44 protein-coding genes (1 of these 44 running past the window's edge) are annotated in these 57,671 nt (G+C 62.1%); 25 read left to right on the top strand and 19 right to left on the bottom strand.

Features of this window, described 5'->3' with window-relative positions; all coding sequences use genetic code 11:
• Positions 1 to 10,846 carry the 5' portion of an autotransporter-associated beta strand repeat-containing protein gene (locus FW800_RS15990; RefSeq protein ID WP_446437953.1) on the bottom strand. The gene continues 554 nt to the left of window position 1, outside the view, so only the first 10,846 of its 11,400 coding nucleotides appear in the window; its start codon is at positions 10,844 to 10,846; its stop codon lies off the left edge, out of view.
• Between the two features lie 329 nt (positions 10,847 to 11,175).
• Here FW800_RS15990 and FW800_RS15985 point away from each other — a divergent pair, with 329 nt between their 5' ends.
• A complete protein-coding gene (locus FW800_RS15985; RefSeq protein ID WP_078821080.1) occupies positions 11,176 to 12,984 on the top strand; it encodes a monovalent cation:proton antiporter-2 (CPA2) family protein in 1,809 nt (602 codons plus the stop codon).
• Between the two features lie 72 nt (positions 12,985 to 13,056).
• On the top strand, positions 13,057 to 13,611 hold the full coding sequence (locus tag FW800_RS15980) for a hypothetical protein (protein ID WP_032876365.1): 555 nt from the start codon (positions 13,057 to 13,059) through the stop codon (positions 13,609 to 13,611).
• A gap of 28 nt (positions 13,612 to 13,639) precedes the next feature.
• On the opposite strand, the gene FW800_RS15975 is transcribed toward FW800_RS15980, so the two are convergent.
• From FW800_RS15975 to FW800_RS15945, 7 genes are all read right to left on the bottom strand, one after another.
• A complete protein-coding gene (locus tag FW800_RS15975) occupies positions 13,640 to 14,356 on the bottom strand; it encodes an alpha/beta hydrolase (RefSeq protein ID WP_032876368.1) in 717 nt (238 codons plus the stop codon).
• Positions 14,357 to 14,366: 10 nt separating this feature from the next.
• Positions 14,367 to 15,122 carry a precorrin-6A synthase (deacetylating) gene (cobF, locus tag FW800_RS15970; RefSeq protein ID WP_446437952.1) on the bottom strand — a complete coding sequence of 252 codons (756 nt, stop codon included), beginning with the start codon at positions 15,120 to 15,122 and terminating at the stop codon, positions 14,367 to 14,369.
• Between the two features lie 45 nt (positions 15,123 to 15,167).
• Positions 15,168 to 15,722, bottom strand: coding sequence for a histidine phosphatase family protein (locus FW800_RS15965; protein WP_446437951.1), 555 nt, complete (start codon positions 15,720 to 15,722; stop codon positions 15,168 to 15,170).
• A gap of 87 nt (positions 15,723 to 15,809) precedes the next feature.
• Positions 15,810 to 16,286, bottom strand: a complete 477-nt coding sequence (locus FW800_RS15960) for a YbjN domain-containing protein (RefSeq protein WP_032876374.1) — start codon at positions 16,284 to 16,286, stop codon at positions 15,810 to 15,812.
• Between the two features lie 173 nt (positions 16,287 to 16,459).
• Positions 16,460 to 17,800, bottom strand: a complete 1,341-nt coding sequence (locus FW800_RS15955; RefSeq protein ID WP_032876377.1) for an MFS transporter — start codon at positions 17,798 to 17,800, stop codon at positions 16,460 to 16,462.
• 33 nt (positions 17,801 to 17,833) lie between these two features.
• Complete coding sequence (locus tag FW800_RS15950; RefSeq protein ID WP_005787563.1) at positions 17,834 to 19,363, bottom strand: class I adenylate-forming enzyme family protein; 1,530 nt, start codon at positions 19,361 to 19,363, stop codon at positions 17,834 to 17,836.
• Positions 19,364 to 19,366: 3 nt separating this feature from the next.
• Positions 19,367 to 20,545, bottom strand: a complete 1,179-nt coding sequence (locus FW800_RS15945; protein ID WP_446437950.1) for an acetyl-CoA acetyltransferase — start codon at positions 20,543 to 20,545, stop codon at positions 19,367 to 19,369.
• A 130-nt stretch (positions 20,546 to 20,675) separates the two neighbouring features.
• Between FW800_RS15945 and FW800_RS15940 the strand changes: the two genes are divergently transcribed.
• The 8 genes from FW800_RS15940 to FW800_RS15905 all read left to right on the top strand — a co-directional run bounded on the left by FW800_RS15940 (position 20,676) and on the right by FW800_RS15905 (position 27,858).
• Positions 20,676 to 21,248 carry a LuxR C-terminal-related transcriptional regulator gene (locus FW800_RS15940; protein WP_216091204.1) on the top strand — a complete coding sequence of 191 codons (573 nt, stop codon included), beginning with the start codon at positions 20,676 to 20,678 and terminating at the stop codon, positions 21,246 to 21,248.
• Positions 21,249 to 21,945: 697 nt separating this feature from the next.
• Positions 21,946 to 22,872 (top strand): citrulline utilization hydrolase CtlX, encoded by a 927-nt coding sequence (ctlX, locus tag FW800_RS15935; protein ID WP_446437949.1) that lies wholly within the window; start codon positions 21,946 to 21,948, stop codon positions 22,870 to 22,872.
• Between the two features lie 11 nt (positions 22,873 to 22,883).
• Positions 22,884 to 23,930, top strand: coding sequence for an ornithine cyclodeaminase (locus FW800_RS15930; protein WP_446437948.1), 1,047 nt, complete (start codon positions 22,884 to 22,886; stop codon positions 23,928 to 23,930).
• 226 nt (positions 23,931 to 24,156) lie between these two features.
• Complete coding sequence (locus tag FW800_RS15925; protein WP_005787553.1) at positions 24,157 to 24,936, top strand: ABC transporter substrate-binding protein; 780 nt, start codon at positions 24,157 to 24,159, stop codon at positions 24,934 to 24,936.
• A 174-nt stretch (positions 24,937 to 25,110) separates the two neighbouring features.
• Positions 25,111 to 25,812 carry an ABC transporter permease gene (locus tag FW800_RS15920; protein ID WP_032876394.1) on the top strand — a complete coding sequence of 234 codons (702 nt, stop codon included), beginning with the start codon at positions 25,111 to 25,113 and terminating at the stop codon, positions 25,810 to 25,812.
• Entirely contained in the window at positions 25,809 to 26,522 is a 714-nt protein-coding gene (locus FW800_RS15915; protein WP_078821072.1) for an ABC transporter permease, read from the top strand. The genes FW800_RS15920 and FW800_RS15915 overlap by 4 nt, the downstream gene beginning before the upstream one ends.
• A gap of 3 nt (positions 26,523 to 26,525) precedes the next feature.
• The gene (locus FW800_RS15910; RefSeq protein WP_032876400.1) at positions 26,526 to 27,356 is read left to right on the top strand and encodes an ABC transporter ATP-binding protein; all 831 of its coding nucleotides are present in this window, start codon (positions 26,526 to 26,528) and stop codon (positions 27,354 to 27,356) included.
• A gap of 4 nt (positions 27,357 to 27,360) precedes the next feature.
• The gene (locus FW800_RS15905; RefSeq protein WP_005787545.1) at positions 27,361 to 27,858 is read left to right on the top strand and encodes an Lrp/AsnC family transcriptional regulator; all 498 of its coding nucleotides are present in this window, start codon (positions 27,361 to 27,363) and stop codon (positions 27,856 to 27,858) included.
• A 136-nt stretch (positions 27,859 to 27,994) separates the two neighbouring features.
• Here the strand turns inward: FW800_RS15905 and FW800_RS15900 are convergent, their stop codons facing one another.
• The 4 genes from FW800_RS15900 to FW800_RS15885 form a co-directional block, all read right to left on the bottom strand.
• Entirely contained in the window at positions 27,995 to 28,828 is an 834-nt protein-coding gene (locus FW800_RS15900; protein WP_446437947.1) for a TIGR03915 family putative DNA repair protein, read from the bottom strand.
• Positions 28,825 to 30,045 (bottom strand): putative DNA modification/repair radical SAM protein, encoded by a 1,221-nt coding sequence (locus FW800_RS15895; RefSeq protein ID WP_446437946.1) that lies wholly within the window; start codon positions 30,043 to 30,045, stop codon positions 28,825 to 28,827. Before FW800_RS15895 ends, FW800_RS15900 begins: the two co-directional genes overlap by 4 nt.
• Before the next feature lie 79 nt (positions 30,046 to 30,124).
• A complete protein-coding gene (locus tag FW800_RS15890; protein WP_032876406.1) occupies positions 30,125 to 31,462 on the bottom strand; it encodes a lysine N(6)-hydroxylase/L-ornithine N(5)-oxygenase family protein in 1,338 nt (445 codons plus the stop codon).
• A gap of 119 nt (positions 31,463 to 31,581) precedes the next feature.
• Entirely contained in the window at positions 31,582 to 32,064 is a 483-nt protein-coding gene (locus FW800_RS15885; RefSeq protein ID WP_005787538.1) for a sigma-70 family RNA polymerase sigma factor, read from the bottom strand.
• 256 nt (positions 32,065 to 32,320) lie between these two features.
• Between FW800_RS15885 and FW800_RS15880 the strand changes: the two genes are divergently transcribed.
• The 15 genes from FW800_RS15880 (at position 32,321) to FW800_RS15810 (ending at position 49,424) form a co-directional block, all read left to right on the top strand.
• Positions 32,321 to 33,493, top strand: a complete 1,173-nt coding sequence (locus FW800_RS15880) for an efflux RND transporter periplasmic adaptor subunit (RefSeq protein WP_032876409.1) — start codon at positions 32,321 to 32,323, stop codon at positions 33,491 to 33,493.
• Between the two features lies 1 nt (position 33,494).
• Positions 33,495 to 35,468, top strand: a complete 1,974-nt coding sequence (locus FW800_RS15875; protein WP_078821068.1) for a MacB family efflux pump subunit — start codon at positions 33,495 to 33,497, stop codon at positions 35,466 to 35,468.
• Complete coding sequence (locus FW800_RS15870) at positions 35,461 to 36,873, top strand: efflux transporter outer membrane subunit (protein ID WP_446437945.1); 1,413 nt, start codon at positions 35,461 to 35,463, stop codon at positions 36,871 to 36,873. Before FW800_RS15875 ends, FW800_RS15870 begins: the two co-directional genes overlap by 8 nt.
• Before the next feature lie 106 nt (positions 36,874 to 36,979).
• A complete protein-coding gene (locus FW800_RS15865) occupies positions 36,980 to 37,735 on the top strand; it encodes an alpha/beta hydrolase (protein WP_446437944.1) in 756 nt (251 codons plus the stop codon).
• A 108-nt stretch (positions 37,736 to 37,843) separates the two neighbouring features.
• Positions 37,844 to 38,611, top strand: coding sequence for a FadR/GntR family transcriptional regulator (locus FW800_RS15860; RefSeq protein ID WP_005787529.1), 768 nt, complete (start codon positions 37,844 to 37,846; stop codon positions 38,609 to 38,611).
• A 220-nt stretch (positions 38,612 to 38,831) separates the two neighbouring features.
• On the top strand, positions 38,832 to 40,034 hold the full coding sequence (locus FW800_RS15855; RefSeq protein WP_446437943.1) for an ABC transporter substrate-binding protein: 1,203 nt from the start codon (positions 38,832 to 38,834) through the stop codon (positions 40,032 to 40,034).
• Between the two features lie 57 nt (positions 40,035 to 40,091).
• Positions 40,092 to 40,952: a branched-chain amino acid ABC transporter permease gene (locus FW800_RS15850; protein WP_032876425.1), complete on the top strand. Its 861-nt coding sequence runs from the start codon at positions 40,092 to 40,094 to the stop codon at positions 40,950 to 40,952.
• Between the two features lies 1 nt (position 40,953).
• Positions 40,954 to 41,964, top strand: coding sequence for a branched-chain amino acid ABC transporter permease (locus tag FW800_RS15845; protein ID WP_148854174.1), 1,011 nt, complete (start codon positions 40,954 to 40,956; stop codon positions 41,962 to 41,964).
• The gene (locus FW800_RS15840; RefSeq protein ID WP_078821062.1) at positions 41,961 to 42,710 is read left to right on the top strand and encodes an ABC transporter ATP-binding protein; all 750 of its coding nucleotides are present in this window, start codon (positions 41,961 to 41,963) and stop codon (positions 42,708 to 42,710) included. The genes FW800_RS15845 and FW800_RS15840 overlap by 4 nt, the downstream gene beginning before the upstream one ends.
• The gene (locus tag FW800_RS15835; protein WP_005787517.1) at positions 42,710 to 43,405 is read left to right on the top strand and encodes an ABC transporter ATP-binding protein; all 696 of its coding nucleotides are present in this window, start codon (positions 42,710 to 42,712) and stop codon (positions 43,403 to 43,405) included. Before FW800_RS15840 ends, FW800_RS15835 begins: the two co-directional genes overlap by 1 nt.
• A gap of 13 nt (positions 43,406 to 43,418) precedes the next feature.
• Positions 43,419 to 44,687 (top strand): Zn-dependent hydrolase, encoded by a 1,269-nt coding sequence (locus tag FW800_RS15830; protein ID WP_446437942.1) that lies wholly within the window; start codon positions 43,419 to 43,421, stop codon positions 44,685 to 44,687.
• The gene (locus FW800_RS15825) at positions 44,684 to 46,078 is read left to right on the top strand and encodes an amidase (RefSeq protein ID WP_446437941.1); all 1,395 of its coding nucleotides are present in this window, start codon (positions 44,684 to 44,686) and stop codon (positions 46,076 to 46,078) included. The genes FW800_RS15830 and FW800_RS15825 overlap by 4 nt, the downstream gene beginning before the upstream one ends.
• Before the next feature lie 100 nt (positions 46,079 to 46,178).
• Positions 46,179 to 47,438 carry a Vps62-related protein gene (locus tag FW800_RS15820; RefSeq protein ID WP_446437940.1) on the top strand — a complete coding sequence of 420 codons (1,260 nt, stop codon included), beginning with the start codon at positions 46,179 to 46,181 and terminating at the stop codon, positions 47,436 to 47,438.
• 59 nt (positions 47,439 to 47,497) lie between these two features.
• Complete coding sequence (locus FW800_RS15815; protein ID WP_446438000.1) at positions 47,498 to 48,361, top strand: LysR family transcriptional regulator; 864 nt, start codon at positions 47,498 to 47,500, stop codon at positions 48,359 to 48,361.
• Between the two features lie 58 nt (positions 48,362 to 48,419).
• Positions 48,420 to 49,424, top strand: coding sequence for a LacI family DNA-binding transcriptional regulator (locus FW800_RS15810; protein ID WP_446437939.1), 1,005 nt, complete (start codon positions 48,420 to 48,422; stop codon positions 49,422 to 49,424).
• Here the strand turns inward: FW800_RS15810 and FW800_RS15805 are convergent.
• From FW800_RS15805 to araH, 7 genes are all read right to left on the bottom strand, one after another.
• Positions 49,421 to 50,146: an SDR family oxidoreductase gene (locus FW800_RS15805; RefSeq protein WP_446437938.1), complete on the bottom strand. Its 726-nt coding sequence runs from the start codon at positions 50,144 to 50,146 to the stop codon at positions 49,421 to 49,423. The genes FW800_RS15810 and FW800_RS15805 overlap by 4 nt on opposite strands.
• A 76-nt stretch (positions 50,147 to 50,222) precedes the next feature.
• Positions 50,223 to 51,755 carry an FGGY-family carbohydrate kinase gene (locus tag FW800_RS15800; protein WP_446437937.1) on the bottom strand — a complete coding sequence of 511 codons (1,533 nt, stop codon included), beginning with the start codon at positions 51,753 to 51,755 and terminating at the stop codon, positions 50,223 to 50,225.
• A gap of 4 nt (positions 51,756 to 51,759) precedes the next feature.
• Positions 51,760 to 52,851, bottom strand: coding sequence for an alcohol dehydrogenase catalytic domain-containing protein (locus FW800_RS15795; RefSeq protein ID WP_446437936.1), 1,092 nt, complete (start codon positions 52,849 to 52,851; stop codon positions 51,760 to 51,762).
• 27 nt (positions 52,852 to 52,878) lie between these two features.
• Positions 52,879 to 53,871: an ABC transporter permease gene (locus FW800_RS15790; protein ID WP_446437935.1), complete on the bottom strand. Its 993-nt coding sequence runs from the start codon at positions 53,869 to 53,871 to the stop codon at positions 52,879 to 52,881.
• Positions 53,837 to 55,345 carry a sugar ABC transporter ATP-binding protein gene (locus FW800_RS15785; RefSeq protein ID WP_320403506.1) on the bottom strand — a complete coding sequence of 503 codons (1,509 nt, stop codon included), beginning with the start codon at positions 55,343 to 55,345 and terminating at the stop codon, positions 53,837 to 53,839. Before FW800_RS15785 ends, FW800_RS15790 begins: the two co-directional genes overlap by 35 nt.
• Before the next feature lie 62 nt (positions 55,346 to 55,407).
• Positions 55,408 to 56,328, bottom strand: coding sequence for a substrate-binding domain-containing protein (locus FW800_RS15780; protein ID WP_194440501.1), 921 nt, complete (start codon positions 56,326 to 56,328; stop codon positions 55,408 to 55,410).
• A gap of 269 nt (positions 56,329 to 56,597) precedes the next feature.
• Positions 56,598 to 57,566: an L-arabinose ABC transporter permease AraH gene (gene araH / locus FW800_RS15775; protein WP_005787495.1), complete on the bottom strand. Its 969-nt coding sequence runs from the start codon at positions 57,564 to 57,566 to the stop codon at positions 56,598 to 56,600.
• Positions 57,567 to 57,671: the final 105 nt, after the last annotated feature.

Here is a 57,671-nt window from a genome sequence, read left to right as displayed (position 1 = left end):
ACGCCACGCCCATGCGTGCGGCGAAGGCTTCCTGCTGGTAGGCGGTGTAGGCCATCAAGTGGTAGCTGTCCACATCGGCGCTGGAATTACGGCGCTTGGCATCCAGATCACTGCGGGTGTAGCCGGCGGCCACACCGACGCGCCAGGCGTCGTCCACTTGCTTGTCGGTGCCGAGCAGGAAGCCGCTGAGATTGCGGTCCAGCCTGGCGGTGTTGCTGTCACCGCCCATATGGCCCCAGGTGCCAAGTACGCGCATCCAACCGACCATCTCGCCGTGGCAACCGGCACTGGTCAGACGGTTTTCGCTCGGCGCCAGGGCATTGCGTGGGTCGTCCTCGCGGTAGCAACCGGGTTGGCGCATACGCTCGTTGACCGCGTCACGTACGTAACGCGAATCTTCGAGCATCGCGCTGGCGGTGCTGGCATGAATCTCGCCAGACAAGCTGTCGAAGGCTGCACGCGCTCCTGCCACGTCAGAATTGAGCAACGCGTTCTGCACCGCCACGCCACCGACGGCTGCGCCGCTGCCCAAGGCTGCCGCCACGCCGCGCTGGTTAGCGGTAGCCGCCACACTGGCATAGCTGACGTTGTTGCGGCTGACCGCCAGTGCCACCTGGGTTGGGCTGTAGTTCAACGCGGTAGTCAGGAACGCCAGGTTCTCCAGGTTGGTGGTGGCAAAGGTGCCGTTGACCGCGCCCGCAGTCAGCAGGGTGTAGGTGGTCGCGCCGGCATACGGTGCCAGGTTGATCACATTCAAGGTGCCGCCCAGGTTGGCAGTGCCGCCCACGGCCAGGGAGCCGGTGGTGGATGGGGTAATCACCAGGTTCAGCGCGCCCGTGCTGGCGTTGGTGAAGTTGCCGGCCACGGTCAACTTGCCGCCGTCAGGCGTCACTGAGCCGTTGTTGACCAGCGAACCGACACTGCCGTTGCCGGTCAGGCCCGCACCGTTGGCCACGGTGACCTGGCCACCGAGCACCGCGCCTGGGTTGGCCGCATTACCCACCTGCAGTACGCCCTCTTGCACCGCTACGGTCCCGCTGAACGGCTGGTTGCCGGTCAGCAACAGCGCACCGGTGCCTTGCTTGACCACCGCACCGGTGCCGCTCAAGGTGCCGTTGAATTGGCCATTACTGCTTTGGGCAAATACCAGACTGGCGTTGTCGAGGATACTGCCTTGCAGGCTGGTGGTATTGCCCACCAGCGTACCGCCACTGACCGTAGTGCCGCCGGTGTAGGTATTGGCGCCGGTCAGCAGCAACGTGCCGGAATCCAACTTGTTGATCCCACCGGTTCCTACCAGCGGTGCATCGATCTGGGCGGTCACGCCGGAGTTGACCCGCACCGCAGCCAGGCTGCCATCCGCCGCATTGGTCGGGCTCAAGCTGCCCCCAGCGCCGGCCGTCAGGGTGTAACCGGCGTCAAGGAATTGCAGGCCGGTAAAGCCTTGGTTACCGACAACCGTCACGGTGCCGCCCTGCCCGCCAAATACCGCGAACTGGTTGGTGGACGCCTGCCCTTGGGTACCGGTGGGGTCGGTCCAGTTGGTGCCCGGGCCCCAGGTGCCACTGCCACCGGTGATGGTGCCGTCGGGGTTGGTGGTGCCGCCGTTCCAGAACTGGATCTGCCCTGGCGCGTTTTGCACCACCAGGTTGAGCTGGTTGGCCAGCGCGGTTTGCAGGCTCACGTTGCCCAAGGCGACGGGCAAGGTGCCAAAGGTAAGGCCGTTATCGACCAAGCTGCCGCCATAGCGGAACAGTTGATACACGCCCAGACCGAAGCCGCCGGCATCGCTGACGTTGAGCGTTCCGTCCAAGGTCAGGTTGCCGGCGACATTCACCGCAGTGCTCGAAGCACCCGGCGCGCCGAGGGCGAAGTCCAGCGTGGTGCCCGACGACAAGGCCAGCGAGCCCACCGACAGTGGAGACGCCGAGCCCGCCTTGAGCACCGAACCGTCCGCCATGCTCACCGTACCGCCCAAGGTGCCGCTGCCACCCAGGGTCGCGCCGCCGGCAACTTGCACCGCAGCGCTGTTCAAGGTGCCGTTGACCAACAGGCTGCCGGTGTTGACGTTGGTAGTGCCGGTAAAGGTGTTGTTACCGGTCAGCAGCAACGCGCCGGTGCCGGTTTTGTTCAGTACGCCGGTGCCGGTGAGGTTGCCGGTGTAGGTGCCGTCGGTGGCTTGCTCAAAGGTCAATGCCGCATTGTTGGCGATGGCGCCTTGCAGGCTGTTGGTGTTGCCGGTGGTGGTGCCACCGTTGAGCGTGGTGCCGCCGCCGTAGGTATTGGCACCCGCCAGCAGCAAGGCGCCACTGCCGTTTTTCACCAGGCTGCCGGTGCCGCTGACGACGCCGTTGAGGGCCAGGTCATGGCTGCCGGCCAGGGTCAGCGGGCCGCCCAGATTGACGGCATTGGCCAGTTGCAGGTCAGTACCACCATCCAGTTGCGCAGCGCCGCCGACAGTCAGGGCACCGCTGCCCAGGGCGGCGTTGTTGCCCAGCACCAGTTGACCGGCGTTGAGGCCGGTGCCGCCGCTGTAGCTGTTGGTGCCGTTGAGGGTCAAGGTTGCAGCGCCGTTTTTCACCAGACTGCCGCTGCCGCTGATGTCACCATTGAGGGTCAGCGCGTTGCTGCCGCCAATCGCCAGGGCGCCGTTGAGTACCGCTGCATTGGCCAGGCTCACTGCCGCGTTGCTGTCCAGGGTGGTGCCCGCCGCGGCAGTCAGTACGCCGGTGCCCAGGGCACTGTTGTTGCCGACCACCAGAGTGCCGCCGTTGAGCGCAGTGCCGCCGGTGTAGCCATTGGCGCCGTTGAGCACCAGGGTGCCGCTGTCGAGCTTGGCCAGGGTACCGGCACCATTGAGCGTGACGCCCAGGGTGGCGGTCACGTTCGGATCGACGCGCACCGCGGTGTTGCCGGTGCCGCCATTGACCAGGTTAAGCACACCCGCCGTGCCGGAGGCCAGGTTGTAGCCATCGGTGACAAACTGCATGCCGGTGATGTTTTGCGTGCCGTCCACCATCACATTGCCGGCTGCACCCTGGAACACTGCGAAACTATTGGTCCAACCTTGATTGAGCGTGCCGTCGACATTGGTCCAGTTGGTATTACCGGCGCTCCAGGTACCGTTACCACCGTCGATGGCAGCGTTGCCGATCAGGTTATTGCCATCCCAGAACTGCACAGTAGTGTTAGGTGCAGTCACCAGCAGGTTGACCTTGTTGCTGATGGCGGTCTGCACTTGCAGATCGCCCGGCGCCACGCTGCCCGGCAGTATGCCGAGGGTCAGGCCGTTGTCGGTAAGCGCCCCGCCGTAGTTGATGAGGTTATAGACGCCGCTGCCAAAGCCGCCGATATCGGTGACGTTGAGGTTGCCGTCCAGGGTCAGGTCGCCGCCGACATTCAGCAGCCCGGTGCCGCCGCCCACAACTGGGGTGCCTAGACCGACATCCAGATTGGAGTTGCCGCCCAGCACCAGCGAGCCCACCGACAGCGTGCTGCCGGTGTTCAGGCCGATATGGCCGCCGTCGGCGACAGTCACGGCACCACCAAGAGCACCGCTGCCGGTCAGGGTCGCGCCGTTGTTGACCGCCACCGTGGCACTAGCCAGCGAGCCTGTGACATTCAAGGTGCCGCCATTGACGTTGGCTGCGCCGCTGATGCCATTGGTGCCGCTCAGGTTGAGCACACCGCTGCCGTTTTTATCCAGGCCGCCGGTACCGCCCAGCGAACCGCCAAAGGTGTTGTCCAGGTTGCTGCCGCCCACCGCCAGCGTGCTACCGCCCGCCACCTGCACCGTGCCGTTGCCGGCCAGCGTGTTGAGACTGGCATTGCCGCCCAGGTTGAGGCTGGCGCCGCTGCCGACGGTAACGCCGGAAGTGCTGCCCAGTGCGCCGTTACCCAACGTAGTCACGCTGCCGCCGGCCACAGTCAGCGGGCCGCTGAAGGTATTGCTACCTGTCAGCAACAGGTCCGCTGCGCCATTTTTGATCAGCGCCGCATTGCCGGCCAGTACCCCGGCCAGGGTCAGGTTATTGCTGCCTGCGACGGTCAGGTCGCCATTAAGATTGACCGCGTTGGCCAGCACCAGCGGCGTGCTGTTGGCCAGGGTCGCCGCCCCGCCGACGGTCAAGGCGCCCGCCCCCAGAGCCGTGGCGTTGCCCAAGGTCAACGTACCGGCATTGAGGGTTGTGCCACCGCTGTAGCTGTTGGCGCCGTTGAGCGTCAGGTTGGCGCCGCCGGCCTTGGTCAGGGAACCGCTGCCATCAACTACGCCATCAAGGCTCAGATCATTGCTGCCGCCGACTGTCAGCGCAGCATTCAGGCTGGTGTTATTGGCCAGGGCGAGTGCAGCGCTGGTATCCAGGGTCGCGACGCCATTGACTGCCAGGGCACCGCTGCCCAGGGCCGATGCGTTGCCCAGGGTCAACGACCCCGCGTTCAGTTGGGTGCCACCGAGGTAGGCATTGGCGCCATTAAGGGTCAGGTTGCCCGCACCGGTTTTGGTCAGGCCGCCGGCACCACTGACCACACCGTTCAAGCTCAGGTCGGCAGTTCCCAGAATGTCCAGGTTACCGGCCAGGTTCAGGGTATTGGCCAAAGCCACCACGGTGCTGCTGTCGAGGCTGGTACCGGCTGCCGCGTTCAACGCGCCACTGCCCAGTGCGCTATTGGAGCCCAGGATCAAGGCGCCGGCGTTGAGTGCGGTTGGCCCGGCGTAGGTGTTGTTACCACTGAGGGTCAGGTTGGCGATGCCATTTTTGATCAGGTTGCCGGTGCCTGCCACGGTGCCGGCCAGGGTCAAGGCGTTGCTGCCGCCAACAGTCAACGTACCGTTGACGTTCACATTGTTGGCCAGGTTGACCGCAGCGTTGCTGTCCAAAGTGGTGCCATTGGCGGTGGTCAACACGCCACTGCCCAGGGCACTGTCATTGCCGACCACCAGCGTGCCGCCATTGAGCTCGGTGCCGCCGGTGTAGCTGTTGGCCCCGTTGAGTACCAGGGTGCCGGTGTCCAGCTTGGCCAGGGTACCGCCGCCATTGAGCGTGACGCCCAGGGTCGCGGTGACGCCAGGGTCGACCCGCACGGCGGTGTTGCCGCCGGTGCCATTGAACAGGGTCAAGGCCCCCGCCGTGCCACCCGCCAGGTTGTAGCCATCCGTGACGAACTGCAACCCAGTGATAGCTTGCGCGCCGTCAACGGTGACGGTGCCCGCTGTGCCCTGGAATACCGCAAAGCTGTTCGGCGCCCAGGTTGTATTGAATGCGCCGTTGACGCCGGTCCAGTTGCCCGTGCCTGCGCTCCAGGTGCCGCTGCCGCCTTCGATGGCACCGTTGCCGGTGACTTGACTGCCGTCCCAGAACTGCACGTTGGTACTGCCGTTGACCAACAGGTTGACCTGGTTGCCGATGGCAATTTGCAGGTCCAGATCAGCGGCCGGGATATTCACCGGCAGGCTGCCTAGTTGCAGGCCGTTGTTGGTCAGGCCGCCGGTGTAGTCGATCAGGCGATAGATACCGGTGCCGAAGCCGCCGATGTCACTCACGTTGAGCGTACCGTCCAGGGTCAGATTGCCGTTGACTTGTACCAGTGCCGTACCGCCGGTGGATGGCGCGCCAAGGCCGGCATCCAGGTTGGAGTTGGCATTGAGCAACAACGAGCCGGTGGTCAGGGTAGCGCCCGAGTTGACCGCCAGGTGGCCGCCATCGGCGATGACCACATTGCCCAGCAAGGTACCGGTACCGCCCAGGGTTGCGCCGCTGCCCACGCTCACATTGGCGCTGGCCAATGAGCCGTTGACGAGCAGGCTGCCACCATTGACCAGCGTATCGCCGGTGAGCGCGCTGAGGCCACCGAGGGTCAGGGCGCCCGTGCCGTCCTTGGCAAAGTTGCCGAGCCCGGCCAATACGCCGTCGAACGTGCTGTCGAGGTTATTACCGCCAACGCTCAACGTGCTGCCCGCCCCGACTGTCGCCAGCCCTGTGCCGGTGAGCGCGCCCAGGCTGGCGGTACCGCCCAGGTTCAGGGAGGTACCGCCCGCCAGATTGACGCCGGCACCGACACCCAATGCCCCATTGCCCACGGTGGTAAGGCTGCCCGATTGCACATCGAACAAGCCGTTGAAGGTGTTGTTGCCAGTCAGGCTCAAATCAGCCGTGCCGGTTTTGATCAGGTCACCACTGCCTGTCAGCACACCTGCGAGAGTCAAGTTGTTATTGAGACCACCCACTGTCAGGCCTGCATTGAGGTTGACCGCGTTGGCCAGCACCAGCGGTGTGCTGTTGGCCAAGGTGGCCGCACCGCCGACCGTCAAAGCGCCGGTACCCAGCGCCGCTGCCGTACCGAGGGTCAAGGTGCCCGCATTGAGGGTGGTACCGCCTTGATAAGTGTTGACGCCGTTGAGCGTCAGGTCGGCGGCGCCGTTCTTGACCAGCTCGCCAGTGCCACTGAGCAGGCCAGCCAAGGTCAGGTCATTGCTGCCGGCTACGGTCAGCGCCGCGTTCAGGACGGCGTTGTTACCGATGGTCAAGGCTGCATTGTTATCCAGGGTTGCGGCGCCACCAACGATCAGATTGCCCAGCCCCAGCGCCGCCGCATTGCCCAGGGTCAGCGTACCGGCGTTCAGTGTGGTGCCGCCGAGAAAGGCATTGGCACCTGTCAGGGTGAGGTTGGCAGCGCCGTCTTTAGTCAGGCTGCCGGCGCCATTGATCGCCCCCGTCAGGGCCAGGTCGGCGGTGCCGGCGGTGCCGCCGATGCCCAGATTGCCCGCCAGGTTGATTGCATTGTTGACGCTCAGCGCAGTGCTTGCATCCAGGGTTGTACCGCCTGCCGCATTGAGCACGCCAGCGCCCAACGCGCTATTGGCCGCCAGCACCAGACCACCCGCATTCAAGGCCACCGGGCCAAGGAAGGTATTGCTGCCACCCAGGGTCACAGTGGCCGCGCCATTTTTGATCAAGCCGCCCGTGCCGCCAATCACGCCGTTGAGCGCCAACGCGTTGCTGCCCGCCAGGTTCAGGTCGCCGTTGAGGGTGACGTCATTGCCAAGCGCTGCCGCGGTATTGCTGTCCAGCGTGGTGCCCGCCGCAGCGGTCAGGGCGCCAGTGCCCAGCGCGGTGTTACTGCCGACCACCAACGTACCGCCATTGAGCAAGGTGCCACCGGTGTAGCTGTTGGCGCCACCGAGTACCAGTGTGCCGGTATCGAGTTTATTCAGGGCACCTGCCCCGGTGATATCGACGCCAATGGTCGCGGTTGCCAGCGGGTCGACACGCACCGCGAAGTTGCCACTGCCGGTGCTCAATTGCCCCCCGGTGCCATTGACCAGATTGTAGCCATCGGTGACGAATTGCATGCCAGTAAGGGTCTGCGCACCCTCCACGCTGACGGTACCCGCCGCGCCCTGGAACACCGCAAAACCGCCGCCCCAGGTCTGGTTGAGAATGCCGTCGGCCGAGGTCCAGTTGGTGCCGCCCGCCGTCCAGGTGCCGCTGCCACCGTCAACGCTGCCGTTGGGCACGGTGTTGCTGCCGTCCCAGAAACGGATGTTCGGTGCCGACACCACCAGATTGACCTGGTTGCCCACCGAGGTTTGTACCAACAGGTCACCCAGGCCATAGCCCAACGGCACGCTGTTGACGTTCAATGCGCCGGCCAGGCTGCCGGTGTAGTTGATCAACCGATACACACCGGCACCGAAACCACCGGCATCGCTGACGTTCAGGTTACCGGCCAGGTTCACATTGCCACCGACATTCAGCAACGAAGTCAGCGAAGGTGCACCGAGGGCCACATCCAGATTGCCGCCGGCGCTCATGTTCAAGCTGCCGGCGGATAAGGTCGCGCCGCTACCCAGGGCCAAGTGCCCGCCGTTGTTGATATTCACCGCACCCAACAGCGAACCGCTGCCGGTCAGCGTGCCGCCGCTATTCACGTCAACCACCGCACTGCCCAGGGAACCGGTGAGGTTCAAGGTGCCTGCGTTGATCGCCGTGTTACCACTGATGCCGTTGATCCCGGTGAGGTCCAGCGTGCCGGTGCCAACCTTGATCAAGCCACCCGCGCCACTGAGGCTACCGTCAAAGGTACTGCTGGTGCTCAGGCCGCCTACGGTGAGATTGAAACCACCGCCCACCGCCACGTCGCCCGTGCCGCTGAGGCCGGCCAGGCTGGAATCGACATTCAGGTTCAGCGCCGCACCGGCTGCCACGTTGGCGCCGGAACTGCCCGCCAGGGCATCGGCGCTCAACAGCGTGACGCTGCCAGACAGGATATCCACGACGCCAGTGAAGGTGTTGCTGCCCGACAGCGCCAGATCGGCCAGGCCATTTTTGATCAGCGCACCCGCGCCGCTGATCACGCCGTTCAGCGCCAGGTCGTTATTGCCCGCGAGGCTCAAGTCGGCATTCAGTGCAATGTCGTTGCCGATCCCGAAGGCCGCGCTATTGTCCAGGGTGGCTGCACCGCCGACCGTCAAGACGCCGCTGCCCAGCGCGCCCGCTGTGCCCAGGGTCAAGGTACCGGCATTGAGGGTGGCGCCACCGCTGAAAGTGTTGGTGCCGTTGAGGGTCAGATTGGCCAGGCCGTCCTTGATCAGCGGGCCCGCGCCGCTGATCGTATTGCCCAGGGTCAGCGCATTGGTGCCGCCAACGGTCAGCCCGGCATTGAGGACAATGCCATTGCTCAGCGCAACCGCCGCGCTGCTGTCCAGAGTCGCCGCGCCGCCGACAGTCAGGTCGCCAAGGCCTAGCGCCGAGTTGCTGCCGACGGTCAGTGTGCCTGCATTCAAGGTGGTGCCGCCCAGGAAGCCATTGGCGCCACTGAGAATCAGGTTGGCCGCGCCGGCTTTGGTCAGGCTACCGGCACCATTGATGCCACCGCTCAGGGTCAGATCGGCGGTGCCGCCGATGCCCAGGTTGCCCGCCAGGTTGACCGCATTGGTCAAGGTGACGGCCGTGCTGGCGTCCAGGGTCGTGCCCGCCGCCGCATTTAATGCTCCGGAACCCAACGCGGTAGCGGAACCTACCACCAGCCCACCGGCATTCAGCGCAGTAATCCCGGTGCGCGTATTGTTGCCGGTCAAGGTCAACAGGCCCGCACCGGTTTTGATCAAGCTGCCGGCGCCGGACATCACCCCGCCCAACGTCAGCGGGTTGGTGCCGGTCAGCGTCAGGTTGGCGCCCAGCGCCACGTTGTTGGTGAGTAACGACGCACCGCCAGCATCAAGGTTTGCGGCACCCGTCACACTCAAGCCACCGCTGCCCAATGCGGTGTTATTGCCCAGCACCAGTGTGCCGGCGCCCAGGCTGGTGATGCCGCTGTAGCCGCTGTTGACGCCATTGAGGGTCAAGCTGCCCGCACCGCTGTGGGTGATCCCACTGGTGCCGGAAATCGCACCGCCCAAGGTCAGCGCGCCGGCGACGTCGGTGGTCAGGTTGCCGTTCAGGGTCAGCGCATTACCCAGGCTGACAGTACCGGGGGCCTGCAAGGTGGTGGCTGCACTGACCGTCACTGCGCTGCTGCTCAAGGCCAGGTTATTGCCCAGTTGCACCGAACCGCCGGCCAGGTTCGTCGCACCTGTGTAAGTATTGGCGCCGCTGAGGATCAGTTGCCCGGTACCGGCCTTGGTCAAGCCGCCCGCGCCCGAGAGCACGCCGCTGAGGGTCAGCCCGGTCGAGGCACCCTGCACCGTCAAGCCGCCAGTGCCCAGGGTCAGCAAATTGGACAGGGTCAAGCCATTGCCGGTGGCCTCGATGGTCCCGCCGTTGGCGGTCAACACACCAGTGCCGAAGGTGGTGTTGTTATTGAACTGCGAAATGCCGCCATTGAGGGTCGTGCTGCCGCTGACCAAAGGCCCTTGCAGGGTCCAGGTGCCGCTGTTGATGGTCAGGTTGTTGAAGTTGACATAGTTGGCGCTCGACGCTGTGCCAGTCCCCGTGATACCGCCGCCGACACCCGTGGTGTTCTGCAAGATCAAGGTGTTGCTGCCCAGCGCGCCACCATCCACTTGGCCGGTGGGCGCGAATGTCAGGTTCACACCGAGCAGTCCGCCCAGGCTCGCGCCGATGCCGCCGCCGTTCGTTACGCTTGAACCGGTGACAGCGGTGAAGGTGTTGGTGCTACCGGCCCCCATCGACACGCCGCCGGATATAGTCCCGGTGTTGAGGAAAGTGTTACCAGCGGTGGAGCTTTCGAACGCCACGCGCCCGGTCAGGGTGCCGTTGTTGGTCATGTTGACTTGCCCGCCGCCTTGCACCGCCACCACTGGGGTGTCGGAAGTGAACAGGGTCAGGCCGAGCAAGGACGAAGAGCCGATGGTGCCGTTGTTGACGATGGTGGTGATGCCGCCTGCACCGTTGGTGGCGTTCAGGGCCATGCCATCGAGCGAGGCCAGGTTGAGCCCGAGCAGCGCACCGGTACCGCGCATGATGCCGGTGGCGGTGTTGGTGATGTTCAACGCGCTGGCTGCCGTGTTGCCGATCACTACGCCACCGCTCAGCACTGAAACCAATCCCAGGAGTGCCGGGTCAATGGTGCCGGAGTTATTCAACGTCGCGTTGTTACCCGTCAGGGTCAACGCTTTGCCGCCCAGCGTCGCATTGAGTTGCGCTCCGGGGCTGACGTTGACTGTCAGGTCGTTGACCGCGCTGCTGAAGGTGTTGAGGAACAATGGCAATGACGGCACGCCCGTACAGGTCACCGTCGCGCCGGCTGCAGGACTTGCCGGGGTACAGGCGGCGAACACATCCGGGCTCGCCAAGCCCATGACCAAACCGGCCACGCCCAGGCGGATAGCAAGAGAAAGCGCAGAAATACGAGGTACAGCAGCAGTCGCAAGTCTTCTATCCACGTTCTACTCCTTGTGGTGCAAGCGTTTCGTCCATGAATGCGTAAAAAGCCCGGGTTTAACCTTCCACACGCATCGAATTCGAAATACCTGACCGTGTTGACTAACAATCCAGTTTGTCGAAACGTTAGTAGAGCCACGGAAAAGTCATTGAATTAAATGGTATTAATACTTTCGTAAAACCCGTGATCGAATGGGGTAACAACCAACATCCATTGACTGTCGCGACAAAAATACAAGTTTCAAAATGTGAAAAAGCGTTCTAATAGCGCCCTATCTCCCTCGCCACAGCAATAGTTAGCCGTTGATCCAAGTAAACAATGGAGTTCGCAATGCCCCATGAAGGCAACCTGTTACAAGCGGCCGTAGTGTTCCTGCTCGCTGCCGTGCTCACCGTGCCCCTGGCCAAGCGCCTGCAACTAGGTGCGGTGCTGGGCTATCTGTTTGCCGGTGTGATCATCGGCCCGTCGGTACTCGGCCTGATCGGCAACCCGCAAAGCGTGGCGCAGTTCTCTGAATTGGGTGTGGTGCTGCTGTTGTTCATCATCGGCCTGGAGCTGTCGCCCAAACGCCTGTGGGTGATGCGCAAGGCCGTGTTCGGTGTCGGCCTGGCCCAGGTGCTGCTCACTGGGTTGGTCATGGGCGCGGTGGCGCTGTGGCTGTTTGGCCAGCCATGGAACAGTGCCATCGTGCTGGGCCTGGGCCTGGCGCTGTCCTCCACCGCGTTTGGCCTGCAAAGCCTGGCCGAGCGCAAGGAGCTTAACCAGCCCCACGGGCGTCTGGCTTTCGCCATCCTGCTGTTTCAGGACATCGCGGCCATCCCGCTGATCGCCCTCGTACCCTTGCTGGCCGGTGGCAGTCACCCAACCACCGAAGCCGAGGGCCTGCGCCATGGATTGCAGGTACTGGGCAGCATCGCCGTGGTGATCATCGGCGGGCGCTACCTATTGCGTCCGGTGTTTCGCATCGTCGCCAAAACCGGCCTGCGCGAAGTATCCACCGCCACCGCGCTGCTGGTGGTGATCGGCACCGCCTGGCTGATGGAGCTGGTGGGCGTGTCCATGGCCCTGGGGGCGTTCCTCGCCGGCCTGCTGCTGGCAGATTCGGAATACCGCCACGAACTGGAATCCCAGATCGAACCCTTCAAGGGCCTGCTGCTGGGGCTGTTCTTTATCAGCGTGGGCATGGGCGCCAACCTCAGCCTGCTGCTCAGTACGCCGCTGGTGGTGATCGGCCTGACCCTGCTGTTGATCGGGTTGAAACTGCCCCTGCTGTACGCCGTTGGCCGCATGGTCGGCGATCTCAATCGCGAAAGCGCCTTGCGCCTCGGCGTGGTACTGGCAGCCGGGGGTGAATTCGCCTTCGTGGTGTTCAAGATCGGCCGCGACCAAGGCCTGTTCGAACCACACCTTTACGATGTGCTGGTGCTGACCATCACCCTGTCCATGGCCTTGACCCCGCTGTTGTTGCTGGTGTGTCCGAAGCTGTTCAAACCCAAGGTCAAGTCGGTGGAAGTGCCGGAGGAATACCGCGCCATCGAAAGCGACGCGCCCCGCGTGGTCATTGCCGGCATGGGGCGGATGGGCCAGATTGTGGCGCGGATCCTGCGGGCGCAGAACATTTCGTTTATCGCCCTCGACACCTCCGTGGAAACCATCGAGCTGACCCGCAGTTTTGGCGGTATGCCGGTGTTCTACGGTGACCCCCAGCGCCCGGAAATTCTCCACGCGGCCAAGGTCGATCAGGCGGAATTCTTCGTCATTGCCATGGACGATCCGGAGATCAACATCAAGACCGCCGCTCTGGTGCGCAGCCTCTACCCGCACATGAAGATCATCGCCCGTGCCCGTAACCGCCAGCACGTACACCGCTTGGTGGACCTGGACGCTTCACCGGTGCGCGAAACCTTCTACTCCAGCCTGGAAATGAGCCGCCGCACCCTGGTCGGCCTTGGCTTGAGCCAGGCTCAGGCCGACGCGCGCATCAACCGCTTCAAGACCCACGACCAGCAAGTGCTCGCCGCGCAACACGCGGTGTACGACGATGCAGCCAAAGTCATGCAAACCGCTCAGGAAGCCCGTACGGAACTGGCGCGCTTGTTTGAGATGGACAGGCTTGAGGAAGAGTCCGACAAGGTGTGACATGGAGAATGAACGAAATTGCGAATTTTCTGACAGAATACGCCGCAATTTCGTTCATCTCTGGAGCGCCACATGGCCACGTTCACCAAGACCGCAGTGCTGCTGGCCCTCGCGCTTACCGCCGGCAGCGTGTTCGCTGCCGCCAAGCCAACCACGCAAAAAATCTCCACCTTGGGTGGCAAGTTCACCTTCAACCTGCCCAAGGCTTACAGCGCTGACACCCTGCCCTCCGGCAAGGCTGAGGACGGCACCGCTGATACCCAGGGCACGCTGTATGCCAACTCGACAACGAAAAGTGTGGTGATCGTCGCCGAAACCGTGCGCAACGATGGGGCAACCATCAAGGATAACGACCCGCAGTTCCTCGATGGTGCCGTGGCCGATTTCGTCAAGGACCAGAGCGCCGCCCTGCCCGACTTCAAGAAGCTGGGCGAGAAGAAACTCACTTACAAGGGCCTGGGCCTGCGCCAGGTTGACAGCAGCGCTACCCAGGGCGGCGGCAAGACCTTGAACTCCACGTTCCTGGGCGGTTCCGGCAACCATCTGCTGGTGATCCAGGCGATTTCCCGGGCCGATGATGTGAAGGGGCATGCGGCATTGGTGAAGCAGATTACGGGCGGCAAGTAACCGCCCCTCCCACATTTTTTACTGCATTTCACTTCAAGCTTTTCTCTAGCCAGGCTTTCAAGTCCTGCACTTCCGCTTCGCTGATCGTGTGATTCATCCCCGGGTATTCATGAAACTCCGGCTTGAGCCCCAACCCCACCAGCACCTTATCTGCCTGCGTGGCCGAGCTGAAGGGCAGCGCCTGGTCCAGAGTGCCATGGCCGATAAAAATCGCCAGTTTGCCCATGGACGCATCAGGCTTCAGCGCAGACCTGAGTACCGGTAGCACGCTGCCACTGAGCGCGGCGATACCGCGTACCAACTCGGGTTCACGCAAGGCCACCTCGTAAGACATGATCGCGCCCTGGCTGAACCCCACCAGGAATACCCGATCACTTTGGGTGTGGTACTTGGCGGTAGCCTTGACCACAAAGTCCTTAATCAGTCGGGCGCTGCTGAACAGTTCATCGGTCTCGCCGTTGTACTCAGGCTCATCAGTCTTGGTAAACCAACGATAACCGTGCGGTTCCACCGGCAGCGGCGCACGCACTGACAGGTAGGTCCAGGTGGATGGCAACGCGTCCTTGATACCAAACAGGTCTTCCTCGTTGCTGCCAAAACCATGCAGGAAGATCACCAGCGGCTGGTTGCGCGCATCGCTCTGGGTTTGTTCCAGGTAGGACAACGGCAAGTCGGTGTGCAAGCCGGTATCGGCATGAACGGCGCCGGCCACCAGGGCCAATGCGAGGGCAAGCTGTTTGAGCATCGGATTTACCTCAGGGTTTGCGCAACAAATAGGTGTCCATGATCCAGCCGTTTTCCAGGCGCGCCGCCTTGCGTACCCGTTCAATCTCTTGCGCCACGTGGGCCACTTTACCGCTGATCAGGATTTCGTCAGGCGTGCCCAGGTAGGCGCCCCAGTAAATATCCAGGTCCTGATCCGCCACGCTGCGGTAGGAATCTTCGGCGTCGAGCATTACTACCAGGGTATCGGCATCACTCGCCTGCCCCGCCGCCAACCGGCGCCCAGTGGTGATTTCGATGGACTTGCCGATACGGTTGAGCGGCACCTTATGCTGCGCCGCCAGCGCTTGCACACTGGTGATACCGGGGATCACTTCAAACTCGAACACACAGCGGCCACTGGCAAGAATCGCCTGCAGGATGCGGATCGTGCTGTCGTACAGCGCAGGATCCCCCCAGGCCAGGAACGCCCCCAATTCACCGTCGGCCATTTCTTCGTTGATCATGCGCTCGAAGGTGTGCTGCTTATCGCGGTTAAGGTCCTGCACGGCGGTGGTGTAGTCGATGTCACCGCGTACGCGCTCAGGGCAATCGGCCTCGACAAAACGGTAGCCGGGCTCGGTGATGTAGGTCTGGCAGATCTCACGGCGCAGGTCGATCAGCTTGTCCTTGCTCTGGCCCTTGTCCATCAGGAAGAACACGTCGGTACGGTTCAGCGCCTTCACGGCCTGCATCGTGATGTAGTCAGGGTTGCCGGCGCCAATGCCGATGATCAGGATGCGTTTCATGGGGTGCTCTCAGTGCGGGGCGTTGATTTTGCCATGATCTGCACGTCAGGCGTGAGTTTCCAGGCGCAGGCGCCACACGCCATTGAAGCGCAACTCAGTGGCCGACAGGGGGTCGACGTCGATCCGATAGAACATCGAGACCGGGAACTGCATGACGGAGAGCATCGCGGCGCGAATCACGAACGGGTGGGTCACGGCGACTGTATGGCCAGGGTGGGTTTCGAGCGATGCGAGCCATTGGCCCACACGCGCACAGAGCTGATCCACCGACTCGCCGCCATGGGGTGCGCGGGTGCTGTCGGCGCTCCAGGCCTTTAATTCTTGGCTATCGAGTTGGCTGATGTCCTGGCCTTTCCATGAACCGAGATCAACATCGCGCAACGCCACTTCAACCTCGGCGTGGGCGCCGAACAAGCCGGCTGTCTGGCGGGCCCTGGCTTCGGGGCCGCAGAGCAGGCGTGGCTGTTTTTTGTAGCGTCCGGCCAGGGAGCAAGCAGCACTTTGCCAGTCCATCGAGACGGACTCATCGTCGGGAAAACGCCCATGTTTTTGCAGGGGGGTGATGGCGTGGCAGATCAGGGTCAAACGGGTGGCGAGCATCGCACTTCACTCTGTTTTCGGTATGTTACTGCACCCCCAGTGTGAACGATGTACCTGTGGGAGGGGCTTGCCCCCTCCCACATTTAATCAGGCGGATGCACTCTCACTGAGCGGCGCGGCTGCGGCCTGGGCCTGCAACTGCGCGGCTTGCTGGCTGTATTCGCGCAGGTAGACGATAAATTCCTGCAACAGGCGGTCCCACAGTTCCAACTGGCTACGCAGATGCGAAGCGCCGACACCGGCCACCACCACGTCCATCTCCATCAACAGAAACTCACCCTGCACCGACAACCGCGCAAAGCGCCGCGAGGCATTCCACACCTGAGCCAGCCCCTCGGGCAATTCACCCTGCACCCGCAGGGCGCAGCTGTAGGTAAAGTCCACATAACTGCCCTGCTCGGCCGCCGGGTTGCCAAAGCGCACGGCAAAACCGATGCCCTGACTGGCGCTGAGCAATTGCACAACGCCGTTCTGCTCAGACTGGTTGACCCGATACCCGGCTTCCTGCAACAGCTCGGTGAGGCTTTGAATGGATACGCTGGTGATCAGTTGAACATCGCTCATAGTGGTCTCTTCCTTGTTGATCATTGATTAAGGCGGTGTGCGAGCATCGAACCGATTAAGGTATAGCTCATCGCCAAAACCTTGGGTCAATTCATTGGAAATGACCCATCCTCATCACAACAACGGCTGGCCACCTTTTTTGGATCGTGCTGCATCAGTTGGATAAGCGTCGACTATGAGGCCGTCTTCGGGAGCAAGTCCCCTCCCACATCGGCGGGCACAAGCGCCGAATGACCGCTGGCGACAAAATCCTCCTTGCGCAACACCACCAATGCCACCAACGACACCACTCCGGTGGCCACGTAGAAGTACCACGGCGAAGTAATGTCCCCGGTCACCTTGATCAACCAGGTGGAAATCAACGGCGCACTGCCGCCAAACACCGCCACTGGCACGTTGTATGCCACTGCAATCCCGGTGGAACGAATCCGCGTCGGCAACAGCTCACTCATCAACGCGTAGGTCGACGACGCATACAGCCCGAACAGAATCGCCACCGCCATCAACGGTGCGAAGAACGACGCCGGGGTCGCGGTGGGCGCCGACTTGAACAGCCAGAACATCGCCAGGGTCGCCAACGTGCCGATCACCATCAGGAACGGCTTGCGCCCGTATTTATCGGTAAATGCCCCGCCAAACGGCATCACGAAGGCGGCCGAGAAACTGGCAACGAACACGTAGAGCAAGGTGGTGCCGCTGTCGAACTTGAGGATCTTGGCCATGTAGGTCGAGGCGAAGGTCAGCACCAGGTAGAAGATCGAGCTGTGCAAGGTGATGATAAAGAACACCAGAGCAATCGCGCGCTTCCACTGCCAGACCTCCCGCAGCGGCGCCCGCGAGGTTTGCCCGGCGCGTTGCAGGGCTAAAAACTCGGGGCTGTCTTCAAGCTTGAGGCGGATGTACATGGAGATAAAGCCCAGGGGCGCAGCGATCAGGAACGGTACGCGCCAGGCCCATTCCTGCATGACCTCGGCGCCCAGCACCCAGGTCATGCCATTGGCCACGGCGCCGCCCAGCAACAGGCCGAGCACAGCGGTGACCATCAACCAGCAGGTGGCGAAGCCGCGGCGACCGGGCCCTGCGTATTCGGAGATAAAGCTGGTGACCGTGCCGATTTCGCCGCCCGCCGAGAAGCCCTGCACGCAGCGCACCAGGATCAGCAGGATCGGCGCGGCGATGCCCAGGCTGGCGTAGGTCGGCAACAACCCCAGCATCACCGTGGAACCGGTCATCATCACCAGCGCCATGATCAGGGTTTTGCGCCGGCCGATCTTGTCTGCCAGCGGGCCGAAGAACAGCCCACCCAGAGGGCGGATAAAGAAGCTCAGGGCAAACGCGGCGAAGCTGGCCAGCAGGCTGGTGGTGGGGTCATCGGAGACGAAGAACGCCTGGCCGATATAGACCGCGAGAAACCCATAGACGCCGTAGTCGTACCACTCGATCAAGTGGCCCGAGGTGGCGCCCAGAAACGCTCGGCGGCGCTTGCGGACAGTGTCTTGTGCGGGATTGCCCATCGTGGGGACTCCTTGTCTGATTATCGATCCATGTCAAAGCGCGGCGATACTCGCTGCTTTCAACCACTGCCGCAAGTCGGTCTTGAGAATCTTGCCGTAGCTGTTCTTGGGCAAGTCGCTGCGCCACACATATTTTTTCGGTTTCTTGAACGAGGCCATGCGCGCCAGGAACCAGGCGGTGAGTTCACCCTCATCCAGGGGCTGGCCGCTGCGCGTCACCACAAACGCCACCACCGACTCGCCCCACTGAGCGTCCGGCTCGCCCACCACGCACACTTCAAACACCTGCGGATGCTGGGCCAGCACTTCCTCGACTTCACGCGGGTAGACGTTGCTGCCGCCGCTGATGATCACGTCCTTGGAGCGATCCGTCAGGGTCAGATAGCCGGCCGCGTCGAGATAGCCGATATCACCGGTCAGCAGCCAGCCGTCCACCAAGGTTTGGCCAGTGGCCTGCGGGTTGCGCCAGTAGCCTTGCATCACGGTGGCGCCACGCACCGCGATTTCGCCGCGCTCACCGGTGGGCAAAGGCTGGTGCGCAGTATCGAGAATACGGATTTCCACACAGGACTGCGCGTGGCCCACCGAAGCGGCCAGGCTGGCCCAGTCGGGGCGTTGGCGATCGGCAATCACTGCACGGGGCAACACGCTGATGGTCATGGGGCTCTCGCCCTGACCGTAGATCTGCACCAGGCGCGGCCCGAAGGTGTCGGCGGCTTCACGCAGATCGGCCAGGTACATCGGGCCGCCGCCATACACGATGGTCTTGATGCCAGCGCCGTGATAATCCTGGCGCCGTGCCTGCTCGACCATGCGCTTGACCATGGTCGGCGCGGCAAACAGCGACACATTGCCCACCTGCTCGGCCAGCCCGAACAGCTCGGCGGCGTCGAAGCCATGGGAGGCCGGCACCACATGGCGTGCGCCGCAGCGCACATGGATGAAGTTATACAGGCCAGCACCGTGGGACATCGGCGCGGCATACACTGCCGCATCGTCGGCGCTGACCGCATCGACATCTGTGGCGTAGCACAGCGACATGGCGACCAGGTTGCCGTGGGACAGCATCACACCCTTGGAGCGCCCTGTCGTGCCGGAGGTGTAGAACAGCCAGGCGAGGTCCTGGTCGTGGCGTGGCACCGGTTGTTCCAGGGTTGGCCAGCCAGTGTTGGGAGGTAAGAGGTGGCCGTCCAGCTCCTTGCAGCGCGGGGGCAAATCCCGTGATGAAAACACCCGGCCGCCATCGGTAAAGATCAAGCGTGCCTCGGCGTTATCGGCAATCCACGCCGCTTCGCTGGGATGCAGTTTGGCATTGATCGGCACTGCCACGGCGCCCATCCACCAGATGGCATAGAGCAATTCCAGATAGTCGCAGCTGTTTTTCATCAGCAGCGCCACCGCGTCCCCCGGCACCAGGCCGTGCTGGTCCACCAGGTGCGCGGCGCGTTGGCGCACGTGGGCGGCGAAGGTGGCGTAGTCGGCCACTTGGGTGGTGCCGTTGAACAGCGCCGGGCGTTGCGGGGCCCGACGCTGGGTGTCGTGCAGCCAGTTGGCAATGTTCATGGCTCAGCTCCGGCGTGCCTGCAGGACCGATGCGTAGTTGGCCACCGCCATGCCGCCCATGTTGAACACCAGGCCGAACTCCGGGTTGGGCACCGCCAGGCCAATCGGTTCCCCGGTCAATTGCCGGAACGCCAAGGCGTGCATGGACACCCCCGTTGCACCGACCGGATGCCCCTTGGCCTTGAGCCCGCCGGAAAGGTTGACCGGCAAGCGCCCGCCGGCACGCACCACGCCGCTGTCGAGCACGCGATGCCCTTCGCCTTTGGGCGCCAGGCCCATGGCTTCGTAGATCAGCAGCTCGGCAATGGTGAAACAGTCGTGCACCTCGGCGAAACTCAGGTCTGCCAGGGTCACATTCGCTGCGCGCAGCGCTGCATGGATCGCTCGTTGCGGGCCTTCAAAGGCGAGGATGTCGCGCTGGGCGATGGGCAAGGTGTCATTGACCTGGGTCATCGCCCGGATCTGCACCTCGCGGCGAAACGCCCGCGCACGTTTAGGTGACGCCAGGATGATCGCAGCGGCGCCGTCGCTGATCAGCGAACAGTCCGTCAGGCGCAGGGAGTCGGCCACGAACGGGTTGCTCTGGGACACGTTGTTGCAGTGCTCGAAATTCATCTCCCGATGCATCTGCGCCAGCGGGTTGGCCATGGCATTGGAGTGGTTTTTGGTGGCGATGGCCGCCATCGAGCCCAGCGGGCAGTGGTAGCGCTCGGCGTATTGGCGGGCGGCGCGGCCGAACAATTGCGGGAAACTCAGGCCGGCTTCGGCCGGGTCGTTCTGATAGCCGGCGCCGGCCAGGGCTTGGGTGACCGCGGCGGTGCTGGTGTGAGTCATCTTTTCGGCGCCCACCACCAGCACCAACTCGGCGCTGCTGGAGAGAATCGCATTGACTCCCGCCTGGATCGCCGCCGAACCCGAAGCGCAGGCGTTTTCGCAGCGGGTGGCAGGTTTGAAGCGCAGCCCGGGGTCGGCCTGCAACAGCAACGAAGCGGCAAAGCCGTCGGGCACCAGCCCAGAGTTGAAATGCCCCAGGAACAGCGCGTCGATTTGCGACGCATCAATCGCAGCGTCACTCAGGGCTTCACGGGTAACCTGGACGATCAGGTCTTCCAGCGTGGTGCCTTCCAGGCGACCAAATCGGGAGTGACCAGCGGCAACAATGGAGACGCAATCAGCAGGCATAATCAATTTCTTCTGTTCTTGATCCGGACTTTACTTACAATGACCCACCCCTGGTCCCGCGCCAATTCGTGTAACTACTTACATGGGTAAGTAGCGCACCAGGGCATTGAACAACGAGGCAGGATGCCCCATGAACGCGTTTGCACAGCAATTTCCCGACCTCGAACGCCTGGCGTTCAAGCTGTCCCCTGCCCCGCAGATCGTCACCAGCGACCGCGTAATACTCGACTGCAACGATGCCTTCCTGAAGCTGTTCGGCTATACACGCCAGGCGCTGGTCAATCAGTTGACCCTTCTGATCTACCCGTCCCAGGCCGACTACCATGCCATCGGCAAGCGTAGCCATGACTGGCTGCTCGACAGCGACAACGGCTTTTATTCCGATGAGCGCTTCATGCAGCACCACAATGGCGAAGTGTTCTGGGCCAAGTCCCACGGCTACACCCTCACCCCCAAAGACCCGTTCAAGCTGATGATCTGGCACTTCGAACGCCTGGACCGCCTGCATCAGGGCACCGGCGACCTCACGCCGCGGGAGCGGGAAATCGCCATGCACATCGTCAATGGTTTCAAGTCCAAGGAAATCGCCCTGCGCCTGGCGATTTCCCACCGCACGGTGGAGGTGCACCGGGCGCGGTTGATGAAGAAATTGCAGGCCAAGACCGTGGTGGAGTTGGTGTCGAAGATCATTATGGTGGCGTGACAGGTAACGGCTATTGAGCAGGTTGCCTTCCCACATCATAGATATCTACACAACGTTGTAGCTGCCGACCGTAACCACGATGCAAAGCGAGCCGCTCTTGATCTTGATCTGCTTTTGATCTTAGGCGCCCCGTCAAACCACGCTGGCCGGAATTCGACAGGGATTTGGGGGGTAAACCGGCAGGGATGCCGGTTTACCCCCCAAATCCATGGCGGATTACGGGCACACCGAGCCCAGGCGAGGTGCCGAGTGGTGGGGCAAGAGCGCTTTGGTTACTTTCGCGCTTTTCGAAAGTGACCCGCTGTAAAAGCGGAACCCATAGCAGCCGTTACCTAAATAACGGATATGTACTCGATCAAAGTCCAACATTCTGGCCGGCTGTCAGGCCGCCTTCGGGGTCAAATCGAATCGTCGCACCACTCCTCCCACATTTGGACCTAAGCACATCAGATATAGATTCGGCGACTGACAGGTCGTCACGGGAGCAAGCTCCCTCGCCACAGGTACAGCGCCGTACCAAAAGATGTGTAGATACCTATGCTCCCACATCTGAGCACATTTCAATCCGGCAGCCGATTCAGCTGCCTTATCCACCTTTTCAGCTTTCCCGGCTGAGCCGCCCCGCTGTTTCAGCCGGGATCCTCCCCCCCTATGGCACAAAATAGCGTCACAAGATCCCCCATGGACCCGTGCCCCCATGCAAACCACCAACACCGTCCTGATGATTCGCCCGGCGCGCTTTGCCTTCAACCCGGATACCGCGATCAACAACCGTTTTCAACGCCCGCCGCCGGACCCGCTCAGTGCACAGCACAAAGCGCTGGAAGAATTCGACGGCTATGTCGACACCCTGCGCAGCCACGGCGTGGAAGTGCTGGTGGTGCAGGACACCCCGGCACCTCACACCCCGGACTCGATCTTCCCCAACAATTGGTGGAGCAGCCACGCCGACGGCAGCCTGGTGCTTTACCCCATGCAAGGCCAGAACCGACGGCTGGAGCGCAACAAAGGCGTGCTGCAAGTTCTGGAGCAGCGCTTTGCGATCAACACCACCATCGACCTCAGCCACCTGGAACAACAGGACATCTTCCTCGAAGGCACCGGCAGCATGGTGCTCGACCGCCAGCACCGCATCAGCTACGCCTGCCACTCCGGGCGCACCCATCACGCGGCGCTGCACCAGTTTGCCGAACGTCTGGACTACCAACTCTGCGTGTTCCACGCCCTGGACCGCCACCACGCACCGATCTACCACAGCAACGTGATGATGAGCGTCGGTCGCGACCTCGCAGTGGTGTGCCTGCAAGCCCTGCCCGACGAGCGCGAGCGCCTGGTCCTGGAACGCTCACTGCGCGACACCGGCAAGGACATCCTCGCCCTCGACTTCGACCAGTTGGAGGCCTTCGCCGGCAACATGCTCGAAGTCCACGACCGTGACGGCCAGCCATTGCTAGTGATGTCTGCCAGCGCCTGGCGCGCGTTGCAACCGGCGCAGCGCCAGCAGGTGGAGCGCCATACGCGACCATTGGTGGTGAATATCGACAACATCGAACGCATCGGCGGCGGCAGTGCCCGTTGCATGTTGGCCGAAGTGCATCTGCCGATCCGCCCCTCATTTCAATAAGGAGTCTTGCCATGACCCGTTATATCGACGTCAACGACCTCAGCTACCTGGTTTCGCAAAAAGGTTTGCAAACCTGCATCACCGAGATGGCCGAGTACATCCGTGCCGACTACCTGCGCTGGCAGGACTTCGAGAAATGCGCACGCCTGGCCAACCATTCACCGGATGGCGTGATCGAGTTGATGCCCGTCTCGGACGCCTCGCTGTATGCGTTCAAATACGTCAACGGCCACCCGAAAAACACCCTGGCCGGTATGCTGACCGTGATGGCCTTTGGCGCCTTGGGCGATGTGGATACCGGCAAACCCGTGCTGCTGGCGGAAATGACCCTGACTACCGCCATCCGCACCGCTGCCACCTCGGCCCTGGTCGCCCGCTACCTGGCGCGCGACAACAGCCGCAGCATGGCGTTGATCGGCAACGGCTGCCAAAGCGAATTCCAGGCCCTGGCCTTCTACGCCATGCTTGGCATTAACGAAATTCGCCTGTTCGATATCGACGCCAAGGCCACCGCCAAACTCGCCGCCAACCTCAAGGCGTTCCCGGCGATCAAGGTGATCCTGGCTGACAGCGTGGCCGACGCGGTCAAAGGCGCGGATATCGTCACCACCGTCACTGCCGACAAGGCTTATGCAACCATCCTCACCGACGAGATGATCGAACCGGGTATGCACCTCAATGCCGTGGGTGGCGATTGCCCGGGCAAGACCGAGCTGGACCGGCGCATCGTCGAACGTGCCCGGGTGATCGTGGAGTACGAACCGCAAAGCCGCATCGAAGGTGAGATCCAGCACATGCCTGAGGATTCGCCGGTGACCGAGTTGTGGCAAGTGATCAGCGGCCAGAAGCCCGGCCGCGAGAATGCGCGCCAGATCACCCTGTTCGACTCGGTGGGGTTTGCCATCGAAGACTACTCGGCCCTGCGCTATGTACTGGACGTCGCCAAGGCGTTGGACGTGGGCAGCGAGCTGGAACTGGTACCCGACCTGGCTGACCCCAAAGACCTGTTTGCCCGCCTGGCCCGGCAGCCGGTCGCACAGCACAAAAAGCGCGCCTGAGACCGCTCTGGCCTGCCGCTTTGCGTTGAGGGCGGGCCGGACTTTGCTGGATTAAAAGCCGATTCGGCGGGCGCAACAGCCGATTGCGCTGCATTGTCGGTTTTAACAGCGCAATTTGCGCTTTGTGCAGGGGGTAAACGACACAAAAAACGCACCATCATGAAGCATTCTCTGCTCCCAGTTATTCACTGCCCTGACATCAATTACAAAATATAGGGACCTCCACATGACTCCACTGCGATCACTCTTCGCTGCGTTGCTGTTGCCTCTGTGCGCCACCGCCGCCCACGCCCAGGACTGGAAAGAAATCCGTTTTGGCGTGTTCCCCGAATACCCACCCTTCGAATCCGTGGCCGCCGACGGCAGCCTGCAAGGCTTCGATATTGAACTGGGCAACGCCATCTGCGCCAAGCTCGAAGTGAAATGCACCTGGGTGCACAATGAATTCGACGGCATGATCCCGGCCCTGCGTGCGCGCAAGTTCGACGCCATCATGTCCTCCATGGCCGTGACCCCGGCTCGCGAAAAAGTCATCGACTTTACCGATCGCCTGTTCCTCAGCCCCACCTCGGTGATCACGCGCAAAGGCGCCGACTTCGGCGATACCCCGGAATCGCTCAAGGGCAAGCAGGTCGGCGTGCTGCAAGGCTCGCTGCAGGAAGCCTACGCCCGAGCGCACCTGGCCAGGCTGGGTGCGCAGATCAAGGCGTACCAGTCTCAAGAGCAGAACTACGCCGACCTGCAAAACGGGCGCCTCGACGCCACCCTGACCGACAAACTCGAAGCCCAGCTCAACTTCCTGTCCAAGCCCGAAGGCGCCGACTTCAAGACCGGCCCGGCCTTCAAGGACCCGACCCTGCCGCTGGACATCGCCATGGGCCTGCGCAAGAACGACCAGGCACTGCGTGAGCTGATCAATAAAGGCATCGCCGCCGTCCAGGCCGATGGCACTTACGCGCAGATCCAGAAGAAATACTTCGGCGATCAAGATATCTACAACGAATAACTAAGCCATCGACCTCCCTGTGGATGCAGCTTTTGTGGGAGGGGGGCTTGCTCCCGATAGCAGTGGTCAGTCATTGAAAATATTGACTGAACCACCGCTATCGGGAGCAAGCCCCCCTCCCACACAAATCGGTTCCCCACAAAGATAGTGTGTGTGCCTTTTAGAGATCTTCCCATGAACGAACTCCTCAACCTGCAAGGCTACGGCCCGATGCTGGCCCAGGGTGCCTGGATGACGCTCAAGCTGGCCTTCCTCGCCCTGGCCCTGAGCCTAACCCTGGGCCTGGTCGCCGCCGGCGCCAAGCTATCCAGCGCCAGATGGCTGCGCGTACCTGCCACGCTCTACACCACGCTGATCCGCAGCGTGCCGGACCTGGTGTTGATCCTGCTGATCTTCTATAGCCTGCAACTGTGGCTCAACGACCTGACTGAAGTGTTCGGCTGGGAGTACTTTGAAATCGACCCGTTCACCGCCGGGGTGGTCACCCTGGGATTTATCTACGGCGCGTATTTCACCGAGAACTTCCGTGGCGCGATCCTCAGCGTACCGGTGGGCCAGTTGGAAGCCGCGACGGCTTATGGCCTGAGCCGCTGGCAGCGCTTCCACCTGGTGCTGTTCCCACAACTGATGCGTTTTGCCCTGCCGGGCCTGGGCAATAACTGGCTGGTGCTGCTCAAGTCCACGGCGCTGGTGTCGATCATCGGCCTGTCAGACCTGGTCAAGGCCGCGCAAAACGCCGGCAAGTCCACCAGCGAGCCACTTTACTTCCTGATCCTCGCGGGCCTGGTGTACCTGCTGATCACTACCCTCTCCAACCGCATCTTCAAGCGCCTCGAACGGCGCTATAACCTGGGCATCAAGGGGATGGCGCGATGATCGAACTGTTCCAGCAATACGGCCTGGCCTACCTGTTCAGCGATGGCAGCGGCTTGTCCGGCGTCGCCATGACCGTGTGGCTGTTCATCATCTCGGTGGTGCTCGGTTTTTGCCTGTCGATCCCCCTGGCACTGGCGCGGGTTTCGCAGCACGTTTGGCTGCGCTGGCCGGTGGAGGTCTACACCTACCTGTTCCGCGGCACGCCGCTGTATATCCAGTTGCTGATTTGCTACACCGGGCTGTACAGCCTGGAGGTGGTGCAGGACAACGCCCTGCTCAACCAGTTTTTCCGCAATGCGCTGAACTGCACCTTGTTGGCGTTTGTGCTCAACACCTGTGCCTACACCGTGGAGATCTTCGCCGGGGCGATCCGCAATATTCCCCACGGCGAAATCGAAGCGGCACGCGCCTATGGCCTGCACGGCTGGCGGCTGAATCTGTTCGTGGTGGTACCCGCCGCATTGCGCCGCGCATTGCCGGCCTACAGCAATGAAATGATCCTGATGCTGCACGCCACGTCACTGGCGTTTACCGCCACCGTTGCCGACATCCTCAAGGTCGCCCGCGATGCGAATGCCGAAACCTTCCTGACCTTTCAGGCGTTTGGTATCGCCGCCCTGCTCTACATGCTGCTGTCCTTTGCACTGGTGGGCCTGTTTCGGCTGGCCGAACGTCGCTGGATGCGTTTTCTTGTTCCTACCCGAGGCTAACCCATGAATCAGTCCGCGCAGGCCCTGGCCGTTTATCCGGTGGATGTACCGGTTGTCGAAACTGCAACTGCCGCCATCAAGCTTCAAGTCGAAGGCATTCACAAACGCTACGGCGAACACGAAGTGCTAAAAGGTGTGTCCCTCAATGCCCGTCAAGGCGATGTGATCAGCCTGATCGGCGCCAGCGGCTCGGGCAAAAGCACCATGCTGCGTTGCATCAACTTTCTTGAACAGCCGGACGCCGGGGTCATCACCCTGGACGGTATCAGCATCGAAATGCAGCAAGGCCGCGCCGGCACCCGCGCGCCGCACCAGGCACAACTGCAAAACCTGCGCACGCGCCTGGCCATGGTGTTCCAGCACTTCAACCTGTGGAGTCACATGACGGTGCTGGAAAACATCACCATGGCCCCGCGCCGGGTGCTGAATGTGAGCGCCGCCGAGGCGGAAAAACGTGCGCGCCTGTACCTGGACAAAGTCGGCTTGCCAGGTCGCGTGGCGGATCAATACCCGGCGTTCCTCTCGGGTGGTCAGCAGCAGCGTGTGGCAATTGCGCGGGCATTGGCGATGGAGCCGGAGATTATCCTGTTCGACGAACCGACCTCAGCCCTCGACCCGGAACTTGTAGGCGAAGTACTCAAAGTCATACAGACGTTGGCCGAGGAAGGCCGTACCATGCTGATGGTCACCCACGAAATGGGCTTTGCCCGCCAGGTGTCCAGCCAAGTGCTGTTCCTGCATCAGGGCCGAGTCGAGGAACACGGCGGCGCCGAGATCCTCGACCACCCCAACAGCGAACGCTTGCAGCAATTTCTTTCCAACCGTTTGAAGTGAACCCATGGATACCAAGGCCAACGGACCCCACTCCTCCCCTGCGCTGGATCGCATCGACGAGGCGATCATCGATGTGCTCAGGCACCAGGGGCGCATCACCTATGAAAAACTCTCGTCGCTGGTGCACCTGACCCCCAGGCCATGCCTGGAGCGGGTGCGCAAGTTGGAGCGACGCGGGGTGATCCGTGGGTATGGGGCGATCATCGATGTGCAGATGGTCTCACCAGGGCTGTCGCTGCTGGTGCTGGTGGCCTTGTCCAACCAGAGCGGGCGCTCGGCGCAAAAGGCCTTCGAAGCCTGCGTCAAAGCCTGCCCGCAGGTGTTCGAATGCCAGTTGATCAGCGGGCCGTTCGACTACAGCCTGCGTATGCGCTGCCGGGATATGGAGCATTATCGGGTGCTGACGGAGATCTGGTTGAACAATGATGAGTTGCACATTGATAAGTTGGTGGCGCATCCGGAGCTTGCGGTGGTCAAGAACACCGCCACCGAACTGGCCTGAGCCCCTTACCCCAGTCACAGAAGAACAAATGTGGGAGGGGGCTTGCTCCCGATAGCAGTGTGTCAGTCAGCTCATCTATCACTGACCTACCGCTATCGGGAGCAAGTCGAATCGTCGCACCGCCCCTCCCACATTTTTAGCCATGCCCACTTAAGATTTTCTTACCAGGCCTTGCCCCCACCAGCTTCGCCTGCCCATCCTTCTGCTTGCCCGTACGCGCCTCGCTGATCAGCCCCGGGATCAACTTGCCCTCCGGCAAATTCTTCCAGAAGCGGCTGGGCAAGTGCCCTTCCATCACCTTGGGATTCAGCCGCGCCGGGTTGAAGATGTGACTGTAGTAGGTCAACCACATCGCGCTGTGGGGGTCTTCGACTGTCTGCGCCAGTTGCTGCCAGGCCTCGGGGCACTGGCGTTGATGAATCAACTGCTCGCCGTCGTAATACACCCCATCCAGTGGCGTGGCGATCATCCAGCGATGGCGGCCCATGCGCCCGATAAAATGCTCGCTGGCGCTCTTGAGAATGTCATGGGCCGGCTCATGCCAGGCCACGTACTCCGGCAGTTCCGGCCCGGCCCCGTCCGGCAGCGCGATAAAGCGCACAAACGCATGCAGGTGATGGGCCTCGCGGCTGACTTGCTTGATGCGTCGCTGCAACTCGCTGCCCAGCTTGTCCCCCGCCAGCATCGCGGTGCGATCACCGTGGCTGACCCGCCACAGCACTTCATACAGCAGGCTCCAGCGTTGATCACCGTGATAACAGGCGGCAGATTCCAGCAACTCCAACAGCGCCTTGGGAATCCGTGCCTGGAAGGGCCCCAACCCTGACGGGATCGACTCATCGGTAGCGAACAGGTCAGCTGCTTGCGCCTCGCCCCAGCTCACCTGGCTGGGGTCGACCTGATGGCTGAGCAGCCAGCGCGCCTGTTCGCGCCAAGTGCTGAACAGGTTGTCGCATTCCAGGCTGATCATCCCCACAACCCCATCTGTTGCGGTTGCGGACGGTCGCGCAATTGTTCGCGCAGTAACACGCTGGTGCTGTCGGCCTGTTGCGGGTGGTAGTCACTGGTGATGAAGAACGGTTTGGCCTTGGCCAGTACGCAGCGCATGCGCGCCAGGTCTTCGAAGCGGATCTTGCGCTCGCGGCGCAGGTCCACCAGGCGTTGGGTGGTGCGCAGGCCAATACCGGGGATGCGCGCAATCAGGGTGGGCTCTGCGCGGTTCAGGTCCAGGGGGAACACTTCGCGATGCTCCAGGGCCCAGGCCAGCTTGGGGTCGATATCCAGGGCCAGGTGGCCGGGGCCGGCAAACAGCTCCCTGGCGCTGAAACCGTAGCTGCGCAGCAGGAAGTCGGCCTGGTACAAGCGGTGCTCGCGCATCAACGGCGGCGCGGCCAGGGGCACGCTTTTCGGGCTGTTGGGGATGGGGCTGAACGCCGAGTAGTACACGCGGCGCAGCTTGAAATTGCCATACAACGCCTCGGCACCGTGGAGGATGGTGCTGTCATCGGTGTCGTCGGCGCCGACGATCATCTGCGTGCTCTGCCCGGCCGGGGCGAAACGCGGGGCGCGAGGCTCGTTGAACACCGCCTGCTCGCCGGTGTAGATGGTCTGCATCGCCTGCTTGATCGACACAATCTGCTTCTCCGGCGCCAGGGTCTGCAGGCTGGCCTCGGTGGGCAGTTCGATATTCACGCTCAGGCGATCGGCATAGCGACCAGCCTCGGCAATCAATGCAGGATCCGCATCGGGAATGGTCTTGAGGTGGATATAGCCGCGAAAGTCATGCTCTTCGCGCAGCAGTTTGGCGACCCGCACCAATTGCTCCATGGTGTAGTCCGACGAACGGATGATGCCGGAGCTGAGAAACAGCCCGCTGACGCAATTGCGCTTGTAGAAATCCAGGGTCAGGGTGACCACCTCTTCCGGGCTGAAACGCGCACGGGGCACGTCGCTGGAACGGCGGTTGACGCAATACTGGCAGTCGTAAAGGCAGAAGTTGGTAAGCAACACCTTGAGCAGCGACACGCAACGGCCATCGGGCGTGTAGCTGTGGCAGATGCCCATGCCGTCGGTGGAACCCAACCCCGCCTTGCCCTCGGAGCTGCGCTTGGGCGCGCCGCTGCTGGCGCACGACGCGTCGTACTTGGCGGCGTCGGCGAGGATGCTGAGTTTTTCGATCAACTGCATGACGGGCTACCGATACTGGTTTTTTGTACAGTACCAATAGCCGCACGTTGTCACAAGTGCCGTCTGTAGGAGGGGCAGATCAGCTGGCGGTTGCCAGGAGCAGGTCCTGCACCGAACGGCCCTTGTCACGGTTTCGATCGTTCTCATACAACGACGCCGCAATCTCATCGGCCCGAATCGGCAGCACCGACAGCAAGGTATCGCTCAAGCCATGGCTGGCCTGGCTGAAGCCCTGGATGTAGATACCCGCCTTGCAGCGCTCGTCGGTGACGATGCGGTAGTCGCGGGCCACTTCGAAGTCGCCCATGTAGGCTTGCAGCGGCGCCAACAGTTCGCGGTGCATCTGGCGCTCATAGCCGGTGGCGAGGATCACGGCGTCGTAGTGGTTGACGCTGGTTTCGCCCGTGGCGTTATTGCGCAATACCAGTTCGATACCCAGCGGCCCGGGCGTGGCCTTCTCCACCACGGTCATGGTGCGGAACGCCTGGCGGGCGATGCCGGAAACTTTCTGACGGTAGAAAATCCCGTAGATGCGCTCGATCAGGTCCAGGTCCACCACCGAATAGTTGGTGTTCTGGTACTCGGCGACCAAACGCTCGCGTTCGGCCCCCACTTGCTGGAACACCAGGTCGGTAAACGCCGGCGAGAACACTTCGTTGACGAACGGGCTGTCATCGGCCGGCTTGAGCGCCGAGCCGCGCAGGATCATATCGACCTGCACCGACGGGAAGCTGTCATTGAGGTCGATAAAGGCTTCTGCCGCGCTCTGGCCGCCGCCGATCACCGCAATGCGCATGGCCTTGCCATCCACGCAGGGCTGACTCGCCATGCGCTCCAGATACTGGGAATGGTGGAACACGCGGCTGTCACCCTTGAGCGCCTTGAACGCTTCGGGGATGCGCGCAGTGCCGCCGGCGCTGACCACCACCGAGCGGGTGGTACGCACATGCTGCTCGCCCTGGGCATCGCGGGAAATGACGCGCAAGGCCTCCACCTGCTGCTGATGCAGGATCGGTTCGATGGCCAGCACTTCCTCACCGTAGTTGGCCTGGGCCTGGAACTGCCCGGCCACCCAGCGCAGGTAGTCGTTGTACTCCATACGGCAGGGGTAGAAGGTGCCCAGGTTGATGAAGTCCACCAGGCGATCGTGAGCCTTGAGGTAATTGACGAAGGAGTACGGGCTCGTGGGGTTGCGCAGGGTCACCAGGTCCTTGAGGAAAGAGATCTGCAGCTCACTTTGGGTCACCAGCGTATTGCCGTGCCAGCGGTAGTCGGCCTGTTTGTCGAGAAACAGCACGTCCAGCTTGCCCTGGGCCTTTTCACGCTCCTGCAGGGCGATGGCCAGCGCCAGGTTCGAAGGGCCGAAGCCGATACCGATCAGGTCGTGAACCGCGGGCGAAGCAATTGCCTGTGTCATTCCAGTGTCCTCTGGATAAGCCCCTTGGCGGTGGGGCGGGAATACCTTCATGGCCTGAACAACAGGCCGTATGTTGATAGGAAACGAGGACAGTGAAATAAAATTTAACCAACTGGCGATCAGTGCGCTTCCCACTCACGCATACGCACCCGGCAATGCTTCATGGCGTTGACGATGTGTTTTTCCACCAGGCTGCGGGAAATCCCCAGGCGCTCGGCGATTTGCACATGGGACAGGCCCTCGAGCTTGCGCAGCAGGAAACTGTCGCGACACGCCGCCGGCAACTCGGCCAGGGCGCGCTCAAGCATCTCCAGGCGCTGGTTGTGGTCATGACTGGCGTGGGGTGAACAGGGGGCGAAGCGTTCTTCGCTGTCCAGCACCTCAAGAGGCTCGGACTGACGCAAGGCGTTGCGCCGGTGGCCGTCGATCACCAGGTTCAAGGCCGTGCGGTACAGGAAGGCGCGGGGCTGTTCGATCGGGATGTCGCTGGAACGCTCCAGCACCCGAACATAAGCGTCATGCACCACATCTTCGGCCACCTGACGGTTGCCCAGCTTGGCGTTCAGGAAACACACCAGCTCGCGATAGTAGTTTTCCAACATGACTCCTGGCCCCATGGCCGTGGTGCTAACGATGCCAGCCCGTGTAGGAGCGAGCCCATCGATGATGGCAGTTTGAGTGCGTGCAATTTATAGTAATTCTCATCTACTTTTAAAGGAGTCTTGCACCAACGGTGCATTTTTTTTCGTCGCACGAGCTGTTACCACATGTGTAACAACCTAAATTCCCGAGCATTTTCCTCGTATAACTGTCAACTCCCCGCTCCTGCGGTCAACACCTCCTGGCTGGAACCAAGACATGAAACGCCCTCGACCTGCCCGACGCGCCCTGCTTGTGCTGGCGTGCCTGCTCCCCATCCTTGTGGTGGCTGCCTGGCAAGTGCTGCCGTCGGGCCGCGACAGCCTACCCACGGTCACCGTAACCCGCGGCGACATTGAAAATAGCGTTACGTCACTGGGCACCCTGCAACCGCGCCGTTATGTGGACGTAGGTGCCCAGGCGTCCGGACAGATTCGCAAGATCCATGTGGAGGCTGGTGATCAAGTCAAGGAAGGCGATCTGCTGGTGGAAATCGATCCCGCCACGCAACAGGCCAAGCTCGACGCCAGCCGCTATTCCATTGAAAACCTCAAGGCGCAGTTGCAGGAACAGAAAGCCCAGCACGAACTCGCACGCCAGAAATACCAGCGCCAGCAACGCTTGGTTGCAGGCAACGCCACCCGCGAAGAAGATGTGCAAACCGCCAAAGCCGAACTGAGTGCCACCCAAGCCCGTGTCGATATGTTCCAGGCACAGATCCGCCAAGCCCAGGCCAGCCTGCGCAGTGACGAGGCCGAACTGGGCTATACGCGGATTTACGCGCCCATGAGCGGCACCGTGGTGGCGGTAGATGCGCGAGTCGGCCAAACCCTCAACGCCCAACAACAAACGCCGTTGATCCTGCGCATCGCCAAATTGTCACCAATGACCGTATGGGCCGAAGTGTCCGAAGCCGATATCGGCCACGTCAAACCGGGCATGAGCGCCTATTTCACTACCCTCGCCGGCGGCAACCGGCGCTGGAGCAGCACCGTGCGCCAGATCCTGCCGATACCGCCCAAGCCGCTGAATGAAACCAGCCAGGGCAGTGGCAGCCCCAGTAGCACGAGCAAAACCGGTAGTGGCCGCGTAGTGCTGTACACCGTACTGCTGGATGTGGACAACACTGACAATGCACTGATGGCCGAAATGACCACCCAAGTGTTTTTCGTAGCCAGCCAGGTCAAGGACGCTCTCACCATCCCGGTCGCAGCGCTGCTCGGCAGCCAAGGCACCGACAAGCAGATCGCGCGGGTCGTGACCAAAAACGGTGCCATCCAGAAGCGAGAAGTACAGCTGGGTATCAGTGACCGCCTGCGAGTTGAAGTGTTGGATGGCCTGGACGAAGGCGATCATCTGTTGATCGGCCCCGCCAGCAGCAGCGGGGGTTGATGTGACCACGCCACTGATCGAACTCAAGAACATCCGCAAATCCTACGGCGGCGGCGACAGCCCGCAGGTCGACGTATTGCGCGGGATCGACCTGTCGATCCATGCAGGAGAGTTCGTTGCCATCGTCGGCGCCTCGGGCTCCGGCAAATCCACACTGATGAACATCCTCGGTTGCCTCGACCGCCCCACCGTGGGCGACTACCTGTTCGCCGGGGAAAACGTCGCGCACCTGGACAGCGACGCACTGGCCTGGCTGCGCCGCGAAGCCTTTGGTTTCGTGTTCCAGGGCTACCACCTGATCCCGTCCGGCTCGGCCCAGGAAAACGTCGAGATGCCGGCGATCTATGCCGGCATCGGCGCTGCCGAACGCCATGCCCGCGCCAAGGCTCTGCTGACCCGCCTGGGCCTGGCCGATCGCACCAACAACCGCCCGCACCAGCTCTCCGGTGGTCAGCAGCAGCGCGTCTCGATTGCCCGTGCGTTGATGAACGGCGGGCATATCATCCTTGCCGACGAACCCACCGGTGCCCTCGACAGCCACAGCGGTGCCGAGGTGATGGTGCTGCTGGATGAATTGGCGAGCCAGGGCCACGTGGTTATCCTGATTACCCACGACCGCGAAGTCGCGGCGCACGCCAACCGCATCATCGAGATCAGCGACGGCCTGATCATCAGCGATTCGGCGTTGAGCCCCCCCCACGTGCCCGTCACGGCCGGCAGCGACGCATTGCAAGCCGTGGACCTGCGCCAGCGCCTGGCCGACGGCGCCGAACACAATGGTGCCTGGAAAGCCGAGCTGCTGGACGCGGTGCAGGCGGCGTGGCGGGTGATGTGGATCAACCGCTTCCGCACCGCGCTGACGCTGCTGGGGATCATCATCGGCGTGGCGTCGGTGGTGGTGATGCTGGCAGTGGGCGAAGGCAGCAAGCGCCAGGTCATGGCGCAGATGGCGGCCTTCGGCTCCAACATCATCTACCTGAGCGGTTTTTCGCCTAACCCGCGCACACCGCCAGGTATCGTGACCCTCAATGATGTGGCCGCATTGGCTACATTGCCCCAGGTCAAGCGCATCATGCCGGTGAACGGCACCTACGCCGGTGTTCGCTTCGGCAACGTCGATTACATGGCCTATGTGGGCGGTAACGACACCAACTTCCCGGACATCTTCAACTGGCCAGTGGCCGAGGGTAGCTACTTTACCGAAGCCGACGAGCGCGCCGGGGCCACGGTGGCGGTGATCGGTCATCGCGTGCGCGAAAAGCTGTTCAAAGGCCAGCTAGACCCCATCGGCCAATACATCCTGATCGAAAACGTGCCCTTCCAGGTGATTGGCGTGTTGGCGGAAAAAGGCTCCAGCTCCGGCATGCAAGACAGCGATGACCGTGTCGCCATTCCCTATACCGCCGCCAGCGTGCGCCTGTTCGGCACCTATAACCCCGAATACGTTGCCATTGCCGCCGCCGATGCGCGCAAGGTGCAAGAGGCCGAGCAAGCCATCAGTCAGCTTATGCAAACGCTGCACGGCGGCAAACGCGACTTCCACCTGACGAACGACGCCGCGATGATCCAGGCCGAAGCGCGGACCCAGAACACCCTGTCGCTGATGCTCGGCTCGATTGCCGCGATTTCCCTGCTGGTGGGCGGTATCGGCGTGATGAATATCATGTTGATGACCGTGCGCGAACGCACCCGCGAAATCGGCATCCGCATGGCCACCGGGGCGCGCCAGAGCGACATCCTGCGCCAATTCCTCACCGAGGCGGTGATGCTCTCGGTGGTCGGCGGTCTGTTCGGAATCGCCCTGGCATTGCTGGTGGGCGGCGTGCTGGTGCTGGCCGAAGTGGCGGTGCAGTTTTCCCTGGTGGCGGTGTTCGGCGCGTTTGGCTGTGCGCTGGTCACCGGCGTCGTATTCGGCTTTATGCCGGCCCGTAAAGCTGCCCGGCTCGATCCGGTTAAGGCATTGACCAGTGAATAAACGATCCATCGCACCGCACCTGTCGACGCTCAGCCTGTGCCTGTTGCTCACTGCCTGTGCCGGCACCTCGCCTGCCCTCGACAGCGGCATTGCCGCGCCCGCCGCCTGGCAATATGCCGAGCGCGACGCCGACCAGGCCACCAACCAGCGTTGGTGGACGCAGTTTGGCAGCCCTGCGCTGAACCGCCTGATCGATCAGGCCCGCCGTGACAGCTTTGATGTGGCTGCGGCCATGGCGCGGGTGCGGCAGGCCCAGGCGACAGCGGTGATTGCCGGCGCACCGTTGCTGCCCGAGGTGAAGTTCAACCTCAGCGCCAGCCGTCAAAGACTGTTGCGCGGCAGCGGCAACTCGGACCTGGACGCCACCGAGAGCAACAAGACGGTCAATAACTATGACGCCAACCTCACGGCCAGCTACGAAATCGACTTCTGGGGTGGCCGCGCCGCTGCGCGAGACAGCGCTGTGCATAGCCTGCACGCCAGTGAGTTCGATCAGGCCAACGTGGAGTTGACCTTGCTCAGCAATGTCGCCGACCGCTATGCGCAAACCCTGGCCGCGCACCAGCGCCTGCAGATCGCCGAGCTGAACCTGGCCAATGCGCGCAATGTGCTGGACCTGGTGCAAACCCGCTACGATGCCGGTTCCGCCACGGCCCTGGAGTTGGCACAACAGAAGAGCCTGGTGGCCGGCCAGCAACGGCAACTGCCGCTGGTCCAGCAATCGGCCGAAGAATCGCGCATCACCCTCGCCGCCTTGCTCGGCCAGCCGGTACAGGCCCTGGCGCTGGGCAGCGAGCCGTTCCAGGCACTGACCTGGCCGAATATCGGCCCCGGTGTGCCTAGCCAGTTATTGCGTCGCCGCCCTGACATCGCCCAGGCCGAGGCACAGCTGGCGGCGGCCAATGCCGACGTCACAGTGGCCCGTGCGGCCATGCTGCCCACGGTGACATTGGGCGCAACCCTCGGCTCGGGTGCGTACAAGGCTGAAGATGTTCTGCGCAGCCCGTTCTACACCCTGACCTCGGGCCTGATCGCACCGATCTTCAACAACGGTCGGCTGAGTGCCGAGCGCGATAAAGCCCGTGCGCGCCAGGATGAACTGCTGCAGACCTACCGCGGGGCGATCATCAACGGCTTTGCCGATGTGGAAAAAGCCCTCAGCAGCCTGACTCGCCTGGACCAGCAACGCCAATGGCAAACCGAAGAACTGCAGCAGGCGCAAACGGCCTTTGAGATTGCGCAAAGCCGCTACGAGGCCGGCGCCGAAGACCTGCTTACGGTGCTGGAAACCCAACGCACCCTCTATGCCGCCCAGGACCTGAACGTGCAACTGCGCCTGTCGCGGCTGCAAGCCAGTATCGCGCTGTACAAGGCATTAGGGGGTGGATGGAAGACCGATAGCTGATAAGCAAAATCGGCATTTCTTACACAAACTGTTTCTTAGCCTTACATTCTCCACCCCCAGGTCCTTGGTAAAAAAGCTGTTACATACGGCTGCCCGGGACCTCGTGATGACACCCAGCGTTCTTGTAAAAAGCCTGGTCTGCATAAGCTGCTGGCTTATAGCAAACGCAGTGCGCGCTGAGCCCTTGATCGTGCCCACTGCAATCGACTGGCTGTTGGATTGCCCCCTCACTACCACTGCGCGCCTGGACCCTGAGGTGGTCGGGCGCACCCAATGCGGCCTGGTCAGTGTGCCACGGGACCACGCTGCTCCCGGGCGCGGTCGTATACGCCTGAGCGTGACGCGTGTGGGCGCAAGGCAACCGCTCAACCGCGAGGGCGTGGTATTCATCCAGGCCGGCGAACCGCCCCAACCCGCCAACGCGCCTTTCGTGCAGCACCTGGCCAGCCACTGGGAGTCGCTCGCCACCCGCGCTTATCGCACGCTGGTGGACCGTTATGACGTGATCGAACTGAGCCCCCGCGACCTGCGCCAGCCAAACGCGGTCGAGCAGGCGGTGCTGGACATGGAATATGTGCGCGGGCAGCTCGGCGAAGCGCGCCTGCACTACCTGGGCAGCGCCGCCGCGACCCGTCTTGGCAGCCGCTACGGCACGCTGTTTCCCGAGCGCATCGCACGCATGGTGCTGATTAATGCGACGCCGGGCGATCCTATCGCTGTGGGCGTCGAGCAGTTATTGCTCAAGGAGTCCAAGCAGTCGGGCGCCGACGGCTGTGTCACCCGCTGGCTGGGGGATTTCCTCGCCTATGGCAAACAGCCGCCAGCCTCCGCGCGCTGCCTTGACCTGGGTGCCTGGGAGTAACCGGCGCATTTGCGACCTGTTGCCATCGAAAACGACACGCTGCGTTGACGCTCCGATGCAATCGTTATTAAGTGCTATTTATCCGCATTAATACGATAAATCGAACCCATGCTGACTCGCCCGCTACGCCGCAAACGCCAGAAGCTGTCCGATGTGATTGTCGAGTCGGTCAAGCGCTCCATCGTCACCGATGCCTTGAAGCCCGGCGACCGCTTGCCCACCGAACGCGAGCTGATGGAGAGCTTCCAGTGCTCCAAGGGCTCGGCACGCGAAGCGCTCAAGGCATTGGAAGTCGAAGGGTTGGTCAATACGCGCACCGGCCCCAGTGGCGGGGCTTATCTGAACCAGGCCGGCACTGAACCTGCCAGCCGCGCCTTGCGCAACTACCTGCACTTCCAGCATCTGGATGGCGAGCAGGTGTATCAGTTGCGCAAGGTCATCGAAGTGGAACTGGCGCTATCGGTGCTCGGGCGCTTGAGCGAAGACGACTATCAGGCCCTGCAAGCCAATGTGGATTTTTGCAGCGCCCCCGAAGACAGCGAAGCCGGCCAGCGCGAACAGCGCCTGGCGGAACTGGAGTTCCACAACCTGCTGGCCCGGGCGTGCCCCAACCCGCTGCTGAGTTTTATGGCGCAGTTTCTCAACGACCTGCTGCGCGACCTGGTGGTGCTGAAGAAAGCCTACAAGCCCAAGCGCAAGCAGTTCGACGCGGCCAACCTCGACTATCACAAACAACTGCTGATCGCCTTTCGTGCCGGGGATGAAAGCGCCGTGCGCAGTTTGATGCATGAGCATATGTGCGATGCCGAACACCATATGACTGCGCTGGAAGGCCAGGTCAGCCCGCACTTCCTTCTGGAGTTTGATCACCGTTAGGAACAAAACCCAATCAATGTGGGAGCTGGCTTGCCTGCGATGGCATCGACTCGGTCCCCCTGTAACACCGAGGCGCCCGCATCGCAGGCAAGCCAGCTCCCACATTTGACCGTGTCCATCTGTTGAACCGAGTTACCCAATAACAAGCCTGCCCACAGGCCCTTGCACCACCGTATCGCCCTTGCCGCTCCTGCCAATAACTAAACCAGGGAGTCACCCCATGCAGCGTCGTACGTTATTGAAAGCCAGCCTCACCGCGGCCGCCGCCCTCAGCTTGCCGCTGAGCGTGCGTTCGGCCTTCGCCGCCGAGCCTTTTATCTTTTACGGCCTCAAGTCCATGTCTGGCGCGTTTGCCAGCTATGGCAAATTTGCCGACATGGGTTCGCGCCTGGCCGTGCAACAGCATGACGAGATCCTCGGCCGCCCGCTCACCTACAAGGTTATAGACACCGAAGGCAACGCCGGCAAAGCGGTGCGCAAGGTGCAGGAGGCAATCGCGCAGGACAGCGCACGGTTCTTCCAGGGCTGCACACTGTCGTCTTCCGCCCTGGCGGTGGCCAAGGAAGTCGATAAAGTCGGCGGCGTGTTCATGACCCCGGTGGGTGCCGATGAAGTCACCGGCAAGGATTGCAACAAGGCGACCTTCCGCTGGTCAGTGCCCACCTACGGCGCGATCCGCGAAACCATGGTGCCACTGATCAAACTGCTGCCGGACGCCAAACGCTGGTACACCATCACGCCGCAATACGTGTTCGGCGAAGCCTTGCTCGAAGGCGCAAAGAGCGTGCTGAAGGAACACGGCCTGGAGCATGTCGGCAACAGCTACCACTCGCTGCAGGAGCAGGAATTCTCCGGCTACCTGACCAACGCCATTTCCACCCGGCCCGACGTGCTGGTACTGCTCAACTTCGGCAGCCAGTCGTCCAACACCCTGCGCCAGGCGGTGAACTTCGGCATCAAGGAACGCATGAAGGTGCTACTGGTATGGTCGGCCGGCCTTGATCAATTCCAGGAACTGGGCAGCGATGTGCTCGAAGGTGTGTACCTCGGCGCGCAGTACTGGCATCAGGTCGATACGCCACTCAACCGCGAACTGGTCAAGCTGACCCAGGCCAAATACGGCATCAACCCCACCTACCCGCTGGCCGCCGACTACATCAGCACCAAGGTCATGCTCGATACCATCATCGCCACCGGCAGCTTCGACGGCGCAACCGTGGCCAAGGCCATGCAAGGCTTGAGCTATGAAGGCCCGACCGGCAAGGAGTCGATCCGCGCCGGCGACCATCAGGTGATCAAGGATTACTACCTGCTGGTCGGCAAGGCCAGCGGCGACATGGCCGACAAGGACGACCTGGCCAAGGTGCTCAGCGCCGGCCAATCGTTCCCACCGGTCGAGGCGACGGGCTGCACGCTCGACTGACTGCTTACTTTTTGTCGCGCAGGGCCGCGCAAGCGGCCGCCTGCAGAGGGTTCCTGCATGCTCAATTTGTACCTGTTCCAGATTCTCAACGGCCTTGGGCTGGGGATGATCTACTTCCTGATCGCGGTCGGGCTGACGATCATTTTCGGCCTGCTCAACTTCGTCAACTTCGCCCACGGCGCGTTTTTCCTGCTGGGCGCCTACATCTGCTACACCGCCGTGAGCCTCACCGGCAGCTTCTGGCTGGCGCTGCTCGTCGCGCCGCTGGTGGTGGCTGCGCTGGCCTGGGTGATCGAGCGTGTGCTGATCCAGCGGATCTACCACTTGCCGCACATGTTCCAGATTCTGGTAACCCTGGGGATCGCGCTGATTATCCAGGAAGCCAGCGTGATGATCTGGGGCCCGGTGGGCAAAAGTGTCGCCGTACCGGAGTTGCTGCGCGGCGTGCTGGTGGTGGGGGATTTTGTCTATCCCTACTACCGCCTGTTTCTCATCGTGTTTTCCGGGCTGGTCGGCCTGGGCCTGTGGCTGCTGCTGGAACGCACGCGCTTCGGCGCCCTGGTGCGCGCCGGCAGTGAGAGCACTGAAACCGTGTCATTGCTGGGCACCAATATTTTCCGCCTGTTCTCCATGACCTTCGCCCTCGGCGTGGCCCTGGCCGGTGTCGCCGGGGTGTTGTTCGCGCCGTTGCGTGGTGCCCAGCCCTTTGTCGGCCCGGAGATTCTCGGGGTGGCGTTCGTGGTGGTGGTGATTGGCGGCATGGGCTCGTTCAGCGGTGCGCTGGTCGGCGGTTTGCTGGTAGGCGTAGTGCAAAGCCTGATGACCACACTCTGGCCCCAGGGTGCGAGCCTGATGATCTACGGCGCGATGGCCGTGGTGATTCTGGTGCGCCCCTACGGCCTGTTCGGGAGAGCCTGAAATGAGCGAGAAAAACCCCCTGCCGTTTGCCAAGACCCAATCCAAAGCGATGCTGCTGTGGGTATTGGCGGTGCTGATCGGCCTGCCGTTGATACTGCCCTCGGCAACCCTGGCCACCGAGATCCTGATCTTTGCCATGGCCGCCCTGGCTTGCAACCTGTTGCTGGGCTACACCGGCTTGCTGTCATTCGGCCAAGGCATCTTCTTCGGGGCCGGCGCCTACTGCGCGGCGTTGCTGATGATCCACCTGCAACTGGGGTTGTTCACCGCACTGCTGGGTGCCGCCATCGCCGGCGGTTTCCTGGCATTGCTGGTGGGCGCCCTGGCGATTCGGCGCACCGGCATTTACTTCGTGATGCTCACGCTGGCGTTCAGCCAGATGGCCTATTTCGTCGCCTACACCCTGAGCGACTGGACCGGCGGCGACAACGGCCTGCTCAGCGTGCCGCGCCCGGAAATCCGTGTGGGTGAAACCGTGCTGCTGTCCTTGGCCGATGCCCGTGCCTTCTATGGATTTGTCGCGGTGCTGTTCCTGCTGATCTTTATCGGCGCTCGCCGGGTGATCGCTTCGCCGTTCGGCAGCACGCTGATGGCGATCCGCGAAAACGAAACCCGGGCCTCGGCCATTGGCTACGACACGCGGCACTTCAAGATCCTGGTGTTCGTGCTGTCCGGGGCAGTCACCGGGATTGCCGGGGCGCTGTACGCCATGCTGCTGCACTTTGTGCCACTGTCCAATATTGACCTGGCGATGTCCGAGAACATTCTGATCATGACCATCGTCGGCGGCACTGGCTCGTTGTTCGGCTCATTGCTGGGCGCCGGTTCCATTGTGCTGCTGGGGGATTTCCTCTCCGACCTGTGGCCGCGCTGGCTGATGCTGCTGGGGGTGATCCTGATCCTGGTGGTGATCTTCATGCGCGGCGGTTTGTGGGGCGGCCTGGCGTCGCTGTTCGAGAAGGTGCGCGGTACGCGCAAAAGCGCGGTCGTCGCCAAGGAGCAAGGGCTATGAGCATCCTGCTGGAAACCCAACACCTGGAACTGGCCTATGGCGCGTTCCGTGCGGTCAATGGCGTCAACCTCAAGGTCGAGGCCGGCACCATCCACACCATTATCGGCCCCAATGGCGCTGGCAAGACCAGCCTGTTTCATTGCCTGACAGGCGAGCGCCAGGCCACTGCCGGAGCGATCCATTTCGACGGCAACAACCTGATGCGCAAACCCGCCCATGCCCGCGTCGGCCTGGGCATGGCGCGTTCGTTCCAGCTCACCAGCCTGTTCCAGAACCTCAGCGTGCGCGAAAACCTGCGCCTGGCCGCCCAGGGCCGCGATGGCGCCCGTGCCTTGAACTTCTGGCGCCGAGTGGACAGCAAGCGCGAACACCTGGAGATGGCCGACCAGGTCCTTGAGCGCCTGCAACTCACTGCCCGCGCCGACACCCTGGCCGGCGAGTTGTCCCACGGCCAGCAAAGGGTGCTGGAGGTGGGCATGTCGATCTGCTCCAAACCGAAACTGTTGATGCTCGACGAACCGACCTCGGGCATGGGCATCGATGATATCCCGATCATGACCCAACTGATCAGCGACCTGGGCCGCGACCACACGGTGCTGTTGATCGAACACAACATGAGCATTGTCATGTCCATCAGCCAACGCATCACGGTGATGAGCCACGGCCAGATCCTGGTAGAAGGCACGCCAGATTTCGTGCGTGCCGATGAACGTGTGCGCACTGCATACCTTGGGGAGGCCGCCTGATGCTGATCGTCGAGAATATTCACTCCTACTACGACAAGAGCCATGTGCTGGAGGGCGTGTCATTGACCGTCAACCCTGGCGAACTGGTGACCCTGCTGGGTCGCAATGGTGCCGGCAAGACCACCACCCTGCGCAGCATCCTCGGCATCATTTGCCCGCGTCAGGGCCAGATTCACTTCAATGGCCAGGCGCTGGTGGGGCAGAAAATCTTTGAAATTGCACGCCAGGGCTTGGCACTGGTGCCGGAGAACCGCGGGATTTTCCGCCTGCTCAGCGTCGAGGAAAACCTGCGCATCGCCGTGCGCAAAAGCAGCCGATGGCAACTGGACGACGTATACGCCATGTTCCCGCGCCTCAAGGAACGGCGCAAAAACGCCGGCCATGCGCTATCCGGCGGCGAACAGCAAATGCTTGCCATCGCCCGCGCCCTGCTCAACGACCCCAAGCTGCTGATCCTCGACGAACCCACCGAGGGCCTGGCCCCGGTGATCGTCGACGAGCTGGTGAAGATCCTGCGCAAGGTCAAGGACGACGGCCTGCCGGTGCTGCTGGTGGAGCAGAACCTGATGGTCTGCGACAAACTCGCCGACCGCCATTACGTACTCGAACAGGGCCGCGTGGTGTACGAAGGCAGCGCCGCTGACTTCCGTGCCGACCCGTCGATCAAGAACCGTTATCTGGCCTTGAGTGCCTGACTGGAGATCTCTGATGAATAGTGTTGCGCAACCGCTCCAGAGCAACGCCCCGCTGATCAACCGTGACCGCCTGTGGCAATCGCTGATGGACCTGGCCCGACTCGGCGCCACGGCCAAGGGTGGCGTGTGTCGCCTGGCCCTCACCGATCTGGACCGCCAGGCCCGCGACCTGTTTGTGCAGTGGTGCGAAGCGGCTGGGTGCAGCGTCACTGTCGACGCCATCGGCAATATCTTTGCGCGTCGTGCCGGACGCAACCCCGCCCTGCCCCCGGTGATGACCGGCAGCCACATCGACACCCAACCCACCGGCGGCAAGTTCGACGGCTGCTACGGGGTGATGGCCGGGCTGGAAGTGATCCGTACCTTGAATGACTTGCAGATCCAGACCCAAGCGCCGATTGAAGTGGTGGTGTGGACCAACGAAGAAGGCTCGCGCTTCCCGCCATGCATGATGGGCTCCGGGGTGTTTGCCGGGAAGTTCGACTTGCAGGACACCCTCGACAAATGCGACGACCAGGGCCTGTCGGTAGGCGCCGAATTGCAGCGCATCGGCTATGCCGGTTCCCGTGCGGTTCTGGGCCATCCGGTCGGCGCCTACTTCGAAGCGCATATCGAGCAAGGCCCGGTACTGGAAGACCAGGCCACCACTATCGGCGTGGTCATGGGCTGCCTGGGCCAGAAATGGTTCGACCTGACCCTCACCGGCGTCGAAGCCCACGCCGGCCCCACACCGATGCACCTGCGCAAGGACGCCCTGGTCGGCGCCGCCGAGGTGGTCAGCGCGGTCAACCGTATCGCCCATCAACAACAGCCCCATGCCTGCGGCACCGTTGGTTGCCTGAGCCTGCACCCGGGTTCGCGCAATGTGATTCCCGGCCAGGTGCAGATGACCCTCGACCTGCGCCACCTGCATGCCGACAAGCTGCAAGCCATGGTCGATGAAGTACACGCAGTGATCGAAACCACGGCCGCCCGACACGGCTTGACCTTTGAACTGACACCCACTGCCGACTTCACGCCGCTGGACTTCAACCCGGCCTGCGTCAATGCCGTGCGCGATGGCGCGAGGGCCTTGGGCTTGAGCCATATGGACATCGTCAGCGGCGCCGGGCATGACGCGATCTTCGTCGCCGAACTGGGCCCGGCCGGGATGATCTTCGTGCCATGCGAAGGCGGCATCAGCCATAACGAAATCGAAAACGCCGCGCCGGATGATCTGGCGGCTGGCTGCGCGGTGTTGCTGCGGGCCATGGTGAATGCGGCCCAGGGGGGTGTGGCATGAGTGAGATTGGGCAAATGACAGCGGTGCAGCTGTTGCAACATTTTCGCGATAAGCGCTTATCACCCGTGGAAGTCGCCGAAGACGCATTGCTGCGCATCGAACGCTATAACCCGGTGGTGAACGCCTACTGCCACGTGGATCCGGAGGGCGCGCTGAACGCTGCACGGGCATCGGAACAGCGCTGGCTCAAGGGTGAGCCGTGCGGCGCCCTGGACGGTGTGCCTGCATCGATCAAAGACCTCACGCTGACCATCGGCATGCCCACCCGCAAGGGCTCGCGCACCACCTGTGCCGAAGGCCCGTGGGACATTGACGCGCCCTTCTCGGCCCTGATGCGCAAGGCCGGCGCGGTGTTGTTGGGCAAGACCACCACCCCCGAGTTCGGCTGGAAAGGCGTCACCGACAACCCGCTGTACGGTATCACCCGCAACCCGTGGGATACACGCACCACCGCGGGCGGCTCTTCGGGTGGCGCGGGCGCGGCGGCGGCGTTGAACCTGGGCGTGTTGCACCAGGGCAGCGATGCGGGCGGTTCGATTCGCATCCCGTGTGCGTTCACCGGTACGTTTGGGATCAAGCCGACCTTTGGCTATGTGCCGCAATGGCCGGCCAGCTCCATGACCCTCCTGTCGCATCTGGGCCCCATGACCCGCACCGTGGAAGACAGCGTGCTGATGCTACAGACCGTGGCACAAATGGATGCGCGCGATGGCCTGATCGGAGCGCCAAGGACCACCCCTTGGCTTACGCCGGGTGCAGATTTGAAAGGCTTGCGTGTCGCCTATAGCCCAACGTTCGGCTATGTGGATGTGGATCCGCAGGTCGCCAAGGTCATCGCACAGGCGGTTGAGGGCCTGGTGCAATTGGGCGCCCATGTCGAACAGATCGATCCGGGTTTCAGCGACCCGCTTGAGGTGTTCAGCACCCTGTGGGCTGCCGGCGCCGCGCGCCTGACCGGGGCGATGAGCGATGCGCAAAAGCAACTACTGGACCCGGGGCTGCTGCGTATTGCCCAACAGGGTGGACGGTTGAGCCTGGATGATTTCACCGCGGCCCTCGAAGCCCGGGCGGCGCTGGTGGCCAGGATGGCCGCGTTCCATGAGCACTACCACGTACTGGTATCGCCGATGATGCCAATCACCGCGTTTGAAGCCGGGCACAACGTACCGCCGGGCTCGGGGCTCGATGAATGGATGCAGTGGACGCCGTTCACCTACCCGTTCAACCTGACCCAGCAGCCAGCCGCGTCGGTGCCCTGCGGGTTGGCGGCAAATGGGCTACCGGTTGGCTTGCAGGTGGTGGGCGCAAGGTTTGCCGATGATCGGGTGCTGCAAGTGTGCCAACTCTATGCCAAGGCATTTCCCACCGAACATCGGGCAACCCCTCAGTAAAGTGATCAAGGCCTGGGGCATTTATGTACCGCTCCCCCAGGCCTGATCAGCGGTCAAATCCTCAAGGTCATAATCCCTAACCTTGAAGAGCACATGCACCTTGGACCCGATCAGATACAAAGATCTTTTGATCAACTTCACATACAACTTTTCCTATTACGCAAACAACCATACCGGCAACAGCGAGGGCGAGCACTTCGGCGATAAACCCATCACCTTCTATCGCCCCAGAGTTCCTCCAGAACTGGCCGAATATTCGATACTGGGTGATGTACTGGAGCCAAACTTCCAGGCCATCCAGGGCCTGAAGGTGGTGCCGGTGGTGGCCGACGCACAGGGCCCGACAGGTACCGCGCTCAAACCACCGATCGACTTTACCTGGGTGTGGGAGCTAAAAAGGCCCGAACTCACTATTTCCATCTGGCACCCAGTGGCACCGCCCGGCTACGTGAGTATGGGGTTGGTCTGCAGCAATTCGTTTCGCCCTCCGAATATCGCTGCGGTCAAATGTGTGCGTGAAGACTTGGTGATTCCAGCTCGGGTCGATGGGGAGGTCTGGAACGACAGGGGCACACACGCAGGCACAAACTTCTCCGCCTGGAAAATTGCGCCGCCTTCTCCCTTGCCGGCAGAAGTATTCTTCTGCACGGGAACCTCTATTGGTCATGACCAATATTCAATGCCTTCATCCGTTAACCGCGCCTTCGCCCTGCGCACGCACCTGCCCATCCAGGCCCCCCCCGCGCCCACGCACGCACCGGTACTGTCAGGTTATGCCCGGCCATCGGACTTTGAGCGTAATCACGCGACCTACACCACCGTACTGCCTTGGTTCGTCATCTCTGACCCCCTATTGACGCCGGACCAGCAGTTCATTCAATCACCTCACTACCATTTGCAGAGAACCGAGCACTACGTGCTGGTGCGCCACGCTCACAACAACACAGGTGACGTTCAACGCTACAACTGGGCGATCCATTCCAGTGAATCAACCAGCAGCACGCAAACGAACTCCACAACCACGGGAGTAGAGCTAAGTGTAGAGACTGGCTTTACAGCGCTGTTTAAAATGACTGCAAAAAGCAACTTCAGCATCAGCCAGAGCAATGCAATCACCCAAGGCTGGACCACCTCAAAAACTTTCACCGTCTGGTGCACCCTGGGGCCCTATAAAGCCGTTGGCGTATTTTTGATCAGCTATGCCTACCGACTGCTGCGCACCGACGGCAGCGAAGTGGGTGAAGGCCTTACCCTGCAACCGAACAACAGCTTGTACTGGGCCGAGTACCCGCCTGCCCCTCGCTCTGTGACGATAGTCGAAACGCCAGAGCAGGAGGCCTCGTCCCTGCTGCATGAATGAATGCCAGCCGAGGGGATAATGACTCTACAATGAGCATCACTTTCTTCTGTGACGGCCCCATGGACATCGAACTGGCACGCACATTCCTGGAAATCACCCGCTGCGGCAGCCTCGCCGCAGCGGCGGAAAAACTGCACGTCACCCAGACCGCCATCACCGCCCGGGTGAAGAACCTGGAGAGCCAGTTGGGCAGCACGCTGTTTATCCGCAACCGTGCCGGTGCGCGCCTGACTGCCGATGGCGAAGCCTTTGTGGTGTATGCCAACCAGCTGCTGCAAACCTGGGAAGCGGCGCGCCGTGACCTGCCGCTACCCGATGGTTACCGCAATGTGCTGCATATCGGCGGTGAAGTCAGCCTGTGCAACCCGCTGATGCTTGGCTGGTCCCAGGCACTGCGCAAACATATCCCCGGGCACGCCCTGCGCACCGAAATCCGCGAGGGTGAATACCTGTTGCGCCAGTTGGAACTGGGGGTGCTCGACGCTGCCTTGGTGTTCCAGCCGCAATACTGGCCAGGCTTGCAGGTGGAACAAGTGCTGGAGGAGAAATTGATCCTTGTGCAGTTGGCGAGCCAACCTGAGCCGTATGTGTATATCGACTGGGGCCAGGGTTTTCGCCAGCAACATGACGCCGCCCTGCCCGACCGCGCACGCGCAGCCGTGAGTTTCAACCTGGGGCCGCTGGCGTTGCAGTACATCCTGGAAAACGGCGGCGCCGGATACTTCCGCACGCGGGTGGTGCAAAGCTACCTGGACAGCGGGGTGATGCAGCGTGTGCCAAAGGCGCCGGAATTCAGCTTCCCCACCTACCTGGTGTATTCACGGGCACGGGATTCGGCGGTGTTGCAACAGGCTTTGACGCTGCTGCGCGAAGTGGTCAAGGCCGAAAGTGACTGGTCGCAACGCTGGGACCCACTGATTTGAAACACCGGATGCTGCGGCGCATGCTAGCCTGCGGATGTGTCCTTTTGCAGCCTTATCGATGAACAAGAAAAAGTCAGTCACCATCAGCGACATCGCCAAACGGGTCGGCATGACCACCATCACGGTGTCCCGGGCGCTGAGCAAACCCGACCTGGTAAAACCCGCCACCCTGGCGCGCATCCTCGAAGTGGCACGGGAGCTCGACTACGTGCCCAACGCCTTTGCACGCGGGCTCAAGCGCAGTGAAAGCCTGATCATCGGGGTGATTACCGCGTCGGTCGACAACCCGTTCTACAGCGAGATGATCAAGGCGATTTCCCGCGAGGCGAAAAAGCACGGCTACACCATCATGCTGGTGGACACAGATGAGCTGGAGGAACTGGAGAGCAAAGCCGTGGATACCCTGCTGGGCTATCGCGTGGCGGGGATCATCCTGTCACCGGTCTCCGATGAGCCGAGCTACCAGCCTGACTACCTGGAGCGCCTGGGTAACGGCAAGACCCCCGTGGTGCTGCTTGATCGCACCCTCCACGACAGCCCTTTCAGCCGCGTGGTGCTGGACAATTACCACAGCGGCCTGCAGGCGGCGCACTACCTGCTACGGCAAACCCCGAACCTCAAGCGCCTGTTGGTACTGACCGGCCCTGAGCATTCGCGCATCACCGTGGAGCGTCTCAAGGGGTTGCGCGAAGTGCTGGCCGAACACCCGCACATTCAGGTCCAGGTGCAGGCCGGCGACTACACCTTGATGCCGGCGTACTTGCACACCCTCGACTACCTCGCCGAACATTCGGCGCCGGACGCGATCATGGGTTTTAACCAGTTGATCACCCTCGGCGCCCTGCGCGCACTGCGCATGCACAACATCCCCCATGACAGCCTGACCATCTGCGGCATCGACCGCCTGCCCTTCGCCGATATCTTCGGCGTGCCGATCGCCTGCGTGGCCCACGACGCGTCACTGGCTGGCAGCAGCGCGGTACGCCTGCTGCTCGATCGGCTTGAAGACCCTTACAAGCCACGGGACAAGGTCGTCATCGCCGGGCAATTGGAAAACGGCTAACGGCTGGTATAGCCGCCGTCGATAGGCAAGCTAACACCACTGATCATGCTGGCTGCGTCGCTCAGCAGGAACAGCACCGGCAACGCCACTTCCGCCGGTTGCGCAAAACGCCCCAAGGGGATCGCCGCCAGCGCCGGGTCGCGCTTGGCCGGGTCGGACCAGGCCATGGTTGCCATCGGCGTCAAGGTCACCGTAGGGTTGACGCCATTGACGCGGATACCAAAACGGCCCCACTCAGCGCACTGCACACGGGTGATCGCATCCAGCGCAGCCTTGGAGGCGCAGTAACCAAGATGGTCATCCAGCGCCACCAACGACGCCTGACTTGAGACGTTGACGATACTGCCGGCGACGTTCGCCGCGATCATCTTTGCCGCGACACGACTGGCCACCTGGGCCGCGGCGCGAGCGTTGACGTTCATTACCTGGTCGAAAGCCTCGGCGCTGATCGCAGCGGCGGGCTCCAGGCGCGAGATGCCGGCGCAGTTGACCAGGCCGTGCAGGGGCGGCAGCGCTTGCAGCGCTTTATCGAGGGCAGTACTGTCGGCCATGTCCACACACAAAGAGTGGCAGCCCAGTGCAGCCAAGGCTTGGGCGTCGCGACCAAGGGCAAAGACTTCGGCGCCGCTGTTGATCAGCTGCCGGGCGATTTCGCGACCGATACCACTGCTGGCGCCAGTGACGAGGATGCGCTGGTGGGTGAAGTTGAAGACTGCGTTCATAGATAAAATCTCAAGAACAATGAAGATCCACTGTGGGAGGGAGCAAGCCCCCTCCCACATTTTTAACCGTGTTGAGTCAGGTAGCTTGCAGGTTGTGCATGATCGGTTTCAGGGCCGGATACAGCTTCAGGTACTCGGTAAACGCCCGGTCATAGGCCATGACATTCTCGCGCTTGGGCTGCGCCCGTTGCTCCAGTTGCACCCAGCCTGTGTCCATCGCCTCATCACTGACCAACCCCACCGTATGCGCCGCCAGCAACGCCGCGCCCAGAGCCGCTTCAACTTCCTGGACAATGGTGTAGACGGGGTAGCGGGTGACGTCCGCGATAATCTGCATCCACAAATCCGAATGGCTCGCCCCACCCACCACGATCAGGCGCGGGTCCAGGGAGTGGGCGCCCTGGGTGCCTGCCTCGATATTGTGGCGCAGGGCAAAACTCACACCCTCCAGCACCGCGCGGTACAGGTGAATGCGGCTGTGATACAGGTTCAGCCCGACAAAACTGCCGCTGGCGCGGTCGTCCCATACCGGGCTGCGCTCGCCCATCAGGTACGGCAGGAACACCACGCCTTCACTGCCCGCCGGGATCTTCCTGGCACTCTGCTCCAGCAGCACCAGGCTGTCTTGCCCGGTTGCCTGGGCCTGCTGCTCTTCGGCCTGGCAGAACTGCTCGCGAAACCAGCTGACCGACGCTCCGGCGGTGATCGCACCGCCGAAGATGTACAGGTCGCGGTGGCCGTTGTAGACGTGGGGCATGCTCACCAGGCCGTGGTGCGCATCCACCTGCTGGTTGAGGTAACCCCAGCACATGCTGGTGCCGATCATCGCCACATGATTACCCGGCTGGGTGACGCCTGCGGCCAGAGTGGCCATGGCCGCGTCCACGCCACCGGCCAGGATGGGCGTGCCCGCCTGCAAGCCCAGGCGAGTGGCCCAGTCTGCGAGCAAACCACCCACCACCTCACCGGAATACACCAAGCGCTCGGGCATCATCGACCGCGCGATACCCAGCGCATCCAGCATCTCGCCTGACCAGTTGCGCGCCGCCACATCGTAGACACCGCCGATATTGCCGGCGCTGCTGTGGTCCACCGCCAACTCGCCGGTCAGGCACCAGTTGATGTAGCTGTTGGGCGGCAGCAAGTAGCGAGTGTTCGCCCACACTTGCGGTTGATGCTGCTTGAGCCAGAGCATTTTGGTGAACCCGTAGTAGCTGTCCACCGAGTTACCAGTGACCGCGAACAGCCGCTCCAGATCCACATGCTCACGCACCCACTCGACCTGCTCGCCAGCGCGGCGGTCCATCCAGATCAGGCACGGGTGCAAAGGTGTCATCTGCGCATCCACGGCAATCCCCGAGCCGCCGTACAGGCTGCTGATGCACAGCGCCTTGACCTGCCCCGCCGGCACGCCAGCCTTGGCCATGCACTGGGCAACGCAGGCTTGCACAGCGTCCAGCCACACCTGCGGCCATTGCTCGGCCCAGCGCACTTTGGGGGTATCCACGCGATAGCCCTGGCTGTGCTGGGCAATGATCGTGCCTTGGGCATCCACCAGCAGCGCCTTGGTGCTCTGGGTGCCGATGTCGACACCCATGACGTAGTTCATGTTGTTACTCATCGGCGGGCAGCACCGGTTTCAACAGCACCTTGATCGACTTGGTCGAGTTCGCCAGTTCGAACGCTTCGGCCCAGTCGTCCAGCGGGAAATCGTGGGTGACGATGCCTTTGGACGTGACCAGGCCACGTTCGAACAGGTCGATGGCAATCGGGTAGCAATACGGCCCCAGGTGCGCGCCGCGTACGTCGAGTTCCTTGCGGTCGCCGATGATCGACCAGTCCACGCTGGTCTCGGCGCCAAACACGCTGAACTCCACAAATCGCCCAAGCTTGCGGATCAGGTCCAGGCCCTGGGTGACGCCGGCCGGTACCCCCGTGGTCTCGATGTAGACATCGCAACCATAGTTGTCGGTGAGACCATTGATGATCTCGCGGGCGTTGTCACGGGCGGGATTGATCACCACATCGGCGCCGAATTGCTTGGCCAGTTCCAGGCGCGCGTCGACCATGTCGATCACCACCAGCTTTTTCGGGGTTTTCAACGCGGCGACCTGGACCATGCACAGGCCAAGGGTGCCCGCACCGGCAATCACCACCACGTCATCGAGCTGGATGTCGCCGCGGTTCACGGTGTGGATCGAGCAGGCCATGGGCTCCACCAGGGCCGAGTCTTCCAGGGACACCGCCTCAGGGATCTTGTGCACGATGGCAGTCTTGGGAATACGCATGTACTGGGCCATACCGCCTTCGGCCACTTCACGCTGGAAGCCGAAAATGTTGTGCACTTCGCACATCCAGTATTTGCCCGACTTGCAGAAACGGCACTTGCCGCACGGCACGATCTGTTCGGCGATGACCTTGTCACCGACCTTGACCTCGAAGTGTTCCTCGGCGCCCTCGCCCGCCTCCACCACGTAGCCGAAAAATTCATGCCCCGGCACCACCGGCGCCTTGACCCAGGGGTTGTCACCGCCCCAGAACATCGCAGCGCCGGAGTGGCACTTGCAGTCACTGGCGCAGATGCCGCAGGCAGCGATGCGGATCACCAGTTCATTGGCGCGGGCCTGGGGTTTGCCGATGCGTTCCAGGCGGTAGTCTTTCGGGCCGTGGCAGACGACGGCTTGCATGTGGGTGTGCTTGTCCATGGTGTTGGGTCCTGTGTGATGAGGTATTTATCGATGGCGCTGACGGCTGATAAAGATCGCCAGCAAAATGATCCCGCCCTTGATCACGCTCTGCACGTAAGGCGATACGCCAAGCATGTTCAAGCCGTTGTTCAACACGCCCAGCAGCATGGCGCCGAGCAAGGTGCCGACGATCACCCCGCGCCCGCCGGCGATCGATGCACCGCCGAGTACCACGGCGGCAATCGCATCAAGCTCGAACGACACACCGGCATTGGGCTGGCCGCTCATCAAGCGCGAGGTGAGCACCAGCCCGGCTATCGCCGCGGTCAGGCCACTGATGCCGTACACCAGCAGCTTGAAGCGCGCCGCACGCACCCCGGACAAACGCACCGCTTCTTCATTGCCGCCGATGGCGTAGATGTAGCGGCCGATACGCGTGTGTTGCAGCAGCACATAGGCGGCCAGGTAAGTGAGCACCATGATCAGGATCGGCACCTGCATACCGAACACGCTGCCGCGCCCGAAAAAGGCGAACCACTCCGGCAGCCCGGAAATCGGGTAGCCGTCGGTGTACATCAGCCCGAACCCACGGGCGATGCCCATGGTCGCCAGCGTGACGATGATCGGTGGCATGTGCAGGTAAGCCACGAACAGCCCATTGCCGATGCCGAACGCCACGCCTACCAGCAACCCGGCGCCAATCGCCAGGCCGGGCGGCACGCCGGCCACCATCAAACCGGCCGTGAGCGTGCCGGATAACGCCATCACCGGCCCCACCGACAAGTCGATGCCACCGGTAAGAATCACGCAGGTCATGCCCACCGCGATGATCGCGTTGATCGATACCTGGCGAGCGATATTGGAAAGGTTGCTGGCGGTGAGGAAGGTGTCGCTGGCAAGGATCATCACCAGGGTCACCACCACCAGCCCGACGAAGGGATAGAACGCCGGCGAGCGCAGCAGCCGTGCCACATTCAGGCGCAAGCGGCCGGTGTTTGCGGTGTTAATGGACGTATTCACTTGAGCCCCCTGTTGCATGGCGCATGACCTCTTGAGGATTGACGGCGGACGCTTCCAGGACCTTGACGATCGCGCCCTTGTGGAACACGGCGACGCGGTCGCACATGCCGATGACTTCGGGCAATTCGGAGGAAATCATGATGATTGCGTAGCCCTGTTCGGTGAGGCTGCGCATCAGCGCGTAGATCTGCGCCTTGGCGCCGACGTCGATGCCGCGGGTGGGCTCGTCGAACACCAGCACCTCGCAGTGGTGGTTGATCCAGCGCGCGATCACGACTTTTTGCTGATTGCCGCCGCTGAGGTTAAGCACGCGACTTTCGCCGCTGGGCGCCTTGATCGACAGCTGGCGCATCAGCGCTTCGACGCTGGCGCACTCCTTGGCCTTGTCGATCAGGCCCGAGGCGTTCTGATATTTGGGCAGGTTGTTCAGGGAGATGTTTTCGCGAATGCTGAAATCGGTGATCAGCCCTTCGCTCTTGCGACTTTCCGGCAGCAGGCCGATGCCGTGCGCCAAGGCTTGGGCCGGGTCGTCAAGGCTGATTTTTTCGCCGCGCAGCCACACCTCTTTGCTCACCGACGGCAGCGCCCCCATCATGCCCAGGGCCAATTCGGTACGGCCCGACCCCACCAGCCCGGCAAAGCCCAGGATTTCGCCCTTGTGCAGTTGGAAGCTGTTGTGTGGGCCATTGCGCACCAGCTGGATGTCTTTGACCTCCAGCAACAGCGGCCCGCGTTCGGCACTGGGCTTGGGCGGGAAACTGCACTCCAGGCGGCGCCCCACCATCATCTCCACCAGGCGGTCGATATCGCTGTCGGCCACGTCGGTGACGCCCACATTGCCGCCGTCGCGCAGCACGCTGATGCGGTCACAGACCTGGAAAATCTCTTCCAGGTGATGCGAGATAAAAATCACCGCCACGCCCTGGCGCTTGAGTTCACGCATGATCTCGAACAGCAGCTCGGCTTCGCTGGGCGTCAGCGTCGCGGTGGGTTCATCGAGTACCAGCAGGCGTGCGTCCAGGGCCAGGGCCTTGGCGATCTCGACGAACTGCTGCTCGGCCACGCTCAGGTGCTTGACCGCGCAATGCAGGTCGATACTCACCCCCAAACGCTGAAACAACGCCTGCGCCGCCTCGGTCATTTCACGTTTGCGCAACAGGCCGAAGCGGTTGCTCAACTCATGGCCGAGGAAGATGTTTTCCACCGCCGTGAGGTAGGGAATCAGGCTGAACTCCTGGAACACGATGCCGATACCGGCGGCGATGGCATCGCGGTAAGTGGCGAACTGCTGCGCCTGGCCGTCGATGAGGATCTGCCCTTCGTCCTGATGCTCGACGCCGCCGAGGATCTTCATCAGGGTGGATTTGCCCGCGCCATTTTCCCCCAGCAAGGCATGGATTTCGCCACGCTCCACTTGCAGGTTGATGGACTTGAGGGCCTGTACCCCCGGGTAACGCTTACAGATGTTTTCCAGCTTCAGAAGACTGCTCATACCGCCGACCTCGCGCTCAGAAGGAAGACCTGGGCCCCACGGTTTGCGTGGGGCCTGGGGATTTACCAGCTGAAGTCCCTGGCCTTGGCCTGGTCGATCAAGGTGATGTCCACCGGCACGCTGGCCGGGACTTGAGAGCCCCACTTTTTGGCCAGGGCAATGCCCAGGGCGAGGCGGATCTGGTCGCGGGGGTACTGGGCCGAGGTGGCGATGAAATGGCTGCCGGGTTTCTGGATCGCCTTGATCGCTTCCGGCGCACCGTCGACGCTCACCAGTTTCACGTCCATGCCGCTGGCTTCGATGGCCGAGAGCGCACCGAGGGAGCCGTTGTCATTCACGCTGAAAATACCCTTGAGGGTCGGCTGGGCCTGCAGCATGTTTTCGGTCACGGTCAGCGCCTGGTCACGCTCCTGCTTGCCGTTCTGGATGCTGACGATCTTGATGTCCGGGTGCTTGGCCACCGCCTCTTTGCAACCGCGCACACGTTCGAGAATCGGCACCACGGCGATGCCGTCGAGGATGGCGATATTGCCTTTGCCACCGATGGTCTTCGCCAGGTATTCACACGCCTGGAAGCCCGCGTCGAAGTTCTTCGAGCCCACGAACGAATCCAGCGGGCCGTCCGCCTGGGCATCCACAGCCACCACCACGACGCCTGCGGCGTGGGCCGACTTGACGGCGGACTGCACGCCGACCGAATCGGTAGGGTTGATCAGCAGGATATCGATGCCTTTTTGCAGCATGTCTTCGACGTCACTGACCTGCTTGGACACGTCGTGGCGGGCGTCGGTGATGATCAGCTTGGCACCGATGGTCGCGCCGGCTTCTTCCAGAGCGTTTTTCATAGTGACGAAATAGGGGTTGTTGATTTCCTGGAAGGAGGCGCCGATACGAATGGGCGCGGGCGGTGTGGCGGCAAAGGCCTGAGTACCGAAGGTAATGCCGACAGCCAGTAAACACAGGGTTTTTGGGAGCATTTTCATGGCGTGAGTCTCTGTTTTGTTTTTATTGTTAGAGCAAATGTTATCGTTAACATTTTGCCAGAAGCTAACAATTAAACAGAGGTGACGCAAGCCCCCGTTGGTCGCTTGAAGCGTTGCAGTAGATTTGGTCAGCCAAGGGCAAGCTTGATTTTGTAACGGCCTTGGCACCCACCCACCCGTCTGGATGGGTCGTGCTCGATGAACATGTGGGAGGGGCAAGTCGAATCGTTGCACCGCCCCTTCCATATTTGATCTCCCGAAGGCTTGAATCAACGTTGTTTCATGCGGTCGATAACAACGGCCAAAAGCAGGATCGAACCGCGAATCACGTACTGGTAAAACGTGTCGATGTTCTTCAGGTTCATCGCATTCTCAATGATCGCCAGGATCAGCACCCCGGCAATCACATGGCGAATCATGCCGATGCCGCCACTCAGGGATACGCCGCCCAGCACACAAGCCGAAATCACTGTGAGCTCGAAGCCTTGGCCGATCATCGGCTGGCCCGAGGTCATGCGTGACGCCAGGATCACACCAGCCAGGGCGCCGATCAGGCCGTGCACGGCGAAAATCAATATCTTGGTGCGATCAACGTTCACCCCCGCCAACAACGCCGCTTCCGGGTTGCCGCCGATGGCCATGGTGTTGCGCCCGTAAGTGGTGTAGTTGAGCAGCCAACCAAAGAACAGAAAACACACGATGGTGATCAGGATCGGCACCGGCACACCGAACAACTGGCCGTTGCCGAACACAAAGAACTGTTCCTGCGACACACCCACCGCTTTGCCGTCGGCGAAGATGTACGCCAGGCCGCGCACGATCTGCATGGTCGCCAGGGTGGTGATCAAGGCATTGACGCGCAGCTTGGCGATCACGATGCCGTTGATCAGCCCCACCATCAGGCCCATCAACAATGCAGCGCCGATGCCCAGCATCACGCTGTCGGTATCGCGCATCACAATCGCCGCCACCACACCGGCACAAGCGATCACCGAGCCCACCGACAAGTCGAAGTGCCCCGACGCCAGGCAGAACAGCATGGTGCACGCAGCGATGCCCACGGTGGATATCGCCAGGCCCAGCCCGCGCATATTCAGCGGCGAGAGGAAGTTATCGATCAGCAGCGCGCACAGCACGAAGATGCCCACCGCCGCCAACAGCATCGCCCAGTTGTCGAGCAATGCGCGCATATCGAGGGGTTTGCGTGCCGAAGGCAGCGCGTTGTTTTGAATGGTCATGGTCTTCTCTCAGTTCGCCAGGCCGCGCGGCAAGGCCAGCTGCAGCAGGTTGGATTCAGTCGCGTGCTCGCGCAGTTGTTCGCCGCGCATGGCGCCTTCGCACAG

This window comes from Pseudomonas sp. 910_23 (assembly GCF_052850795.1).
Note: the sequence above shows the minus strand (reverse complement) of the source record. Positions and strands in the feature narration are given on the sequence as shown.

Bases quoted from the DNA above. Each gene is read 5' to 3' on its own strand.
- FW800_RS15985 (WP_078821080.1), top strand. From the start codon at position 11,176: ATGCCCCATGAAGGCAACCTGTTACAAGCGGCCGTAGTGTTCCTGCTC.
- FW800_RS15980 (WP_032876365.1), top strand. From the start codon at position 13,057: ATGGCCACGTTCACCAAGACCGCAGTGCTGCTGGCCCTCGCGCTTACC.
- FW800_RS15975 (WP_032876368.1), bottom strand. From the start codon at position 14,356: ATGCTCAAACAGCTTGCCCTCGCATTGGCCCTGGTGGCCGGCGCCGTT.
- cobF (WP_446437952.1), bottom strand. From the start codon at position 15,122: ATGAAACGCATCCTGATCATCGGCATTGGCGCCGGCAACCCTGACTAC.
- FW800_RS15965 (WP_446437951.1), bottom strand. From the start codon at position 15,722: ATGCTCGCCACCCGTTTGACCCTGATCTGCCACGCCATCACCCCCCTG.
- FW800_RS15960 (WP_032876374.1), bottom strand. From the start codon at position 16,286: ATGAGCGATGTTCAACTGATCACCAGCGTATCCATTCAAAGCCTCACC.
- FW800_RS15955 (WP_032876377.1), bottom strand. From the start codon at position 17,800: ATGGGCAATCCCGCACAAGACACTGTCCGCAAGCGCCGCCGAGCGTTT.
- FW800_RS15950 (WP_005787563.1), bottom strand. From the start codon at position 19,363: ATGAACATTGCCAACTGGCTGCACGACACCCAGCGTCGGGCCCCGCAA.
- FW800_RS15945 (WP_446437950.1), bottom strand. From the start codon at position 20,545: ATGCCTGCTGATTGCGTCTCCATTGTTGCCGCTGGTCACTCCCGATTT.
- FW800_RS15940 (WP_216091204.1), top strand. From the start codon at position 20,676: ATGAACGCGTTTGCACAGCAATTTCCCGACCTCGAACGCCTGGCGTTC.
- ctlX (WP_446437949.1), top strand. From the start codon at position 21,946: ATGCAAACCACCAACACCGTCCTGATGATTCGCCCGGCGCGCTTTGCC.
- FW800_RS15930 (WP_446437948.1), top strand. From the start codon at position 22,884: ATGACCCGTTATATCGACGTCAACGACCTCAGCTACCTGGTTTCGCAA.
- FW800_RS15925 (WP_005787553.1), top strand. From the start codon at position 24,157: ATGACTCCACTGCGATCACTCTTCGCTGCGTTGCTGTTGCCTCTGTGC.
- FW800_RS15920 (WP_032876394.1), top strand. From the start codon at position 25,111: ATGAACGAACTCCTCAACCTGCAAGGCTACGGCCCGATGCTGGCCCAG.
- FW800_RS15915 (WP_078821072.1), top strand. From the start codon at position 25,809: ATGATCGAACTGTTCCAGCAATACGGCCTGGCCTACCTGTTCAGCGAT.
- FW800_RS15910 (WP_032876400.1), top strand. From the start codon at position 26,526: ATGAATCAGTCCGCGCAGGCCCTGGCCGTTTATCCGGTGGATGTACCG.
- FW800_RS15905 (WP_005787545.1), top strand. From the start codon at position 27,361: ATGGATACCAAGGCCAACGGACCCCACTCCTCCCCTGCGCTGGATCGC.
- FW800_RS15900 (WP_446437947.1), bottom strand. From the start codon at position 28,828: ATGATCAGCCTGGAATGCGACAACCTGTTCAGCACTTGGCGCGAACAG.
- FW800_RS15895 (WP_446437946.1), bottom strand. From the start codon at position 30,045: ATGCAGTTGATCGAAAAACTCAGCATCCTCGCCGACGCCGCCAAGTAC.
- FW800_RS15890 (WP_032876406.1), bottom strand. From the start codon at position 31,462: ATGACACAGGCAATTGCTTCGCCCGCGGTTCACGACCTGATCGGTATC.
- FW800_RS15885 (WP_005787538.1), bottom strand. From the start codon at position 32,064: ATGTTGGAAAACTACTATCGCGAGCTGGTGTGTTTCCTGAACGCCAAG.
- FW800_RS15880 (WP_032876409.1), top strand. From the start codon at position 32,321: ATGAAACGCCCTCGACCTGCCCGACGCGCCCTGCTTGTGCTGGCGTGC.
- FW800_RS15865 (WP_446437944.1), top strand. From the start codon at position 36,980: ATGACACCCAGCGTTCTTGTAAAAAGCCTGGTCTGCATAAGCTGCTGG.
- FW800_RS15860 (WP_005787529.1), top strand. From the start codon at position 37,844: ATGCTGACTCGCCCGCTACGCCGCAAACGCCAGAAGCTGTCCGATGTG.
- FW800_RS15855 (WP_446437943.1), top strand. From the start codon at position 38,832: ATGCAGCGTCGTACGTTATTGAAAGCCAGCCTCACCGCGGCCGCCGCC.
- FW800_RS15850 (WP_032876425.1), top strand. From the start codon at position 40,092: ATGCTCAATTTGTACCTGTTCCAGATTCTCAACGGCCTTGGGCTGGGG.
- FW800_RS15845 (WP_148854174.1), top strand. From the start codon at position 40,954: ATGAGCGAGAAAAACCCCCTGCCGTTTGCCAAGACCCAATCCAAAGCG.
- FW800_RS15840 (WP_078821062.1), top strand. From the start codon at position 41,961: ATGAGCATCCTGCTGGAAACCCAACACCTGGAACTGGCCTATGGCGCG.
- FW800_RS15835 (WP_005787517.1), top strand. From the start codon at position 42,710: ATGCTGATCGTCGAGAATATTCACTCCTACTACGACAAGAGCCATGTG.
- FW800_RS15830 (WP_446437942.1), top strand. From the start codon at position 43,419: ATGAATAGTGTTGCGCAACCGCTCCAGAGCAACGCCCCGCTGATCAAC.
- FW800_RS15825 (WP_446437941.1), top strand. From the start codon at position 44,684: ATGAGTGAGATTGGGCAAATGACAGCGGTGCAGCTGTTGCAACATTTT.
- FW800_RS15815 (WP_446438000.1), top strand. From the start codon at position 47,498: ATGGACATCGAACTGGCACGCACATTCCTGGAAATCACCCGCTGCGGC.
- FW800_RS15810 (WP_446437939.1), top strand. From the start codon at position 48,420: ATGAACAAGAAAAAGTCAGTCACCATCAGCGACATCGCCAAACGGGTC.
- FW800_RS15805 (WP_446437938.1), bottom strand. From the start codon at position 50,146: ATGAACGCAGTCTTCAACTTCACCCACCAGCGCATCCTCGTCACTGGC.
- FW800_RS15800 (WP_446437937.1), bottom strand. From the start codon at position 51,755: ATGAACTACGTCATGGGTGTCGACATCGGCACCCAGAGCACCAAGGCG.
- FW800_RS15795 (WP_446437936.1), bottom strand. From the start codon at position 52,851: ATGGACAAGCACACCCACATGCAAGCCGTCGTCTGCCACGGCCCGAAA.
- FW800_RS15790 (WP_446437935.1), bottom strand. From the start codon at position 53,871: ATGCAACAGGGGGCTCAAGTGAATACGTCCATTAACACCGCAAACACC.
- FW800_RS15785 (WP_320403506.1), bottom strand. From the start codon at position 55,345: ATGAGCAGTCTTCTGAAGCTGGAAAACATCTGTAAGCGTTACCCGGGG.
- FW800_RS15780 (WP_194440501.1), bottom strand. From the start codon at position 56,328: ATGAAAATGCTCCCAAAAACCCTGTGTTTACTGGCTGTCGGCATTACC.
- araH (WP_005787495.1), bottom strand. From the start codon at position 57,566: ATGACCATTCAAAACAACGCGCTGCCTTCGGCACGCAAACCCCTCGAT.